We start from the raw sequence: 57,671 nt of genomic DNA on the forward strand, positions 1-57,671 counted from the left end.
CGATCTTGGCGTGACGGCCGTCACCACCGAAGAAGTTGTCCACCAGCTTGAACACCAATTTGGCGTCCAGGATGAACAACGCGGTGCCGCGCAACGGCTTGATCTTCACCAGGTTGAGGCTGGTGGGTACGTACAGCGAGTGCACGTACTCACCGAACTTCATCACTTGCACGCCACCGACGGCCACGTCGGCCGAGCGACGCAGCATGTTGAACATGCTGATGCGGGTGTAACGGGCGAAACGTTCGTTGATCATTTCCAGGGTCGGCATGCGTCCGCGAACGATGCGATCCTGGCTGGTCAGGTCGTAGCTTTTGACGCTGCCCGGTTCAGCAGCGTTTTCGGTCTGTACCAGACCGTCGTCGACACCATGCAACAGCGCATCGATTTCGTCCTGGGACAGCAGGTCCTGCACGGCCATGTCGTGTTCCTACTGCAATACGAAGTTAGTGAAGAGCAACTGTTCGATCACCACTTTGCCAAGCTCTTTCTGAGCGACTTCCTGCACGCTGGCCGTGGCTTTCTGACGCAACATTTCCTGGCCGACCGGAGTGGCCAGGGTGTCGAAATTCTGTCCGGAAAACAGCATCACCAGGTTATTGCGGATCAGTGGCATATGCACCCGCAGCGCCTCCAGGTCAGCCTGGTTGCGACCCAGCAGGGTAATGCTCACCTGCATGTAGCGTTGACGACCGTTCTGGTTGTAGTTGGCCACGAAGGCTGGCGCCATCGGTTCGAAAATCGCCGGCTGCTTGCCCACTGGCGCAGCTTCGACCGCGACTGCCGGCTTGCTTTGAGCGCTGTGCATGAAATACCAGGTTGCGCCCACAGACACACCGATCGCCAGGAGCAAACCCACCACGATCATGATGATCAGCTTGAGTTTGCCTTTGGTTGCAGGGTCTTTTACAGCTGCTGCTTCACTCTTCGCCATGCCAATAATCCGTCACTAATCGAGGTTTTCACTGTTGCACGGCAAGGCTGGAGCAAGTGTTATGCCAGAAGTGGCAAGAGAGAAGATGGCGGGCCGGGTGCAATCTTTGATCGCCCAAAAAGCAATGTGGGAGCGAGCTTGCTCGCGATAGCAGTGGATCTGTCACTACAAGGGTGACTGACAGTCCGCTATCGCGAGCAAGCTCGCTCCCACAGAGGGTGTTGAGGCGTCAGGCGTAGTAGTCGACCGCGCTGCTGCCGATGACGCTGGTGGCACTGGCCGCTACTTCAGCAACGCTGGCCGGCAGGTGCTCATCCACCGAGTCCACTCGCCCACCGGACGACGTCGTGCGCCCGGCCTGGGCTTGTTGCTGGGCCTGCTGCCCCTGGTTCTGCGAGCCACGGGATTGATCGGACACGCTGACGTCGACCTGGCCCATGCCCTGCTGGGCAAAACTGTCCCGCAGGCGATGCAACTGGCCTTCGAGGGCTTCGCGAACGCCGGGGTGGGCGCTCATGAACGTGACCTGGGTCTGCTGGTCCGGAACCATGTTCACCCGGATATCCAGGCGCCCGAGTTCGGCGGGTTGCAGCTGGATGTCGGCCGCCTTGAGATTGACGCTGGACAGGTACATCACCCGGTTGACCACCTCCTCGGTCCAACCGCTCTGATTCATCGCGATAGGTTGATTGACCGGCACCGCGTTGGCGGTCTTGGGTGTAGCAGCCTGGGTCAGTGCGGCCAGGCGGTTGGCGAAATCGTCCACGCGTGTGTCACTGGACGCGGCGCCGAGGTCCTTGAGGCCCTCGCTGATCAAGCCGCCGAATGCCTTGTCGCCGCCCTGACTGCCGGACTCGGTACTGTTCTGATCGGCCTGCACGGTGAGCATGCTCGCCATGCCCGCGGCGAAGGTCTGCGCCGAAGTCGGTTCACCGTCGAGCGACGCCGGGGCAGTAGTCTTGGATTGCGCCTGGCTAGCGGCGGAAACATGACCGCCCTGCTCCATCGCCAAACGCAACGCTGGCAACGCATCAAGCGGGTCGGCTTCAGGGTCAAAGGCTGGATCGACCTCCGGGGCCACCGCAGCCTGGGCCGGCGTGACCAGCGGGGCAACCGGTGCCGCGACGGCCGTGGTGACCTGAACCTCGGTCGTGACCACAGGCGCAGGTTCCGGTGCGATTGTCGCCACCGGCACCGTCATGTCGGGCAGCAATCCTGGATCAAGGCTCGGATCGACGGGTGCAGCATCCGCCACTGGCGTTTCAGCCGAGTCAGCGTTGTCGTCGCGGGCGGCCTTGTCGTCAGCGCTGGCCGGTTTGTCGGCGGGCAAGGGTTTGCCGCTATCGGCAACCGTCGGTTCCGAGGCGGCAGAGGTTTGGTTGCCGGTGTCTTTTTTGACGGTGTTGCTGGAGGCGTTGTCGCGCGCCGATTTCACCGGTGGCTCAGGGGCCGCCGCTGCCTTGGCAGGCGCCTGCTTGGCGAAGACTTGAGCGAAGCTGGAGGCTCTATCCCCGAGATCCGGGGCCACTGCCGGTGAATTGACGGCGACCTGGGGCTTGGCCTGGACAGAGGCCTGAAGCAGTGTATTGGGGGTAACGGGCATATAAAGGTCTCCGCTGCACTGGAATCATAGGTACAGTCGAGACTAGGTAATGCAAGGCACGGGCCAACGTCTGCCCGACCGTCAAATCTCAGCAGTGAAAGCCTTCGCGCTCTTCTCGGCAAAGCTTGCGAACATGAGCGAATTCACTGTCGATTTCGTTGACCAGTTTCTCGATACCACCCAATGAGGGCTGTTTGGCACGCTGCTCCAGTTCGCCACACAGCTCGGCCAGGCGGATAGCGCCCATGTTGCTGCTGCTACCCTTGAAGCTGTGGGCCGTGGCGCTCAGTTTTTCAGCGTCCCGCGCCTCATGCAGCACGCGCAGGCGAGCCTCCGAGTCATTGAGAAACGTATCCAGCAACTCCAGATACCCCTCCTCCATGACTTCCTTCAGCGTGCTGAGCACGTCGCGGTCCAGATGAATCTCGTTCACTTGTTCGCTCCCTGATCAAGAATGGCGCCGATTATGCCGGAGCCTCCCAGAAAAACTCCACGCGCGCACTACGACCATCGTCTGACCAACTGGCTTGGTGGCTCAACTGGCGTACCAGGCTCACGCCGCGCCCCGACAACCGATCAGTGTCCACAGGACGCGCCAGCACCCTGGCGACATCAAAGCCTTCGCCACTGTCCTCGACCTCTATGGCCAGGCACCCACCCTCACCGTTTGGCGAGACATGCAAGTGCACCCGCACGTAGCCGTCGCTCAGTTCATCCAGGCGCGTATTGCGCTCCCTGTAATAGCGGGCAAAACCCGCCGCGTCACGCTTGAGACTGGAGTCGAGCCCCAGCACCCCATGATCCAGGGCATTGGAATACAGCTCCGACATGACGCTGTAAAGGGCGCCACTCTGCACCCTGAGCCCATGGACCTCAAGCAGCAATTGCAGCAAGTAGGGCATCGGGTTGAAGCGTTTTAGCGTCTGCGCCCGGAACTCGAAGCTCACCGACCAATCCAGCGGGCTGGACTGACCGCTATCGGAATAGACCGGTGGCGGCGGATTGAGTTGCGTCGGTGCGACCAATCGCAACTCGACCATGCTGAAGTCATCCCGCGACTCACCGCGAAAATCCCGCAAGGCCTGCTGGATGTCTTCAAACAGCAGGTCGGGTTCACGGTTGGCGGCGAACACCTGTTGCAGCCGTTCCACGCCAAACAGTTGCTCGTCTTCGTCGGTGGTATCGATCACACCGTCGGACAACAGGAACACCCGGTCACCCAGCGACATGGTATGCACTTCGGTGCGGTCATCGAATAATTGAGGTGTGAGCACGCCCAACGGCAGGTGCCGCGCCGGCAATGGCGTACGCACGCCACTGAGGCTGTCATGCAGGTATCCATCGGGCATGCCGCCGTTCCAGATCTCTACCGTGCAACGCTGGAAGCTCAGGCATAACAACGTCGCGCAACAGAACATGTCGACGGGCAGGATGCGCTTGAGCTTGGCATTCATCTCACGCAGGATCTGCGCCAGGCCGTAGCCCTTGGCGGTCATCCCGTAGAACACTTCCGCCAGCGGCATCGCGCCGACCGCCGCGGGCAAACCGTGGCCGGTGAAATCCCCCAGCAGGACGTGCATGTCGCCGGCCGGATTGAACGCTGCCAACAGCAGATCACCGTTGAACAAGGCATAAGGCGATTGCAAGTAACGGATGTTCGGCGCGCTCAGGCAGCCGGAGTGGGCGATCTTGTCGAACACGGCCTTGGCGACCCGTTGCTCGTTGAGCAAGTAGTCATGGTGCCGGGCAATCTGGTCGCGCTGCTCCACCACCGTGGCCTGCAACCGACGCAAGCGATCCATGGCCTTGATCTTGGCCGCCAGGATCACTTGGTTGTAGGGTTTGGCCAGGAAATCGTCGCCGCCCGCTTCCACGCAACGGGCCAGGGCTTCGCCCTCAGTCAACGAGGTGAGGAAAATGATCGGGACCAACTGGTCCCCGGCCAACTGCTTGATCTTCTGCGCGGCTTCAAAGCCGTCCATCACCGGCATCATCGCGTCCATCAACACCAGGTGAGGACGCTGCTCCAGATAGACGTTAACCGCTTCGGCGCCATCGGCCGCAGTGAGCACATGATGCCCCTGGCGGCGGACGATGGTCGACAACAGCAGTCGGTCAGCGGCACTGTCTTCGGCAATCAGGACCGTCAGCGACTCCGACGACGATTGCATGGCGATCAACTGATGTCGAACAGCTTGTCGAAATTGGAGATCGCGAGGATTTTCTTGACGTCATTGCTGCTGTTGACAACGCGGATATCCGACGCATCGCCACCGGCATGATCACGCAACAGCAGGAGCATGCCCAAGGCGGAACTGTCGAGATAAGTGGCGTCTTTCAAATCCACCACGATGGAGTCAGGTTTTTTGTTGAGCCGTTCATAGGACTCACGAAATTCCTGATGCCGCCCGAAATCGAATCGACCTTTGATCGAGATCGTCAGCTTATGCCCATCGGGGGATACTTCGGTAACAACTGACATGATCGGCTTCCTTGTCATGGACATACGTGTACAAGGTGTAGCATCTGGTAAAGGTCTGAGCAAGGTTTTGCCTCATTCAGCCGACAAAATCGCGGTTTCGCATCAATAGGGATTCTGGCGTGGCAGGCGCTGGGACAACTCATCGAGGAGTTTCTGTTCGCGCTTGTCTTCCAGTTGCCGTGCCTCATCAATATAGCGCTGCACCAGTTTGCGCAGCCCTTCGACCCGGGCAAACGCCTCTTGCCAGCTCTGGCGGGCCTTCTCCAGGTTGTTCTGGTGCCAGACCAGGCTCTGGCGCTGCTGGTCGATAGCGGTACCCAACTGCGCAAGGAATCCTTGGTAACCCAATAACCACTGCCCGGAAACCCCGTGGGCGCCCCGGGCGATCCACTGCTCCTGGTACTCGAGTCGAAAGTTTTCGAGGTCTGCCAGTTTGCTTTCGGCGACTTTGACCTGGCCCTGAAAATACGCCAGTCGCTGGACGGCAGTCTTCTCGGCCTTTTCCGCCATGTCCACCACTGGCGCCAGGCGTGCCGCACGACTCGTGGCCATGGCCGGTTACGTGCCTGAGACCGGGGCGAAAATAGTCTGCAAATGCGCTTCGCTGGCGCCCATGCCGATGTTGTCGTTCAGGCTCTGGCGCAGGTAAACGGCCATGGCCGGGTAAAGACTGATGGCGGTGTCGGTCTCACGGTCACCACCGGGGACATAGGCGCCGACGCTGATCAGGTCGCGGCTTTGCTGGTAGCGCGACCAGTACTGCTTGAACTGCTGGGCGCGCTTCATGTGTTCGGCGCTGATCACCGACGGCATGACCCGGCTGATGGACGCCTCGATGTCGATGGCCGGGTAATGCCCTTCTTCGGCCAGGCGCCTGGACAGCACGATGTGCCCGTCGAGTACGCCCCGGGCCGAGTCGGCGATGGGATCCTGCTGGTCGTCGCCTTCGGACAGCACGGTATAGAATGCGGTGATCGAACCGCCGCCCTTTTCCGCATTGCCGGCGCGCTCCACCAGTTTCGGCAGCTTGGCGAATACCGAAGGCGGATAACCCTTGGTGGCCGGCGGCTCGCCGATGGCCAGGGCGATTTCCCTCTGGGCCTGGGCGAAACGGGTCAGCGAATCCATCAACAGCAGGACGTTCTTGCCCTTGTCGCGAAAGTACTCGGCAATGCGCGTGCAGTACATGGCTGCCCGCAGGCGCATCAATGGCGCATCGTCCGCCGGCGAAGCCACCACCACCGAACGCTTGAGCCCTTCCTCGCCAAGAATGTGCTCGATGAATTCCTTCACCTCGCGACCCCGCTCGCCGATCAGCCCCACCACGATGATGTCGGCTTCGGTGAAGCGGGTCATCATGCCCAGCAGCACACTTTTGCCCACCCCGGTACCGGCGAACAGGCCCAGACGCTGGCCGCGTCCGACCGTCAATAAACCGTTGATGCAGCGGATGCCCACGTCCAGCGGTACGCTGATGGGGTCACGCTTGAGGGGATTGATCGTCGGGCCGTCCATCGGCACCCAGTCTTCAGCCTTCATGCCGCCCTTGCCGTCCAGGGCCCGCCCGGCCCCGTCCAGCACGCGCCCGAGCATGCTCATGCCCATGGGCAGGCGGCCATTGTCGGCCAGGGGCACCACGCGCGCACCCGGGGCGATGCCAGCAACGCTGCCCACCGGCATCAAGAAGACCTTGCTGCCGGAGAAGCCCATGACTTCAGCTTCGACCTGCACCGGGTGATAGCTGTCGTCGTTGATCACCATGCAACGGCTGCCCATGGCGGCACGAAGACCTTCGGCTTCGAGGGTCAGGCCGACCATGCGCAGCAGGCGGCCTTCCAGGATCGGTTGACCGGCCAGCTCGCTGGCCTCGGCGTAGCTGCCCAGGCGCTTGCCGAAACTGGTTCGCTCAAGGCGCATCGCGGTTGTCCAGTGCAGAAGCGTCCAATTCAGGTACATCCAAGCCAGCATCGGCCGGCGCGGCATCAGCGCTGATCAGGGGTTCGTCCGGCAACTCCAGGCTCAGATCGGGAGCGGCCGGATGCAGGGCCTGTTCGTGCAACTGGTCGAACAATTTGGCCATGATCTGACTGATGCGCGTTTCAACGGTGGCGTCGATGCGGCTGTGTTCGGTTTCCACACGGCAGCCGCCGGGCAGCAGCGAAGCGTCCTCGACGATACGCCAGGTTTCTTCATGGCGTTCGCGCAGCGCCTTGACCAGCTCGAAGTCCTGGGGATTGATGTACAGCCGCACGTTGCCCACGCCCAATGGCAACAACTTGAGCGCTTCGCGCATGACATGTTCGATCTGGGTCGAATCGATGGCCAGTTCGCGCTGGATCACTTGCCGGGCGATGTGCTGCACCAGCCCCACCAGGGATTTCTCGATCTGGCTGTCCTGCTCGGCGATAGGGTCGAACAGGTTGAGCATCAGCGATTCCAAGGCACGGAGCTTGGCCGTCAGCGCCACATCGGCTTCCTGGCGGACCTTGAGCGAGGTGCTGTGGAAGCCTTCCTTTTCACCCACGGCAAAGCCTTCGTTGTAGGCTTCCTGGCGAATGCTCTCGACTTCCTCGAGGGTCAGTGGCTGGACTTCCTCCAGCGGCACTTCCTCCGGTTCCGGCAGCTCTTCCACCGGTTCCGGCTCAGGCTCGGGAACATGGGGGTCGAAGCTGGGCAGCGACCAGACGTCGAAACCACCGACGTCACGGGCGCGGATCAGGTCGCTGGGTGCTTCATCACTCTTGGCAGACATAACGACCTTAGATCATCTCTTCGCCGCCCTTGCCACCGAGAACGATCTCCCCGGCTTCGGCCATGCGGCGGGCGATGGTGAGGATTTCCTTCTGTGCGGTTTCCACGTCGCTGACGCGTACCGGGCCCTTGGCCTCGAGATCGTCGCGCAACAGTTCGGCCGCCCGTTTGGACATGTTCTTGAAGATCTTTTCCTTGACGCCTTCGTCCGACCCCTTGAGGGCCAGTACCAGCACGTCGGACGACACTTCGCGCAACAGCGCCTGGATGCCACGATCGTCGACATCGGACAGGTTGTTGAACACGAACATGAGGTCTTCGATCTGACCGGACAGGTCTTCGTCGAACTCGCGGATCGAGTCCATCAACTGACCTTCGATCGAACTGTCGAGGAAGTTCATGATGTCCGCCGCGCGCTTGATGCCACCCAGGGTGGTGCGCGAGGCATTGGAGTTGCCCGAGAACTGCTTCTCGAGAATCTGGTTCAATTCTTTCAGGGCCGCCGGCTGCACGGTGTTGAGCGAAGACACCCGCAGGATGATGTCCAGGCGCACCTTGTGGTCGAAGTTGCCCAGCACTTCACCGGCCTGGTCCGGATCGAGGTAAGCCACCACGATCGCCTGGATCTGCGGGTGCTCGTAACGGATCACGTCGGCAACCGCCCGCGGCTCCATCCACTTGAGGCTGTCCAGGCCGCTGGTGTTGCCGCCCAACAGGATCCGGTCGATCAGGCCGTTGGCCTTGTCCTCGCCCAGTGCCTGGGTGAGCATCTTGCGCACATAGTCGTCGGAACCGACGCCCAGGCTGGTCTGATCGCCGACGATGTCGACGAACTCACTCATCACCTGCTCGACCTGTTCACGGTGCACGTTGCCCATTTGTGCCATGGCCACGCCCACACGCTGGACCTCCTTGGGCCCCATGTGGCGCAGCACCTGGGCAGCGTCGGTCGAACCCAGGGACAGCAGCAGGATCGCGGCTTTGTCGACCCGGGACAATTTGGCAACAGCGGCTCGATTATCACTCATCTGCGTTAATCCACTCTTTCACGACCTGGGCCACACGACCCGGATCTTCTGCCACCAGACTCTTGATGGCGTTCAACTGAGCGTCATAGCCTTCACTCGGGCTTGGCAGCAGAATGCTCTGCGGCCCGCCGAGGCTGACGCGATCGTTGGCCAATTCGCCATCCAGGCCGCCCATGCCTCCCAGCTCGACATCACCAAAACCTGCCAACTGCTTGCTCTTGCCGCCACCGGTGATGTTGTTGAGCACCGGACGCAGCACGCCAAACACCAGCACCAGGATAAACAGCACACCCAGTACTTGCTTGACCACATCCCAGAACCAGGGTTGCGAATAAAACGGAATATCGGCGACCACTTCACCGCGTTCCAGGGAGAACGGTACGTTGATCACGCTGACGCTGTCGCCGCGGCTGGCGTCGAAACCGACGGCGTCCTGCACCAGGCGAGTAAAGCGCGCCAATTCGTCGGCACTCCATGGTGCACGACTGGTTTCGCCGTTGGCCGCATTGACCTTGACCTGATCGTCCACCACCACGGCGACCGACAAGCGGGTCAAACGGCCCTGCTGCTGCTTGGTGTGGCTGATGGAGCGGTCGAGTTCGAAGTTCTTGGTCGACTGCTGACGCTTGTCGGCCGGATACGGCGCCAGCATCGGCTGGCCGGTGGCCGGGTCCATGATCTGCTGGCCATTGGCATCGATCAGCGGTTGGCCTGGCTGCACCATGCCGGCGGCCGCCGTGGCGCCACCGGTGGTTTGCGGCGCGCTGGCCGGCGACGGCGGCTGGTTGCTCAGGGCACCCGGTACGCCTTGCGGGCCATTGCTGGCAGTACGCTGCTCATTCACCGACTGTTCGCTGCGCAACGCCGGTTGATCCGGGTTGAACTGCTCGGAAGTGGACTCGACGGCGCTGAAGTCGACATCAGCCGACACTTCGGCTTTGTAGCGATCGTTACCCAGGATCGGTTGCAGGATGTTGTGCACCCGCTGGGTCAGCATGCCTTCCATGCGGCGGCTGTAATCGAATTGCTTGCCGGCCATGGTCAGTTCGGAGTTTTCCGCCTGATCGGACAGCAGGTTGCCTTTCTGGTCGACCACAGTGATCTGCGATTTGCTCAGCTCAGGTACGCTGGTTGCCACCAGGTTGATGATGGCAAGCACTTGGCCTGGCTCCAGGGAGCGGCCCGAATACAGCTCGACCAATACCGAAGCGCTGGGCTTGCGCTCATCGCGCACGAACACCGAGCTTTTCGGGATCGCCAGGTGCACACGGGCGCCCTTGACGTTGTTCAGGCTGGAAATGGTCCGCGCCAGCTCACCCTCCAGGCCGCGACGATAACGGGTCGCTTCCATGAATTGGCTGGTGCCCAGGCCCTGGTCCTTGTCGAGGATCTCGAAACCGATGTTGCCATCGGTAGGCGTCACGCCAGCCGCAGCGAGCTTGAGGCGCGCACGGGCAACGTCATCGGCCTTGACCAGCAACGCGCCGGAGTTGGGTTCGACGGTGTAAGGAATGTCGGCGGAAGCCAGGGTTTCCATGACTTGCTTGGCGTCCATGCCCGCCAGGCTGCCATACAGCGGCCGGTAGTCCGGCTGCTGGGACCACAGCACCACGGCAAAACCAATCGCCACGCTGGCAGCCAGGCCGACCAACAGGCCCACCTGACGCAGCATGGTCATCTCGGAGAGATTTTCCAGGAAGGACAGACCGAATAGCGGCGGTTTGCCGTCTACCGGAGTGGCCTTGGCCGGAACGTTATCAACGGCTGCTTCTGCCATGACTCAATAATTTCCTTAAACCGGCATCTGCATGATGTCTTGGTAGGCTTGAACCAGTTTGTTACGAACCTGGGTCAACGCCTGAAACGAGACACTGGCTTTCTGCGAGGAGATCATTACGTCCGTCAGGTCGACGCCACTTTTGCCAATCTCGAAAGCACTGGCCAACTGGTTCGATGCCTGCTGGGTATCGTTCACTTTATTGACGGCCTGACCGAGCATGTCGGAAAAGCTGCTGCCACCCACCTGGGGGACCGCGACCGATTTAGGCTGGGCCATGGCGTCCATTTGCATGGCCCGCATGTCCAACATCAACCGATTAAATTCAATACCTTGGCTCATGGTCTACTCTCTCTGGCGGCCCGCATTTTTTTGACACTTACTCAGCGGGTATTCAGGTATTAGCAACAAGGGTGCCAGCTCCATGGCCGCAAAAAACAAATGCGCGCACAACTCCATTGTGGGAGCGAGCTTGCTCGCGATAACCCATCACATCCGACCTCAACTTGACTGACCCACCGCTATCGCGAGCAAGCTCGCTCCCACAGGGATTTTCGGCGCTTATTCAACTGGCGAACAGATAAGCCTCGACATCCATGCCGGCGTCGCGCATTTGCGCCAGTTTGTAGCGCAGGGTACGCGGGCTGATCCCCAGGCGTTCGGCCGCCTCCTTGCGACGACCGCGTTCGGCGCGCAGGGTGTCGATGATCATCTGGAATTCGCGACGACGCAGGTCGTCTCCCAAGGCGCCGGCCGACTCGCCCTCCACTTCCACCGCAGGCGCAAAGGCCGCTGCTGGTACTGGCGACAGAGCAGGCAATGGCGCGCAGGCCACCGGGCCGACCAGGCAGAAATCCTCCGGTTGGATCAAGCCGCCCTGCTGCAGGATCAAGGCCCGCTGGATGGCGTTATCGAGCTCTCGGACATTTCCCGGCCATGGGTAGGCAATCAGGCAGGCCTGAGCCTGCGTTGATAGCCGCGCCGCCGCATGCTTCATTTTATTGACGTGTTTGTTCAGCAGACGCTCAGCCAGCGGCAGGATATCGGCGGTGCGCTCGCGCAACGGACGCCAGGCCAGCGGGAATACCGACAGGCGGTAATAGAGATCCTCACGAAACCGCCCAGCCGCCACTTCGCCGGCCAGGTCGCGGTTGGTGGTCGCCACCACGCGGATATCCAGGCTGATGGGCTTGCGCGCACCGACCCGTTCCACTTCCCGCTCCTGCAATACCCGCAGCAACTTGGCCTGCAAGCCCATCGGCATTTCGGAAATTTCATCGAGCAGGATCGTGCCGCCGTCGGCTTGTTCGAATTTACCGGCCTGAGCCGCGATGGCCCCCGTGAACGAGCCCTTTTCGTGACCGAACAGTGTCGCCTCGAGCATGTTGTCGGGAATCGCCGCGCAATTGATGGCAATGAACGGTTCGCTGGCACGCCGGGACTGTTGATGGATATAGCGCGCCAGCACTTCCTTGCCCGTACCGGACTCGCCGGAAATCAACACGGTTGAATCGCTGCGTGCCACCCGTGCGGCCAATTCCAGCAGTTGCGCACTGGCCGGCTCAATGGCCACCGGGCCTTCGCCCTCGACCGCGAGGCTGCCCAAGGCATGACGCGCGACCAGGTCCAGCAGCGCTTTTGGCTCGAACGGCTTGACCAGGTAATCCGCGGCGCCCTGGCGCATGGCATCCACCGCTCGCTCGACGGCGCCGTGAGCGGTCATCAGCAAGACCGGCAGTTGCGGCTGACGGGCGCGCAACAGGCCGAGTAATTGATGGCCGTCCATGCCCGGCATATTGACGTCACTGACCACCAGGCTGAATGCTTCGCGCCCCACCGCCAGCAGCGCTTCTTCCGCCGAACCGACAGCGGCATAGTCGTGCCCGGCCAGCACCAGTGTATCGGCCAGCGCCTCGCGCAGGGCCCGGTCATCCTCAACCAGTAACACCTTGATCGCCATTGCTTTCACTCCACCACTGGCGCATTGGAAAACAGCGGCAAGCACACCGTCGCACAGGTGCCACGACCCAACCGCGAGCGCAGTTGCAATTCTCCCTGGTGGGCACGCGCCACAGCCTTGACCACGGTCAGGCCCAGGCCGGTGCCAGTGGTCTTGGTGGTGAAAAATGGCTCGCCCAAGCGCGCCAGCACGGCCGGCGCGATACCACTGCCGTTGTCGCTGACACACAGGCGCAAGGTGTGATCGCGTGTATATAAGTGCACTTTCAGCCGGACGTCGCCGCCGCTGGCCTGGATCGCGTTTTCGATGAGGTTCAGCACCGCGCCCACCAACGTGTCGCGGTTACATAACACTTCGCCGACGTGGCTGTCGCACTGCCAACGGATCGGCAGCTCCTGTACATGGGTCAACGCCGCGGCCTGCAGTGATTGCAGCAAGGCCTTGGGGGTGACACGGTCGGTCAACGGCAGCTCGCCGCGAGCGAATACCAGCATGTCGCGCACCTGGTGCTCCAGTTCGTGCAGGCGTTCTTTCAAGCGTCCGGCGAACCGTTGCTGGGTTTCCATCGGCAATTGCTGTTCAGTCAGATGACTGGCATAGAGCAGCGCGGCAGAAAGCGGCGTACGAATCTGATGGGCCAGCGACGCCACCATCCGCCCCAGGGAAGAGAGGCGCTCATGGCGAGCCAGCTGGTCTTGCAAGTGACGGGTTTCAGTCAAGTCATTGAGCAGCACCAACTGCCCCGGCTCGGCATCCAGCGAGCGCGTCGAGATGGACAGGCGCCGACCGTCCTTGAGGGAGACCTCATGACCATCGTCTTCACGGGGCGCAAAGCAGCGGGCGATGACATGCCGCCACAGCTCGCCTTCCAACGGCAGGCCGAGCAGCTCGCAGGCCGCGGGGTTGGCTTCGCGTACACGGCCGTGGGCGTCGATGACGATAACGCCACCGGGCAACAGATCGAGGAGATTTTGCAGACGATTAGCCAGGCGTTCCTTTTCCGCCAGCTCCTGCATGCGCTGGGCGCTGACCACGGCCAGCTCACCCTTGAGCTCGGTGACCCGGGCTTCGAGCAGGCTGTAGGAATCAGTCAGTTGGCTGGACATCTGGTTGAACAGCGAAAATGCCTGCTCAAGTCCAAGCCGGCTTGCCTGCTCGGCGGACGGCATGTGTTCCGGCTCGGGGACAGGAGACATCTGGGCGGCTAGGGTCATCGTGCTCTCTCGCTTGGCTGACCGTCAGTTAAACGGAACGTTGCGAGGGCTATAGCAATACCCGTGCCGAAAAAAAACCGCCTGAAAATCAGGCGGTTGGAAAACAGGCGTCAATCATCCGCCTGTTCATCTCCTTCGCGACGGCTCATGCCGTACTTGCGCATCTTCTCCACCAGGGTGGTGCGACGGATGCGCAGGCGTTCTGCCGCGCGGGCCACGATACCGTTGGCATCATCCAGCGCCTGCTGGATCAGCCCTTGCTCCAGGCCTCCCAGGTAATCCTTGAGATCCAGGCCTTCGGGCGGCAACAAGGCATTGGCGGTGAAATCCGGTGTGTGGCCGTTGATTGCCACCCGCTCCTCCAGATCGCTGCGCAGGCTGTCGACCATTTGCTCGTCTTCGTCGTCGACGTAGCGGAATTTCTTCGGCAGTTCGTTCACGCCGATCACCCCGTACGGGTGCATGATCGCCATGCGCTCCACCAGATTGGCCAGCTCACGGACGTTGCCCGGCCAGCCATGGCGGCACAGGGACATGATCGCCGCCGAGTTGAAACGAATCGAACCGCGCTTTTCGTGCTCCATGCGCGAGATCAGTTCGTTCATCAACAACGGAATGTCTTCGACGCGCTCGCGCAGTGGCGCCATTTCGATCGGGAAAACGTTGAGGCGGTAGTAGAGGTCTTCGCGGAAACTGCCAACCTCGATCATGCTCTCGAGGTTCTTGTGCGTAGCGGCAATGATTCGCACATCGACGCTCTGGGTCTTGTTGCTGCCCACGCGTTCGAAGGTGCGCTCCTGCAGGACCCGCAACAGCTTGACCTGCATCGGCAGCGGCATGTCGCCGATTTCGTCGAGAAACAGCGTACCGCCGTTGGCCAGTTCGAAACGCCCGGCGCGGCTGGTGATCGCGCCGGTAAAGGCGCCCTTCTCATGACCAAACAGCTCGCTCTCCAGCAACTCGGCCGGGATCGCGCCACAGTTGACTGGCACGAACGGCGCTTCGCGGCGCTTGGAGTGGTAATGCAGGTTGCGCGCAACCACTTCCTTGCCGGTGCCCGATTCGCCCAGGATCAGCACGCTGGCGTCGGTATCGGCGACCTGCTGCATCATCTGGCGCACGTGCTGGATCGCCCGGCTGGTGCCGACAAGGCTGCGGAACAGGTTGGGTTCGCGATGCCTGCCACGCTCACGGGCCTGGTCGTACATCTCGCGATAAACCTGCGCGCGATGCAGCGAATCAAGCAGCTTGCTGTAGCTGGGCGGCATTTCGAGCGTGGAAAGAACCCGGCGGCGCTGGTCTTCAGGCAAGTCAAGGGAAGAATTTTCGCCCATTAACAAAACCGGAAGGAACTCATCCCAGGTTGAGAGTGTCTTTAGCAAGCCCAAAAGCGTTGCAGGAGCATTTACGGTCCCGATAAGGACACAGATGACTTCACGACTGGACGACAATGAGCCGACAGCCTGCTGCCAGTCATGGCTTCCGCAGGGTAAATTTTCTTCGCCGAGAAAATTCAGGATCACCGCCAAGTCGCGGCGGCGGACGCTATCGTCATCGATCAGGAGAATTTTGGTTTCACGCCACATGCAATAGCAACTTCCCTAGTCAACCCAATGCCCGAAATTAGGGGGCAAGCTAGACGCTTGCAGACTTGTCATGCCTGTAGACGCCTTAAATCTGTAAACAGCTACTAGTTAAGTCAAAAAACCGCGCACAGTCAAATTTATGGCGCAACGGCTCGGATTAAGTGAGCATTAACCGAACAGATGGTAAACCTTTGCCGCGTTCTGTGCTTGATGGATCTGTTGCATCTCGTCGACGATCGCCTGACGCTCTCCTGTCGCCGCCTCCAGCAATTGCCGATACACCCCTAGCAACTCCTCAAGATTGATCCGCAACGCCGCCTCATCCACCTGGGACTCGCCCAGGACGTCTTCCATGCAGGAACGGCAAGCCAGGTCCAACTGACCGATGGCCTCCCAGTTTCGCTCGGCCAGGGCATCAACCAAGGCATCACGGGTTTGTTCGATTCGCTGCAGGACAAGACTCATGAGAGCACTCCTTAGAATTGCGGACCAGGCGCGGCAATGGCATCCCAGCCTTCCTTGACCGTGTGAAGCAGATCGGCGACTTCGTCGAGGATCTTCGCATCGGCCTTGACGTTGGCCTCGGCCAGACGTTTCATCATGTAAGCGTAAAGAGCGTCCAATTCAGCGACCGACTCGGCCCGATTTTCCAGGTCCAGGCCTTCACGCAAACCACCGACGATGCCGATGGCCTTGCTGATCAGAATGCCTCTGTTTGCAATATCCTTGCGCTCCAGCGCGCCCTTGGCTTGGGCGATACGATCCAGTCCGCCTTCCATGAGCATCTGCACAAGACGATGGGGACTCGCTTCGGAGGTTTGCGCTTGGGCGCCAATCTTCTGGTATTGGCGAAGGGCCAACATCGGATTCATGTTCTACCTCATCTAAAACTTCAGTTCGTATAAACAGCGTATCGACGCTGCGTCAAAAAACTTTAGGTCAAAAAGCCGAAAGCCCGGAACGCTGTCAAAACGTTGCCGGGCTTTTGCATCGGTCGAAAATCAGCTGTTCTTCTGCTGCGCCGTCATTGCTTCGAACATGGAAGTGATGTTGCTGGCGGTGGCCTTCAGCTTGCCGACCAGGGTGTCCATGTCGTTGTACTTTTTAGTCAGTACGGCGGTCAGGGTCTCGACCCGACGATCCAGAGCCTCCTGATCGTTCTTCAGGCGAGTCTGGGTCCTGTTCAGCGCCGTGGTCCGCTGATCGAGGATGCCACCTGTCTGGGTGAAGGGCTCGATCGCCTTACCCATGCGCTCCAGCAGGCCATTGCTGCCAGTGAACAACGTTTGCACTTCACCGCTGAGCTTTTTATCGTTCATCGCTGTGGTGAATTTGACGCTATCGAAGTTCAACGCACCCGTCTTCTGATCGGTGGTAATACCCAACTGGGCTAGCGAAGTCAGCTTGTCCCCGGCGCCGGTTTCAGACAAAGGCGTTCGAATCGCCGCCAGCAGCGAGCGAGGCAACGCATCGCCTGTCAATTTTGCCGAGACTGTCAGCTTCCCATCATCGTCGAGCGACGGCTTGGTCAGTGCGGTGATGCTATTGGCGATCGCGTTATAGGCATCGACAAATTTCTGGATCGAGGCTTTCAGGCCATCGTTGTTCGGCGCCACGGTAACAGTTGAAGTGCCCCCGCCTGCCACTCCGAGCAAATTCAACGTCAATCCGGAAATCGCCGTGCTGACCGTATTGCTCTTGCTGGTCAGCAGCATGCCATCGACGGTGAAGCTGGCATCCTGGGCCAGGGCACCGATGGCGCCCGCGGAAGTAGCCGTCAGCGCAGTATTGTTGGCACCCACAACGTTCGTCCCATCGATCTCCAGCCCGGCGATACCACTCACCGAGATGTCGGAACCTGCGCCGGTAGTGCTTGAACCCAGCACCAGGCGCGAACCGAAAGAGTCGGTGATGATGTTCGCACTGAAACCGGCAGCCTTGAGCGAAGTGTCGGCATTGATCGCGTCACGAACCGATTGCAGGGTCGAACCATCCGGCACATTGAGGTTGTAGTTGACACCGTTCTGCGCGATGGTCAGCGTGCCAGAGGGGATGGCACTGGTAGTACCACCGGCAAAAGCCGCCGTAGTGACTTTGGACGCAGTGGCCAGGCTTGTGACTTTGATCGCGTAAGTGCCATTCACCGCCGAGTTGCTGGCGGTAGCCGTGAGGACACCGGGGGAGGAAGATGTCGCAGCAAAACCCGAGAATTGCGGGGTCGTTGTGCTGGACAAGTCCTTCATCGCGGTATTGAAAGCCGCCAACAATGACTTCAGGGTTCCCACCCCGGAGATACTGTTGGTAGTCGTCGTCGTCGCTCGGGTGATCTGACCTTGCTTGGCGGCCTTGTCAGAATCGACCAACGCCTTGACTATCGCGGTGGTATCAAGGCCAGAGCCTAAACCCAAGCCAGGTAGAATTGGACTTGCCATGTGGGACTCCCTTCAGTATGTCGCCGGCCTTTTGACCCTTACAACGCCCAAAAGAACATAGCAACAAAATTCGTGCCAGTTGTCAGGCTTCGGCGCTGAACAACAAGCTGTTTGCATCATTCAAACTGTTGGCCAGTTTCAGAACTTCTTCGTTCGGGATCTGGCGAATCACTTCACCGGAACCACTGGCGATCACTTTGACCACTACTTTGCCTGAAGGCTCATCAATAGAGAACTCCAGGTTGCGCTTGACCGACTGAACGAACTTCTCGATTTCCTGAACGGCCTTCTTGAGTTTGTCCTGCTCGGCGGCAGCGTCTTTAGGAGCTTCCTTGACCGGAGTCACGGTAGCAACCTCGGCTTGAGGCTTCTCCACTGGCTTGTCGACCACTGTCGGTGCCGGCTTCGCCGCTGGATAAGACAAGTTCAGCTTCACGCTCATATCCATGTCCATCACCTCTTGAACGGAAAAAGCGAGAGAGCACGCAAGCGCACTCCCCCGCTAAAACTCATCCGGCTATTACTGAAGCAGCTTCAGTACAGCGGATGGCAGTTGGTTGGCCTGGGCCAGAACCGAGGTAGACGCTTGCTGCAGAGTCTGCTGCTTGGTCAGTTGTGCAGTTTCAGCAGCGAAGTCGGTATCTTGTACACGACCCAGTGCAGCACTGGCGTTTTCGTTGATGTTCTGCAGGTTGGAGATGGTGCTGGCGAAACGGTTTTGTGCAGCACCGAGGTCGGCACGAGCGCTGTTGATGGTGTCGATCGCGCTGGTGATTGCATCCATGGCGGCCGAGAAGTTGGTTTCAGCAGTAGCACTGTCGGAACCAATGATGGTGATTGCCGAGTCAACACCCAGGCTTGCAGCGTCGAAACTGGCGCTCAAGGTCAGGGAGATCTGGTTGTCAGTACCGGTGTTCGAACCGACCTGGAAAGTCATGGTGCTGGCAGTACCGTCGAGCAGGTTCTTGCCGTTCAGGTTGGTGCTGTTGGCGATACGGGTCAGTTCGTCGCTCATCTGCGAGAACTCTTTGTTCAGAGCGACACGGTCGGTTGCGCTGTTGCTATCGTTACGGGACTGGATGGCCAGTTCACGCATACGTTGCAGAATGTTGGTCTGCTCCTGCATCGCGCCTTCAGCGGTCTGCGCCATGGAGATACCGTCGTTGGCGTTTTTGATCGCCATGGTCTGACCGCGAATTTGCGAGGTCATACGGGTAGCGATCTGCAGGCCGGCGGCGTCGTCTTTAGCGCTGTTGATTTTCAGGCCGGAAGACAGACGGGTCATCGAAGTGGAGAGAGCGTCGGAAGCCCGGTTCAGGTTCTTCTGAACGTTCAACGATGTGGTGTTGGTGTTTACTGTTAAAGCCATGACGAATTCCTCGTTGGTTGGGTACTGCGGCTTCCGGCCCTGGCAACCGCCGGGTGTGGCCTAGAGAACCTTCGTAATAGTTATCGTCGGATTGGGAACTTGCTTGAGGGCTTTTTTCAAAAAATTTGCTAGCAGACTGCCATCCCTTGCAAAACAAGGGTTTAGTCACTGGAAAAAGCCCGAAAAATGGCGTCAAGAAACCGCAGGACCAAAGTTGCGGGCAAAAAAAAGCGCCACAGGCCAACCTGAAGCGCTATTGGAAAAACGTGATTCGATCAATCGCGATACAGAATCGCCGAGCCCCACGACAGGCCCACACCGAAACCGCTGATCGCCACGCGCTTCCAGTCAGCATCCAGGACGTGCTTTTCCAGCAGCAGCGGAATGCTCGACGACACGGTATTGCCGGTCTCGACCATGTCCTTGATAAACTTCTCAGGCTCTCCCTCGAAACGCCGCGCCACGGCATCCACAATCGCCGCGCTGCCCTGGTGGATGCAGAATGCGTCGATATCACTGGCTTGCAGTGACGATTCGTCCAGCAGTTCGTGCAAATGAGCGGGCACTTTCAACAGGGCGAAGTTGAAGACCTGGCGGCCGTTCATGAAAAACACCCCATCGCTGACCTTCAGGTGTGGCGCGCCGGAACCATCGGTGCCGAACTTCGCCTTGCCCAACTGCCAGCTGGCGCCCTCGGCCATCCACGTGGCGGTGGCGGCATCGCCAAACAACATGGTGGTGTTACGGTCTTCAGGGTCGACGATTTTCGAATATGGGTCGGCGGTCACCAGCAACCCGTTCTTCAGCCCTGCGGCCTCCATGAAGCCTTTCAGGGCGTAGATGCCGTACACGTAACCCGAGCAGCCCAGCGATATATCGAACGCCGCCACGTGGGTCGGCAACCCGAGCTTGTCCTGCACGATGGCAGCCGTGTGCGGCAGCCCCTCTTCATCACCGTTCTGGGTGACAACGATCAATGCGTCGATCGACTCGCGCGCAAGGCTTGGGTTGTTGGCGAACAGTGCATTCACTGCTTCGACACACAGGTCCGAGGTTTCCTGATCAGCGTCTTTGCGCGGCAGGAACGCCGAACCAATCTTGCCAAGGATGAATTCTTCATCCTTCTCGAATTTGGCACCCTGAGCGTAGTTATCCACACCAGCGGTCGGCACATAACTCGCTATGCTTTTTATGCCAATCATCATGGCTTCCCGATCATAAACTGCGACTAGGTTCACCCCCAAAAGCTCAGGGGCGCTTCAAAAATGGTTGATTTCCAAGGGCGGACGCCTTATTCGGCAAACGAACGGGCCTCCACTCCGGGGAATACAATACAGTGAAGATGCACTTTATGACCTATGCGTCACGCCGTTTTGTCCTGGAGGGGCATTTTTTCATGACAAACGAAGCTGCGTCATTTCCCGCAACGGCATTGGACACTGGACAGCAATCTTGAGGATGGCGAGGCAATTGGGCGAGAACGCCGGCAGGTTCAACCCGCCAGCGTCGATGGAATGCCTCGCAAGACGGGGTTATGCCAGCAAGTCGGTCCAGGGTACGTTGCGCACCGGCCCCAGGGTGAAGCCAGCGCCTTGCAATGCCAGGTTCGCGTTGTAGAAGCGATCCTGGGCGAGCGCCTCGGACCACTTCTCACGCAGCGCCGCACGCGCCTCTGGCGTACTCGCCAGCACGCCGGACTGGATCACCTGCACGTGTGGCGTCCATACCGTCAGGTAGCCGGCCTGGCCGACTCTGAGGCACAGATCCACGTCACCCAAGGCATCGTCGAACAAATCGCTGTCTATGCCGTCAGCAGCGTTGAACAGCTGTTTGGAAATCATCAAGCAGGCAAAAGACACCGCCGAACAATTCTGCTCGACGACCAACCGGTTCATGTAGCCTCTGGCGGTCTTCGGCTCGCCGACGAAGGCCGAGCCCACTTCGTCATTCAAGCCCAGGACCAGGCCGGCCTGGGTGATACGCCCATCGCGCTCGACCAGCTTGGCGCCGACCACACCGACTTCCGGACGCAAGGCCTGGTTGAGCAGCGATTCGATCCAGTTGACGTTGACCACTTCACTGTCGGCCGCCAGGGTAACCAGATACTCGCCCTTGGCCTCCTGGCTGGCAGCGTTGACCCAGGTGCCCGTCGCGACATTCGGTTCGATATCCAACAGCCGAACGCGACTGGCTTGGTGCCCCTGGCCATCAAGCCAGGTGCGCAGCACGGAATGGTTCGCTGTCCCGGTGGGGACCAATACTTCGTAACGCTGATATCGGGTGCGCTGCAGTACGCTGAGCAGGCAACGTTGTAGCGCCGGCAGATCGCCAATGCCATGGACGATGATCGACACCAGAGGGCGCTCGGCAAATCGGTAATCGATTTTGTGCGTGCCCGGCACGACCGCGCTCACGTCAGCCTGATAACCACGAACCGCCAAGTGACGCAGCAATGTCTTGCGCTCGTCGGCATTGTCTTCCACCGGCAGCGCCTGGCAAGTCAACAGAGGTTCATCCAGGTGGGCAAGCCCCTCCAGGCCGTCCTGCTCGATCAAACGTAACAGCAGGTCGAACTCCAACGCATTCTTGAACTCGCGCGAATAACCGCCGAGCTTTACCAACGTCTCTCGGCGTACCAGCCAATGACGGGCCATCAAGGCCGGGGCGCTTTGCAGCAAGTCAAGGTTGAACCCTGGCCGGAAGACGTCGGCCAGCGTCCCGTCAGGCTGGCGCTGGAACTCATCCATAGCCACGGCCTGGCACTGTGGCGCGGCCAGAAATTCCAACCCCGCGCGGAACAGGCCACCCGGCGTCAATTCATCGCCGGCCTCGGCCATGACCATCCAATCGCAATCGCTTTGGCTGACAACCTGATTGATTTTGTCGACGTAATTGCTTTCATTGACTTTGACGAAATGCAGGACCTGCTGCGGTGTGGTCTCGGCCGGCAGGTCCCCAGTAGTAAACACGACAATCTTGAACGCCCGGCAATAGCCATTGATCACGCTGTCGAAGGTTGCCTGCATCTTGAAGACGTCAGCGTCCAGATCCAGGAGCAAAATGCCAAATCTCGGGCCCCCGTTGCGAGCAGCCAGGTATTTGGACACTTTCTGGGCTTCACTGGCGCTCGGTTCACGCGCCTCGAGCCAGCGCAGCAATTGACCGGAGCGTGTGGTGTCGAAAAACCTCGCGGTATTTTCAAACGCCGCTGCCTTGAGCCGCTGTTCCCAGGCCTGGATCATTTGCACGTAGCGCTTGTCACCCTTGGCCTGCATGACCTCAAGCAGTTGTTTCACCAGATCCTGGTTGAAGGCATAGCTCAGGAAAGCCCTTGCTAGTTGTTCATCAAGCGGCTCGGCGCTGGTGTTGCGCTGAGGGCGAGACAGCTCCTTCTGCTTGAGCATGACCGCTTCCAGCTCCTTCAACTGTACCTGCCCGCTTGGCGCCGCATGAAGCAGGAATTCCAGCGCGGTGAGCACGTCAAAAAAAGCCTGGCTATAAAACGGCAACTCAACGTATTGCGTCGGTTCGAAACGACGAACCGGTTCGCCACGCCGCGAATCCCAGGTCGACTCGAACAGTTTCCCAGCCTGCGGCACCGAACGCTCGACCAGCTTCTTGAGTATGGTCCGGGCATATTCCCACGCCAAAGCATCCGTGCTAAAGGCGTCGACCAGCATGGTGCTCATGCGCTCCTGTTCAGCGACTGCTCGCAAGTCCTCGGTACCAGGTGCCATGCCAACCGGGTTCCGTGGCTTCGCCACGCGACTGCGCTCGTGTACACCATAAGGAATGTCCAGCAAGCGAACCTTTGCATCCGTCACCAACCCAAAGCAATGGCCGGCCTCCTGCAACCGCGAATCAAAACCGACGGGCAACGAAGCGTAACTGCGCCGCAGGGTTTCAGTGCGCGTGAGTGCACTCACCAATGACGGGCAATCCTCGGCAAACACGGCCAGCCGGGCTTCGGCCGATGCGCCGGAATAATCTTCACAGCCCTTGCGGTCGAGCAGGTAATAGTCAACACGGTCGGCATGGGCCTCGAACGCCAGGCTGTAGCCTTGGCAGGCACCGTATTCAGCGTGTGCTTCGAGGAAACACAACGATTGCTCGAGCGCTTGGGGCAGCAGGAAACTTTCGGCATCGGCAATCGCCAGGTAAGGCGTGGCAACTCGCTCGACGGCCTGGCGAACTTTTTCGCCGAAACCTCCCGCTGTGGGCGCGTGCTGGTATTGCACGCTGGGGAATGCTGCCGTGATATCAGCATCGATCAGGCTCGATGAGTCGATCACCAGCACCGCAAACGAACTGTCGCGGTAGTAGCGCAACGCCCGCCGCAGGGCAGTCGACTGGTCGTGAGCGAGCAGCACCAGGGTAAACCGTTCATTCAACGGCGCAGTCGATCCTGTTGGGACATTGCTTTGCATATTCATTCCTTAACAAGTGGGTGGCCGCATCAGCGATACCGGAGGTTTCGCGGTTGAAACTCATCAATCCGGTAGCCAACCATTGGCCCAGTACTGCAGGTTATCGCCGCGCAAGATAAAGTCGCGCAGCACCACTTCACGTAATTCGTCGCCCATCCGGTAGCTGGCAATCGGATCCGCCAGGTGCATCCGGATTGCCTCCAGCCATTCTTCGGCGCTGTTGGTGAGGATCCGGGTGCAAGGCAGGTGTCCCCGATAAGCTTCGGTATCCGAACAGATGACCGGATAGCCGCACGCACCGTATTCCAACAGGCGAAGGTTGCTTTTGCAGTCGTTGAAAATATGGAATTCCAACGGCGCCAAGGCCAAGTCGAGATTCAGGCTGGCAAGTTTTGCCGGATAAAGCGCCAGGCTCACGCCAGGATGGAACTCATGGATATAGGGCTTGAGCAAATCGGGGCACATGCCAAAGAAAACCCATTCGACTTCGTCGGCCAGTTCCCGAACCACATCGGCAATGAGCTCCAGGTCGCCACGGTGGCTGGTGCCGCCCCCCCAACCGATACGCGGCTTGCTGGAGGTTGCACGCTGGCTTCTGAGCTGATTCCACAGGCCGGCAGCCAGCATGTTGGGCACCACGCGGATGTCGTGGTGCATGCTCGACAAAGCGTCTGCCAATGGATGGGTGGACACCACCACCCGATCACACAGGCCGATCCCCTGTCGCAGCAAGTCCTCAAGGTTGTCCGGCATATTGCGGCGATGTTCGTTTTTCTCCGGGACCCTGGCGATGTAGTCATCCAATTCGTAGATGCGCATGGCGTTGGAGTAAGTCTTGACTTGAGCGATGTCCTTGAACTTACCCACGTTATAGCGACCTTGAAGCACGATCACATCCGGCGACTGGCGCTCGATGTCGATGATCGAAGGTGTATCGTAGGCAACACGCCCCACGATTCGCCCGGCCGCTTCCAGTTCGAACAACGGTTGGCTGACCCGGTAATGCCCCACTGCCGAGGTATTGACCGCCAGCCCCAGAATCGAAGGTACGTTGCGGGTGATCAACGGATTCCATCCGGTGCGTGGGCCGGGCTCAAGACTGAAGCTTTTCCCGGTCAGGGTCAGGTTACGGTTGTAGGCAGGATCGTTGGCGATCCTGGGCAACCAGCGCTGATAGAACGCCTCTTGCTCATGCTCCAGCCGCTCTTTCCACGAAGGATCACGACTCGCTTCCATACCGGACGCCAGCACGACATCACTGTAAGGTGTGGTGACGATCAGATAACCGTTTTTTCCCACCTGCAGGCATAACTCCAGAGAGTTGATGCGCTGCGTGGTGATCGACTCATCGAACCCACCGGCCTCCTCCAGAACCTGCTTGCGCACCAACAGGCAGTGATCGCCGACAGCACTCCAGTTCTGCACCGTCTGCAAGCGTTGCATATAGCCGCCAGACGTTACTGATTCGTTGACGAAGGCCCTGCCGGCCAACCCACCCAGCCCCATGATCATGCCGGAGTCGATGACCCGGCCTTGCTGGTTAAGTGTACGAGGCCCCACGATACCGACCTCGGGACGTTGTCCTTGATTGAGCAACTCACCCAGCCAGGCAGCTTCCAGCACAATGCAATTGGGGTTGAGCAATAGCAGGTATTCGCCGCGGGCCTGTTGTGCTGCGAAATTGCGGATGACGGCTTCGCTGCCGCTTCCCGAGTGCAAAAATATTCGCAACTTTTCGCTGCCCAGCTCGGCCATGGCTCGCAACCAATGCTGCAGCTCGGCGTTTTCACTGGCGTTATCGACAATGATGATTTCGTAGTGCGGATACGCGGTCGTACTGATCAGGCTGTTGACGCAACGCTCCAGCGCGCTCAGGTCATCCTTGACGCTGATGATGATCGACACCAGTGGTCGCTCGGCGAATAGGTATTCGATACGCGGGATCAACGCCAGGAGCGGCCCTGGGTGAAGCCGGTGCGGCACGCCGATACGCTGTAGATGAGCGCCGATCAGCTGGGCGTTTTGCTCGACGACCTCAGGTAATGACAGCCATTGGGCAAACGAAAACGTCGACTCGACCTGGACTTCCGGAATATGACCAATGACCTGCGGCCCATCCGTTTCCACCAGTCGCCAGATCAAGTCATGGGGCGCCAATTCGCCCAGGCTCGAATCGAATCCACCCGAGGCCAGGAATCGCGCACGCTCGAAAGCCAGTGTCCGACCGACATAGGGATAACCGCGCATCAGGTCGAGATTGAAGTCGGGCTTGAAGATCGGCTCCACCGACTTGTCATCCACCAGCGCACCTTCATCGCTGTAGAGACAGGCAGCAGCTGGCGAGCTGACAATCCGGTCGGCCATGATCAGCAGTGCCGACTCCGTCAAGCGATCGCCGGCACGCAGCAGGTAGAACCAATCGGCGCCGTCCAGTTGAGGCAACAGCCCGTTGAGCTGCTGCGCCCAGTCCGCTTGCAGGCCAAGGCGCAGGACATGGTTATCCACAGCCTGGCGACCGTTGGAGAGCAGCAGCACTGATTCGCAGGCATAGGCTTGGGCAGCAATACTCTGCAGGGTAACGCCCAATGCATAAGGATTGTCCTGCTCATCGATGATGATGGGGATGATCATCGGACGATAAGCCCAGCGGGCAATCTGCCGGGACAAGACTTGCTTGCGCAATGGACTGAAACGTCGACACGTCAACCACTGCGCATAGAGGTCTGCGTAGCTTTCGATATCAGTGCCGACTTGCGAGCCGATGACGCCCTGGCGAGTCGCAATGACCGAGTAGACGTTGATTTCTTCCCACTCGGGCGCCCCTGGCTCCTTGGGCTGCCCCAACGACTGGTAACGCACCCAGCCGCTGGCTGGTGCCGGCTCGCCGCTGCGCTGGGCCAGCATTTCCTTGAGCCATGTCAGTTCCACCGTGGCCGTCTCAACCATCTTGAACTGAAGCCCCAGGCGCTCTGGATGCAACCGCTGGCCGCTTCCCTCGGCGTAAAGCTGGACCAGATTACCCCGGCGCAACAGGCAGATGAACAAGGCAAAATCGAGGACTGCCTCGAAGCCTTCGCCGGGCAGCGCCAACGCTGGCAGCAAGGCCTCGACATCTGCGCGGCGCATCAGTGCGCCACTCAAACCGCCGAGAATATTGCGGGTGGTTTTTTCGAAGTACGCCAGCATGTCGTTGCCGTTGAACAGCGCATCGAATTGCGTGATGCCCGTGTTTTCAACACGGACCGGCAAGGCGTAGTTGTCTGCATCGATTAAATGATGTTTGTTGATCACCAGCGATACTTGGGCATGCTCCTGCAGGATGGCCGCCTGTTGACTGACACAGAACGCCAGCAGCTGGTCGTCATCGCACAGGAACTTGATGAACTCGCCCCGGGACTCTTCAAGACAGCGCAGCAGGTTCTGCTGGAAGCCCAGCCGGGTCGGGTTGCTCAGGTAGCGCATCGCAACCTTGGAGCCCGCGCCAAGTTCCTGGACGATCTGCTCGATTTCATCGGTGCGGCAATCGTCGCAGATGACAATCTCAAGGTTCTCGTAGGTCTGCTCGAGCGCGCTTTGCAAGGCGAGGCGGAAAAAGCGTGGGTTGAACGCGGGGATGGCGATGCTGACAAGAGGAGCTGATTTCACACGCTTGGCTCTCAACCGGTGGGCGCCAACTCAGGCGAGAGCAGGACGTCCTGAATCGTATAAAGGAACGGGTCAGGGACCGCTTATAACGTCACGGTCCCGGCCCTGGATCACACTTTGTTGAACAGGCCCAATTGAGCGATCTTGCTGAACGCTAACTGCGACGCTTGAAGCATAGTCTGCTGCAAGGTCAGGCGCGTCATCACCTCGGCCGCGTCGGAATCACGAATCGCCGACTGGGTCTGCGTGTTAGCCAGGACAAAGCTCTGATTGGTATCGCTCTGGGTATCGAGCGACTGGCCGCGACCGCCGACCGAACTCAATGCACTGGTCAACTGGTCAGTGCCGCTGGCCAGGTTACCGATAGCCGAAGCCAGTGACGCATTCAGTTTCTGGATGGCGATGTTGTCGCCATCGGTCGGCGTGTTCAAAGCAGTCCGCAACTGGTTCACGGTGTCCAGTACGTTCTGCGTCTCGTGGGTATTGACCGCGATGCTGAACTGGTCGTTGGCGGCCACGGCACCATTGAGCGTGAAACTCACACCTGATGCGGTGGCGACGTTACCCGCCAGGGTGCCGCTGGACACCGGCTTGCTGTCGGCGTTCAGTGGCGCGGCGTACAGGTCGAAGTCCGTGGCACTGGTAAACTTCAGCACCGCCGCCCCCGTCGGGAAACTGGCGTGGTAGGCCACTGGATCGGTGATCTGGCTACCGGTGATCTGAGTCGCGGTGGTGTTGCCCGGGCTGCGGGCCGGAGTGAACGTATCGGGTTTGGCGGCCAGGGTGAAGGTATGGCCTGGCAACACCGTGCCGGCAACGTCGCCCGCTTGAAGATTGACGTTCAAGGTCAAGTCGACGCCGCGAAAGCTCACAGTCTGCCCGATCTGGTTATTCGGCTCGATGACCCCGCCCTTGCTGGCTTCGGCGGTCACATCATTGCCGCCCGAATCGGTGATTTTCAACTGGGTGCCGCTGACAAATTCCACTGTGTACGGCTCGCCACTGCGGAACTGGCTGTTGTAGGTCACGCTGGACGACACTTGGCCGTTGGTCAACACCACGCGACCATCATCCACCGCCGGCGCGGTCATGGTGACCTGGCTGCGACTGGTGTTGACGGCTTGCTGGAACACTTCCCAGCCAGTGCTGTTGGTGGCCATCGACATGGTGTCGCCGATCGGCAGGTCCAGGGTCACCTGGTCGCCGTTGTAACTGTAGGTACCATCGTCGTTGCGGGTGAACGGTACGACATCGCCCTTGGAACCGGAAAAGATGTATTTGCCGTTTTCATCCTTGGTGTTCATCAGGCTCAGCAACTGATCTTCGATCGACCCCAACTCCGAGGCAACGGCTTTACGGTCCGCGTCGGTGTAGGCGGCGTTGCCGGCACTGACGGCCAATTCCTTGGCGCGCTGCAGCACGTTGCCGATGCTGGTCATGACCGCTTCGGTCGTGCCCAGGGTCGCCTTGATGGTGGTGACGTTGGCTTCATATTGGGAAAGCATCGAAGCCTGGTTGCCCAACTGCAACAGACGCGAAGCGCCCACCGGATCATCGGCGGCGGTGTTCACACGTACCAGGCTGCTGGCTTCTTCGCTGGTCTTGACCACCTTGGCGAAGTTTTTCTGGTAGTTCGCAGCCGTGCTTTCGTAAAACTGAGAAGTAGAAATGCGCATGGGCTACGGCTCCTTAAAGACTGTTGATCAAAGTGCTGAAGATTTGCTGCGCCGCCTTGATGATCTGCGAAGACGCGGTGTAGTACTGCTGGAACTTGACCAGGTTGCCGGTTTCTTCATCCAGGTCCACGCCCGACAGCGAATCGCGGGCGGTCTTGGCATTGTCCAGGATCGCACCAGTGGCGGCACTGTCGAGCTTGCCCTGGGCGGCCTTGGCGCCGACGCCTTCCACCAGCTTGCCGTAGGCATCGTTCAGGGAAATACCCTTGCTGGAGGAACCGGTGTCCACGGTCTTGGCGGTCTGCAAGCCGGCCAGGACAGTACCGTTACGGTTGTCCAGGCTGCCGGGCTGGCTGAGGCTGACATTGATGGACGCTCCGTTGGACGGAGCACCGGCAATGGACATGTCGAACGTGACGGTGCGTTGTACCGGTGGCACGGACGAATCCATGATCGGGGCGCCACTGGCATCCTTGAGCGGAACACTCAGGCTCAGGGTGTTGCTTTCCCCAGGTTTGATCGTGCCATTGCTGATCTGAACGCCCTTGGCATCGAGCAACTGATAAGCCTGGCTGGTGCCATCGGCGGACGTCGCGCCGAACACCACCTTGACCGGCATGGAGTTCTTGATGCCGTTCTGGACGATGGTCGTGGTGGCGGCGTCGTAGATGTCCAGCTTGGTGGTCATGCTCGGCTGGCCGTTGGCCGGAATGGTCAGCGTACCGCTGCCCCCTGGCACGATGGCGGCACCCAACGGCGCGGCAATCGCCAGCCGCTTGGAGTCGGTCATCTCGGTCTTGATATTGGCCGCCTCGTTGCGGGTCGGCGTGAGTTTGAATGTGTCGCCGGCGGCCGCGGTGCCGTTGGCGAAGGTCATCGAGAAACCGTCAATCACCGGCGGCGGCGTGGTCGCGGTGTTGAACGCGCCCATCGAGGTGCCGTCGGGCAGGCGCTGGACGGTGTAGTCCGTACCGCTGGTGAACGTTACCTTGTAGTCGTTGGTGGTCAGCTTGCCGGAGTCTTTGATGGCGATGTTGAAGTTGCCGGAGCCGGCGCTGTTGTTCAACGACGCAACGCTGCGCTGGCTGATCTGCGCGGCGCTGTTGATGTTAGTGAACAGGTTGGAGCCGAAGGCCCCGTTCATGTCGATGCCCGAGGCCTGGATGCTGTTCATCTGGTCGGCGACCACCAGGGCCACGCGGCCCAGCTCGTTCATGGCCGGATCGAGCACGGTGCTGCGGTAGCGCATCAGGCCACCGATCTCGCCGCCGGTGAGCACCGACGTCAGGTCCATGGAGCTGGAACCGCTGTTGAGCTGGATACCTATGCGCCCCGGATCGTTCTTGTCCGGCACCGCTTGCAGGGTATTGACGATGTTGCCCATCACCAACGGTTGGCCGGAGCCCAGGTAGATGTCCAGGCTGCTGCCGTTCTCGACGACCTGCGTGCCAGTGAACGTCGAGAGCTGGCGAATGGTTTCGCTGCGGGCATCGAGCAGGTCATTGGGCGCGCCGCCGGCGTTGGAGACTTCGGCGATTTTCTTGTTCAACTGCGCAACGGTAGCCGCCAGGTTATTGACCTGGTCGACCATGTTCGACAGGTTGCCGTTGATGTTCTGGCTCTGCTCCGTCAACTGGTTGGCAACCGAATTGAAACGGTTACTCAAGGCCTGGGCGTCGCTGAGCAGCAACTGACGGGATGCATCGTCACCCGGCTTGGCGTTGACGTTCTGCACCGAGGCGAAAAACTTGGTCAGGGCACCATTGAGACCGGTGCCGCTGTCCGACAACAGGGAGTCGAGCGGAGTGATCTGGCCCTGATAGGCCGCCGCGTCACTGTTGAGCGACGTGGTGGTTTTCAGTTGTGCTTCAAGGAAGGCGTTATACACCCGGCGCACATCGGCCAGGGTCGTGCCGGAACCAATGAACACGTTGCCGTACTGGTTCGAAGCCTTGGTGGTCTGTACGGTCTGCTGGCGCGAATAACCGGCGGTATCGACGTTGGCGATGTTGTTGCCCGTGGTCACCAACGCAGTCTGGCTTGCTGACAGACCCGACATCCCTATATTGAGCAAACTCATGGTTCAGACCTTATAAAGTCGTGGTGGCGCCTGCAGAAGCGTAGTTTTGGTAACTCGTCATCTGCCGGGCTATGTTCGAAATCTTGCTGGCGTAGTGCGGGTCGGTGGCGTAACCGGCCTTTTGCAACTCGCGTACAAACTGTTCCGGGTTATCGGCAGACTTCAGCACATCTTGATAGCGACTGTTGCTTTGCAGCAGGTTGACCAAGTCGTGGAAACTGTCGCGGTACGAGGCGTAGGAACGGAACTCGGCCGTCTCCTTGACCATCGCACCATTGCGAAATTCGCTGGTGATCGCCCGGGCCGAATCGCCCTTCCAATTGGCGCTGGCCTTGATACCGAACAGGTTGTGACTGCTGCTGCCATCGGGCTGGCGCATGACCGATTTGCCCCAACCGGTTTCCAGAGCGGCCTGGGCCACCAGGTAACGCGGGTCGACACCGATGCGGTCGGCCGCTTCCTTGGCCATTGGCAACATGGCGTTGACGAATTCGTCGGCATCGCGGAAGGCCTTGCGTGCCGGTGCCAGCGGTGGCTGGGCCACGGCGCGGCCATAGACCTGCATGTCGCCTTTCGGCTCGGCGGCCTTGAGTGCGGCCAACCAGTCGCCATTGGCCAATTCGCCAGTCGCCGGCTTGACGGCGGCGATGGCGCGATCCGTCAGGACGTTCTGTGCAGGCACATCGGCGTTGGCCGCGGCCGAAGGCACCAGCCCGGCAAGCAGGCGGTCAGCCAGTTTCGGCGGCAAGGCCAGGCGGCGCTGGTTGATCAGCTCCATGTCATTGCGATGAGTACCCTCGCCCGCCCCTTGCGGCACGTTCACCGCCCGGGAAGCCCACAGCGGACGCTGGCCGTTGGAGCGTGAAAGAGGACCGTCGGGCAGCGTGCCGGCGGCCACTGGCGTTGGCACCGCTGCCTTGGCGACCTTGTCCAGCGCCTCTTGCTGCTTGGCGGCCGACAAGCTTGCCGCCTCGCCTGGCGCCAGCGGTTTGTTCTTGGACATCTGGCGCAGCAGCACATCGGCCAGGCCGATACCACCGCCTTCGCGGGACATGGAGACGGCCAACTGCTGGTCGTACATTTCCTGGTACTGCTTGGCTTCCGGCGTGTTCATCGGATTGTCCTTGCCCAGCGCATCGGTGGCCGAACGCATGGACTTGAGCATTTCGCCAAGGAACAGCGACTCGAATTCCTGAGCCACTTTACGCAGGTTGCCGTCGCTGTTCTTGTCGCCAACCTTGAGTTGGTTCAGTCGGTTCAAGTCCGAGTAGGAGCCCGAATCCCCGCTGATCAAAGTGCCCTTGCGCATGTCCATGGACCGGTCCTCAAATCACGATCAGGTCGGCTTGCAACGCGCCGGCCTGTTTCAAGGCTTCGAGAATCGCCATCAAGTCGCCTGGCGCCGCGCCGACCTGGTTCACCGCCCGGACGATTTCATCCAGGGTAGTGCCCGGGCCGAACTTGAACATCGGCTTGGCTTCTTGCTCGGCATTGACCCGCGAACGGGGGACCACGGCTGTCTGGCCGTTGGACAACGGACCAGGCTGGCTGACGATCGGGTCTTCGGTGATGGTCACGGTCAGGCTGCCGTGGGTCACGGCGGCCGGAGACACCTTGACGTTCTGGCCGATCACGATAGTGCCGGTGCGCGAGTTGATGATGACTTTCGCCACCGCCTGGCCCGGGTCGACCTCGAGGTTTTCCAGGATCGACAGGTAATCGACCCGCTGGCTCGGATCCAGTGGCGCGGTGACGCGGATCGAGCCGCCGTCGAGGGCCTGGGCCACGCCTGGGCCGAGCATGTCATTGATCTTGTCGACGATACGCTTGGCGGTGGTGAAGTCGGAACGGTTGAGGTTCAGCGTCAGGCTGTTGCCCTGGTTGAAACCGCTCGGCACTGCACGTTCCACCGACGCACCGCCAGGGATGCGACCGGCCGACGGAACGTTGACGGTGATCTTCGAACCGTCGCGCCCTTCGGCATCGAAACCGCCCACCACCAGGTTGCCCTGGGCGATGGCGTAGACGTTGCCGTCGATACCCTTGAGCGGCGTCAGCAGCAAGGTGCCACCGCGCAGGCTCTTGGAGTTACCGATGGACGAGACGGTGATATCCACCTGCTGGCCAGGCTTGGCGAACGCCGGCAGATCGGCACTGATCGACACCGCCGCGACGTTTTTCAACTGGACGTTGCCGGAGCCGGCCGGCACCTTGATGCCGAACTGCGACAACATGTTGTTGAAGGTCTGCAAGGTGAACGGGGTCTGGGTGGTCTGGTCACCGGTGCCGTTCAGGCCCACGACCAGGCCGTAGCCGATCAACTGGTTGGAACGCACGCCGGAAATGCTGGCGATGTCCTTCAGACGCTCGGCTTGAGCGGTAAAGGCTGCCGACATTACCAGGGCACCGATCAACAGCTGCTTAAGATTCAACTGGGCCACCTAGAAAGGGAACTTCGGGCTGAGGAAGAAACGGTCGAACCAACCTGGCTGGCTCGCATCGGCAAAGGCACCGGTGCCCGAGTAGGTGATGCGTGCATCGGCCACCCGAGTCGACGAAACCGTGTTGTCGGTGGCGATGTCATCGGCGCGAACCATGCCGGCGATGCGCACCAGTTCGTCACCCGTGTTAAGGGTCAGCCACTTCTCGCCGCGCACGACGATGATGCCGTTGGGCAACACATCGGCGACGGTCACGGTAATCGAGCCGGTCAGGCTGTTGCTCTGGCCGGACTTGCTGTCGCCCTTGGTGGCACGGTCAGAGTTGTACCCGGCGTTGAGGCTCAGGTCATTGCCCCCGATCGGGTTGTTGGTGGTCAGGCTGGAACCGAACAACGACGTCAGGCCGACGCTGGTATTGCTGGTCTTGTCCATTTGCGAGTTGGCGTTCTTGCTGGCCTGGGTCCGCTCGTTCAGGGTGATGGTGATGATGTCACCGACCCGGAAGGCCTTGCGGTCGCTGTACAGGTTCTGCTCGAAGCCAGCCTGGTAGATCGAGCCATTGTTGGCGGCAGCCGGCAACGGCGTGCGCGGCAACACCGGGGCGTAATACGGGTCATTGGGCCTGGGTGTCGGCGCGACACAGCCCGCGAGTGCGGTGATCCCACTCAGTGCCAGAACAGATACGAAGCGTTTCATGACCCTACCTCTTGGTGTTGCAGGCGCCCCTGGGGCCGCCCTGTCTACGTAATGACGGACGTTGCGACGTGATTACAGATTCTGCGTAACGAACGAGAGCATCTGGTCGGCGGTGGAGATCACTTTGGAGTTCATCTCGTAGGCGCGCTGGGTGGTGATCATGTTGACCATCTCCTCGACCGTGCTCACGTTGGACGTTTCCAGGGTGTTCTGCAGCGTGGTACCAAAACCGTTCAGGCCGGGAGTGCCGACTTGCGGCGCGCCACTGGCGGCGGTTTCCAGGAACAGGTTATTGCCCACCGCTTGCAGGCCGGCCGGGTTGATGAAGTCGGCGGTCTGCAGGTTGCCGATCACTTGGGAGGCCGGGTTGCCCGCCACCGTGATGGACACAGTGCCGTCGCGGCCCACGGTGAACGTCTGGGCATCGTTCGGGATGATGATGGCCGGCTCCAGGGCGAAACCGCTGGCATTGACGATCTGGCCGTTGGAATCGAGGTGGAACGTACCGTCACGGGTGTAGGACGTGGTGCCGTCCGGCTGCAGGATCTGGAAGAAACCGCGACCGTCGATGGCCATGTCCAGCGGCTGCTCGGTGGTTTGCAGGCTGCCGGCGGTGAAGTTTTTCTGGGTGCCGACAATGCGCACACCGGTACCCACTTGCAGGCCCGACGGCAGTTCGCTGTCCTGGGTCGACTGGGCGCCAGGCTGGCGTTTTACCTGATACAGCAGGTCCTGGAACTCGGCACGATCACGTTTGAAACCCGTGGTCGAAACGTTCGCCAGGTTGTTGGAAATGGTCGTCAGGTTGGTGTCCTGGGCGGACAGACCTGTTTTGGCAACCCATAGAGCCGGAAGCATTCGATTCTCCTCGTACGCCTGTTTTTCGGCGCGACGCTTTAGTTAATGGTTAGATCTGCAAGACCCGAGCCATGGCCTCGTCGCCTTCTTTGGCGGTGTTCATCATTTTGACGTGAAGCTCGAACTGCTTGGCCAGGGCCAGCACCGAGGTCATTTCATCCACGGCATTGACGTTGCTCGCTTCCTGGAAACCCGACACCAACTGCACGTTGGCATCGATGGGCGCCGGCTGGCCGTCCTTGGTACGGATCGAACCGTCCAGGCCCTTGGTCATGTTCTTGAGGTCCGGGTTGACCAGCTTGATGCGGTCCACTTCAGCCATCACCCGCGGGCCTTCGCCCATGGCGCGGATGCTGATGGTGCCGTCCTGGCCGATTTCGATTTTCTGCTCTGGCGGCACGGCGATCGGACCGCCGTTGCCCATCACCGGCATGCCGTTGCCAGCCCGCAGTACGCCCAGGGCGTCAACATTGAGGCTGCCGGTGCGCACGTAGCTTTCACCGCCGTCGGGGTTCTGCACGGCCATCCAGCCCGGCCCGCTCACCGCGACGTCGAGGTCACGACCGGTTTCCACCAGCGCACCCGGAGTGAAATCAGTAGCAGGCCGTTCGGACATGGCAAACGCCCGCGCCGGAAAGCTGTCGCCGAACACCGGCATCGAGCGAGCCTGTTCCAGGTCTTTCTGAAAACCGTTGGTGGAGATGTTCGCCAGGTTGTTGGCATGGGCCCGCTGCGCCAGTGCGTTCTGGCTGGCGCCGGTCATTGCCACATAAAGGTACTTGTCCACTGTCGTTCCTCTGCATGCCGGACGTTTGCCGCCCACTGCTGTGTTGCACAGCCTTAAGCAATTTGCAGACCAACTTTTTTCTGGCGGCCCCAGGCCCGGAAAACAAAGGGTTTGAGGGATTCAGAGGGGTTGATTGAATATGTCGAAGTCGAAAAACCGGCGGTGTCATGCCGTTAAGTGGCAAGTGTCAGCCTTTGATCGCTTCTACTGCAGCGCGGTATGGCGTAGCTTGCGCGAGCAGACTACAGAGGGTCGGATTGACCAGTCAGGCGACAGGGGGGATTTCCCCTGCCGCCTCTCTCAGGCCTCCGTCAGTTGGGCAGCCATCCCTGAACCCAGTGTGCCGCATAGGTATCGTCGAAGACCCAGTTAGCCAGCACTTGCTCGCGCAATCCCTCAGCTTGTTGTCGTGAGGCGTGCCGATCAGCCAGGTGCTCATTGATCGCCTCCAGCCACTGTCCTCGGCTGCCAGCGACACGCGTGATGGCGAGGTCGCCCAGATAATCGGCGGTGTCGCTGCCGATTACACTGTAGCCGCAAGCACCATACTGCAGATGATGAAGCAAGCTCGCCCCTTGGTCGTTCTTACCGAAGCCCTGTGGAGCGAGGACAATATCCAGGTTGAGGCTGGCCATGACATCGGGATTGTCGTGAACGTCATCATAAATCTCGCAGGCGAGCGCTTGCAGATACGCGGGCACATCGCCCCAGAGTACCCACTCCACTTGACCGGCCAGCGCTTGCATTAACTCGAGGATCAACGGCTGGACGAAGGGCTGCGCCGAATCGATAGCGCAGCCTATGCGAGGGATGCCAAACGTCTGGCGCACGATGGAAAGATTGCGCCATCTGTTGTCCAGGCGCGTTTCGAGAACACGAATATCCTGATGCAGCCCGGCACAGGCGTGGGCCATTGCAGGCGTCGCTACAACGATGCAGTCAACCAGACTTGCCGCTTGCTGCAGCGAAGTCATCCATCCTGGAACCTCTGGCGTTAGCGTATCCAGCTCAAGAACCTTGAACGCGCTGGAAAGCGTGCTGATGCTTTGCATCTGCTCCAGACGAAGCGGGTCAGCCTGATGCTGGAAGACGATGACGTCGGGGTTGTAGCGCGCAAGCGTCGTTGCCGGTAACAGGCTGCTGCTGATGCAGCCTTCGATTTTGCCGGAGTCGCGCAAAGCCGTGAACGGCTCGACAATACGCAACCTGGCGGCTTTTGCCGACTTCGCAGGATGCACCAATACCACAGGCAGCGGCCGCCAGGACAGCGGTCGCCAGGACAGCTCGTTGATGGCTTCCAGCTCAAAGCCGACGCCGCGCAACGACAGGTTGCTGTTGTAGGCAGGATCATTGGCCAGGACACCCAGCCATTTACTCAAGGCTTGCTCCTGTTCCAAGGCGAAGCGTTGCTGGTTGAGTGGGTCCTTGCCAACGCTTGACCAAGTCCCCTCCCCCTCATGCACGAGCACGGCATGAGGTGTCCATACATTCAGATAGCCAAGGTTCGCCACTTTCAGGCACAGGTCCAGATCGTTGCAGGTGACCTGGAACAGCGCGTCATCCATACCACCAGCTTCCAGGTAGATCGCCGTGCGGATCATCAGGCAGGCCGCACTGACCGCACTGGTATTTTGGTCGACCACCAGGCGCTGCATGTAGCCGCCGCCATTGGCAGCCTGACCGGTAAATGGGCTGCCGGCAGGGCCACGCAAGCCGGTGATCAGGCCTGCATGCTGGACGGTGCCTGCCGGGGTAATCAGCTTGGCACCGACGATCCCCACTTCGGGGCGCAAGGCGTGGTTGAGCAGTTCTTCCAGCCAATCCTCGTGGATGATTTCCGTATCGTTGTTCAACAACACCAGGTATTCGCCGCGCGCCTGACTGGCCGCCAGGTTGTTCATGGCGCTGAAGTTGAATGGATAAGGGAAGCGGATGACGCGAACCTTGCCTCCCCCGATCGACTCCATCTCGCTCAGCCAGATGAGTGCCTCTTCGGTCTCGCTGCCATTGTCGATCAGAATAATCTCGAAGTACGGATAGCGGGTTTTCGACAACAGGCTTTCCACGCAGCGCTGCAGCAGCGGTAACCGGTCCCGGGTAGGAATCAGGATCGATACCAGGGGCTGTTGGTCATGACCGTACTTGATGTGGTAATGCCGGGGCGGCTCCTGCAGGACCCTGGCGTTCGTGTAGCCGCGATTGTCCAGGTGCCGTTGCAGGGCATAGAGCTCGTCCGGGTTATCGGCAAGGGTCGGCGTGTTGCTGGCTACCAGCGGCTCGTTCAGATGGGCGATGCCGTTCATGCTCCCGGCTTCGATCAGTCGCAGGATCAAGTCCAGCTCAAGCGCCGCGGGCACCTGAGGGTCGTAACCTCCAACCTCCAGCGCCAACTCGCGACGGATCAGCCAGTGGTTGGCCATAGTCAATGGCAGGCTCAAGAGGTAGTCGAGGTTGATGCTAGGCCGGAAGACCGCTTGAGGGCCATGATCTGAGCGATACATGCCATCGCAATAGATCATCCGGCAACCGTTGGCACCCGGCAGCTCCAGGTCGAGCATCAACGTGCCGGCGGGCAAGACCTCGTCACCGGCCGTCAACAGCATGATCCAGTCGCTGTCGTCCGCCCGCAGAACTTCGTTCAGTTCGACGGCACCTGGCTGGGCGCAGGTCAGCCAGTGCAGGCTGCCGGGCAAGTTGGCCGGACTTGGCGCAGGGCTCAAGACCACCATGCGCAAGCTGATCGAGGAGCGCGATCGCCACAGCGCAAGACTTTCCACGGTATCGCTCAAGGCATTGAAATCGCCCAGGGGATCGAGTATCAGCAGCGTCAGGCTGGTTTGTCCGCTGAGCTGCTGACGGCGCTGATCGACAAGTTGCTGCTGGATCGGCGTCAGCACTCGGTTGCGCAGCCAGTCCTTGATGGAGGGCACACGAACGTCAATGGCATGCTGTATAGCAGCCTGCTGAGTGATATCGATGAAACGTTCCAGTTGAGGCCAGAAGGCCTTTTCAAGGTCCAGCCAGCGCCTGCGAGCTTGCATCACTGTCGCACGGGCGCGCTCCAGCCCACCTGGCTCGTCATAAAGTGCCGAGCCCGCATCACCAAACTGCTCGATGAACGGCTGGGTCTTCACATGACCGCCGGGCATGTAGATAACCGGGCAACCACAAAGCATGGCTTCGGTACACGTTGCCGAAATTTCGTAACTGTAAAGCGTTGAAGCCGTTCGAAAAATCTGTGCCAGTTCAGCAAGGGTCTTCGGGTTATCCATGCTCAGGACTTCGATATCGTCCGGCAACATCGAGTAGTCGACCTTAGACCTGTCGATGCGGTGCAGGTACAGGTAGTTGCCACTGCGCTGCACTGGCTCGGTTGGCGGTGAAAACAACTCCGAGTCGATGACCGGCAACAGGAGTAGGTTGCTGTTATCGCTGTCACCACCGAAATCCTGGGTGTAATAGAAAAACAGGTCTGATTTTTGCGCCTTGATAGCACGGCCAGTGAGGAAGCCTTCACGGTTCAGAATGTAACGGGCTACGATCGGTGCGTCTAACGGGTTACCGTCCATCACCTCGGAATACACAGCAATGGGCGCCAAGCCTAGCGACCGGTGCTGCCGACGCACCTCGTCGGTAAGGATCGGGGTGCGCAGTTTCGGGTTGACCTGGCAGGGCGTGAGGTAGGCCTCGTAGCCGGACAGGTTCAGGACGTGGCACAGGTAGTGCAATACGCACACGCCCGAGGAGGTTTCCCGATAGTTGGGAGCACCGATGTAGTAAGGGTGACGCGGCTTGCCATGCAGGGACGGAGTGGTCATACGGTGGCCTTGGGGCTGGAGGGCTGCTCACAAATGACGAAGACACTGGCGCACAAGTCTGGATAGACCATGCCTAGGGCATGGCAGGCATCCATGAAACGCTCATCGATAAGCTGGGTTTCCAGAGCCTTGTCCAGCTGGAAGTTGGCCAGCGGCTTGAAGAAGACCCCACCACGGTGGCTCACATGCCAACCGGCACTGCGTACTTCGTGATCCAGGGTATCGAGGGTGTAGGTCACTCGGTGGCCATGCAGACGCTCGCCTTCGGTCACGGCACTGTTGTGCTCGATCAAGCCCATCTTGACGGCGATCTGGCGCGAAGGTGCATTGGCGTTTGGTACGGCAATGAACAAACGCCCCCCAGGCGCGAGCCAGTTGCGCACGCGCTTGAGCACTGCCTGACGGTCGTCGAGGTGCTCCAGGGTGTGGATCAGGAAGATATTCTCGAAGCGCGGTTCCAGCTCGGCTTCTTCAAAGGTACTGCAGACGAACCTGACGCCTGAGCCGACCTTTTTACGGGTGACATCGATCAGGTCGCTGGCCGCCTCGATGACCGTCAGGTCGGCAAAGCGTTCGGCGAACAGCGTCGTAAAGGCACCTTCGAAGCAGCCCATTTCCAGGGTCGGTCCCTTCGCCAGCCAGGGGCCGAAGCTGTCCAGCATGTAGCGTCGCAGCCGCGAATCGAAATCGTAGAAGTAGCTGCGGTGAGCGTTATCCTGAAACTCTTTGTTGTAATCGCGTACGGACATGGCGTTATTCCTGACTTTTCCTGTAGAAACGCTGTTCTTCAGGTTGGTACCACTCGTGAAGGGTCGAGGGGGTACGGGCATACCACCCCAGCAGTTGTTGCATGCTCGGTGTTTGCGAGCGGCAGAAGTCTTCGCCGAGCGCTCGGCAATAATCGAACTGCGGTTTGAAATAGCTGCGTGTGAAGGTCAGCGTCAGGCACCGTCGTGGTAGGTCGGTACGATTGACACCGGCGGCATGCCAGATGCGCGAATCGAACAAGTAGATAGAACCAGCGCTGCCCAAGGCCTTGCGGGCCTGCTCCTCGAACACCTGAGGGTCGGGTTTGTCCGGTGCAGCGTGCGAGCCCGGCAGGAACAGGGTCGCACCGTTGTCGACAGTGAAGTCGTCGAGCAGCACCAACGCCTGGGCCATCTGCATGGACTCGGCTGACCAGGAACGCACGTCCCGGTGCACATTACGCACGTAGGCGTCGGTGCTGCTCAGGTTGTTCAGGCCGCCAAACGAATTGAGGATCGCGGCACCGCCCAGCATGTGCCGCAGGATGTCGACGATCCCCCATTCGGCGAATCGATTGAGCAATTCAACGAAACTGGAGTCCTGCATCAGGATATGGTGCGCGGTCTGTTCGGTTCGCTGGGTAATACCGTTCTCCAGTTGCACCTGACGGCAACGGTCTATGGCGTGCCCCAAGTCTTCGCGCAGTTGGTCGAGCAGCGACCCCGTAATCAGGGAGGGCAGGCAGACGTAGCCGTTCGCTTGCAGCGCTTGCAACACCGGGTTCATAGGTTGTCTCCCCGCGCGGCTTGCCAGGCGCGGTACTCTTCGGCACTCACGCCCAACAGGATGCGGTCCCAACGCTGGCCCTTGCGGTAGTACCACTGGCGCTGCACACCCTCGATGACCCAAGGGGTCTTGCGCGTGTAGGTCGCCAGGGACGCCGCGTTGTACTCAATGATGGTGGTCGAGAGACGGCTCAAGCCCAGTTCGTCGAAGGCATAGCGCATCACCGCGGCAATCACGTCGGTGCCATGACCCTGGCCGCGCAGGGAGGAGTCGCCAATCATCATGCCGTGTTCGGCTGTACGGTTTTTCCAGTCGATGCTGACCAGATTCGCCGTACCGATCAGGCCATGGCCTTGGACCTCGATACCGAAGCGCTGGTTGAGCGAGTCGCTCTTCAGACCCAATAGCCACTCCCGTTGCGCTTCCCGCGAGGTAGGGAAATGCCATCCGCCCAGCAGGCTCCAGAGGGCCTCATCGTTGGACCATTGATGCAGCAGCGGCAAGTCCTCAAGCTCCAGTGCCCTGAGCAGGATGCGTTGACCTTGAATGCTCATGATTTTCCCGTGTTCTGAAGGATGACGTCGGCGAGACGATTCATGTCATCGACGTTGTATCGCTGGTCGATCGGCAGCGGCAGCAAGCATTGTGCCCAGTCCCTTTCGATGGGTGGCACAGTTGGATTGTTCAGCACTTCGCGCCAGTAGCTGGGCACATAGATATGTTGGTCCAGCAGTTGAGCGCGTAATCGGGTGGCCGTCTCGGCAGACTTGACCAGCAGCGGGTAACACAATGCGGCAACGGGCTGCACCGGCCAGATGGCGAAGCGGTTGAGGTGGTCCAGGCGTCGGCGCAGGTGCGCCAGGTTGTCTATCCTGCGCCTGGCGACTTCGTGGTAATCAATACTGTCGAGCAGACGCGCAGTGCTGGTGGCCATCGCCTTGACGCCATCGTTCTCCAGCGCCTGCTCCAATGCCTGGAACGTCGCATAGTGATGTTGCGGGGAGTCTTCAAGGCGCCCCAGCAGCGCGCCGAAACGCGCCTGCGAACGGCTGCTCCGCGCTTGCGGCAAACCAGCAGGGGCATTGGCCAGCCAGCCACCATCAGCAACGCCGACGAACTTGCGCGGGGAGTAAAGGGTTGCAATCCCGGACTGCGGCAGGGAAAACAGCGCCTGGGAATTGTCGACGATCAATTGCTTGCCGTAGCGAACAGCAAGCACCTCGCTGATGTAATCGGCTTTGAGTCCGAAATAATTGACGAACAGCAAAGCCTCATCGGCTTGCAGGGCTGGATGATCCGGCAGCTCGAGCCGCTCGGTCAGCGCATATCGCATCACTTCTATGCCGGATCCGCGCAGCACGTCCTGCATGACATCGCAGATGTAGATAGGCAGATGAACCCGGCGCAGGTTGCGCGCCAACACCAGCGCCTTGAAGGCTGAGCGGGCCGAGTTGAAGGCAATGGCCTGCGGGTAAGGATGGTGTCCCTTGCGCAGCTCCAGTTCGAAATAACCGCCGATGGCTTCAGGCACGGACAATCTCTCCTTGTTTTGCCCACGCCCCCACGACCTGCGCGTCGTTGTACATCAAGGCGTCGAGAATCGACAGGCCGGGCACGAAGGGCTGTTCACCATCCCCCTGTCGGTAGTCGGGCAAGGTGGCCTTGAGCAACTCCAGGCAGATACCGGCCTGTTGGAATGCCTCGGCCTGGTAAAGATGAGCGCCGTTGAAGGGGTTGAGGTAGCGGGTGCCAGCGCAAGCCTGGACCACTTCGAGTACCCGGCCCTGGGCTCGACTGTCACTGCAGATCGACAGATCGCTGGAACGGATGATCGGCGTTTGCAGCCCGATCAGGGAGCAGCAGGCCCGCAGAATCCGTTCGTTGAGCTCAGCGATACTCGAAGCAGGCTCGACCAGCAGTGCCTCAAGCCACGCAAGCATGCGCGGCGCGTGGGGCGCACGGCGATAGGCGAAGCTCAACTTGTTAAGGATATCGCCAGGGTCGAACGTCTCGGCAATACGTTTTTCCATGATCTGCTCAGTGTGACTACCCTTGGTCAGTGACACCCGGAACCACTTCGGCTCCTGTCCCAGCAGATAGCGGTTGCGTTCAATCCAGCCGTTCTTGATGAACTGCACATTGTCGTAGATGACAAAACAGTCGACAGCAGCGATCAACTGAAAATAACCCAGATAGGGCAGCAAGTAAGGTTGCATGAGTGCAATGCGGCGCTGCTGGTCAGTTGCCGGGGCACACACCTTCAAGGTGAGGGCCTGGCTCATGCCGCCCGAGCCTTGAGCAGTACCTCGATGATCCGCGTCTGGGTCTGCGGATCGAGATCCGGATAGATCGGCAGGCACAATACCTCGCGAGACACCTTGTAGGCGTTCCCCAACTGAGAGAGATCCGAACTGGGCAGGCCGCGGTACATCGGAAACTCGCATATCAGTGGGTAGAAATACCGGCGCACGAGAATGTTTTCAGCACGGTAGCGGTCATACAGCTCGTCCCGGCTCACGCCGAAGCGCTCACCATCAACCAGGATCGGACAATAGGCATAGTTCCAGTCCAGCCCCTGCGGTTGCTCCAGGAGGCTGATACCAGGTATGCCGTCCAGCGCGCTCTGATAGTACTCAAACACCTTTTGTCGACGGCTGAGAGCTTCATCGATATAGCGCAACTGCAGCACACCAAATGCGGCCTGCAACTCGTTCATCTTTCCGTTGATGCCGGGAGCCATGACCGTGACTTCATCGGCAAAACCGAAATTCTTCAGGTAATCGATACGCTGCTTGATCTTTTCGTCACGGCAGATGATTGCGCCGCCTTCGAAAGTATTGAATACCTTGGTGGCGTGGAAGCTGAGGATCGACAGGTCGCCGTTGTTGAGAACGCTTTCGCCGTTGTGTCGGACCCCGAAGGCATGTGCGGCGTCATAGATAACCTTGAGTCCATAGGTGTCGGCTACGTCCTGGATGCCCCCGACATCACAGGGAACACCATAGCAATGGACCGGAAGAATCGCCGAAGTCGCCGGGGTGATGGCTTCGGCGATACGTTGCGGATCGAGGTTCTTGGTGACTGGATCGATGTCCACGAACACCGGCTTGAGATTGTTCCACAGTAGCGAGTGGGAGGTGGCCACGAACGAATAGGGCGTAGTGATGACTTCACCCGTGATGCGTAGGGCCTGGAGCGCCGTCACCAATGCCAGGGTACCGTTGGAAAACAGCGAAAGATGCTTGACGCCGAGGTACTCGGCCAACTCCTTTTCCAGTTGTTCGTGGAAAGGGCCGCCGTTGGTCAGCCGCTTACTGTCCCAGATTCGCTGCAGATAAGGCGTGAACTCTTCCAGAGGAGGTAGCAGCGGGCTGGTAACGGTAATGGAATCGGCCATGGGTACACTACTCGGGTGACTGAAAAATGGCACACGGCTCGGGAATCCCTCAGACGCGGCGTTGCATCACGGTCTATATCGGCGGGCTGCAACGCCATGAAACCGACAGCTGACTCTTGATGTGCGGGTACCCCAGCAAAAAATCGGCCAACTCCTTGCGAGCCCGATAATCGGCGTCACCTCAGATTACGCACTGGGTTCTTTGCCGACTTCGTATTCGCGCAACTTATTGGCAATGGTCGTATGGGAAACCCCCAGCCGCTTGCCCAGTTGCCGGCTGCTCGGGTGTTCGGAGTACAAGCGCTCCAGCACCGCTTTCTCAAAGCGTCCGACGATCTCATCCAGCCCACCCTCAAGGGAAAAATCGCCAAGGGGCTGATGCACGCCGTAGTCCGGCAGGCGGATATGCTCGGCCTTCACCGTCCCGCCATCGCACAGGGAAACGGCCTGGAACAGCACGTTTTCCAGTTGCCGGACATTGCCCGGCCAGTGGTAATGACTGAGACGGTCCATCGCCGCCGGGGCCAGCTTGGGCAGGGCGCAGCCGATCTGGCGGCTGGCCTGGTCGAGGAAATGCTCCACCAGCGGCGCCAGGCCATCGAGGCATTCGCGCAGCGGCGGGATGTGCAGGGAAAGCACGTTCAAGCGGTGATACAGATCCTGACGGAATTCGCCCCGGGCGCAGAGTTCGGACAAATCGACCTGGGTGGCGCAGATCACCCTGACGTCCAGGTACACCTCCTCATCGCTGCCAACACGCCGGAAGCAACCGTCCTGTAGGAAGCGCAGCAATTTCACTTGCAGGCGCGGGCTCATCTCTCCGACCCCGTCGAGGAACAGCGTCCCCCCGGCGGTCAGCTCCAGAAGGCCGAGCTTGCCTTCGGCCCGGGCACCTTCGAAGGCCCCCGGCCCGTAGCCGAAGAGCTCGGTCTCGGCCATGGACTCCGGCAACCCGGCACAGTTGAGCGCCATCAATGGCGATTGCCCGCGCGGACTCGCCAGGTGACAGGCGCGAGCCAGCAGCTCCTTGCCAGTGCCGGTTTCACCTTCTATCAATAGCGGCGCGTCCAACGGGGCCATGCGCCGAGCCTCACGGACCACCGCCGCCATGACCTTCGAGCTCTGGAAAATACTGTCGAAGCCACGCAGTTCCTGTTTGCGCACGTTATAGATACGTTCGCCAACCCGGTCGGCCCGGTGCAGTGTCAGCACCGCACCGGCCATGGCTTCGCTGTCGTCGTGCTCCGATTGCAGCGGCGCAATGTCGGCCAGGAACACATCGCCCTTGACCTTGACCCGCAGGCCGTTGATGCGCGACTGGTTGGCCCGCACCAGTTCCGGCAAGTCGAAATCCTCGGCATAGCGGGACAAGGGAATCCCCGGCACCTCATCCACTCGCACCCCGAGCAACTGCGCCGCTGCCCGGTTGGCCGCTACGATGGAGCCACCCATGTCGATGGACAGCACCGGGAATTCCAAGGCGCCGAGCAAGGCGTTGAGCTCCATGTGCCTACGCTCACTGGGCATCAGCCCTACACGCTTGACGCCAAATACCCCGGCAATGCCTTCGAATTTCGGACGCAGCGCCTGGAACTGGATGTTGATCAGGTTTGGGCAGTGCAGGTAGATCGCGTTGCCATGCTCGCCACCGACCTCCCCCCGGGCGACGTTGATGCCGTACTCCACCAACAGGTTGAGGATGTCCCGCAGGATACCGATGCGATTCTGGCAATGGACTTTGATGCGCATGAAAAGGCCCGATGTGTATGAAAAGGTCCCTGCCACAAGGTTTTTCTGCCCGGCAGCGTAAATAACCGTCAAGATTATGTGACAGTTGTAGGCCGTTTCCCAACAGAAAATCCCAGCAACCTCGTAGCCGCCGCCATTTCGTAACGAAAAGTTTACGGATTGACGATTCCCTCACCCAATCCATTTTCGCCAGCCTGCTGCGCAAGCCCCTGCTTCGAGTTATCTCTAATACATCGCTGGACATAACAACAACACGTCTTCCCCCTGAGGGAAATCAGCAGGAGAGCAGCATGAAGCAGACGCAGTACGTGGCCCGCGAGCCCGATGCGCAAGGTTTTATCCACTACACCGCCGAAGAACATGGGGTGTGGAATACGCTGATCACCCGCCAGCTGAAAGTCATCGAAGGCCGTGCGTGCCAGGAATACCTGGACGGCATCGACAAGCTTGGCCTGCCCCACGACCGTATCCCGCAACTGGGCGAAATCAACCAAGTGCTGGGCGCGACCACGGGCTGGCAAGTCGCCCGGGTACCGGCGCTGATCCCCTTCCAGACTTTCTTCGAATTGCTCGCCAGCAAGCAGTTTCCGGTGGCGACCTTCATTCGTACCCGCGAAGAGCTGGATTACCTGCAAGAGCCGGACATTTTCCACGAGATCTTCGGCCACTGCCCATTGCTGACCAACCCCTGGTTTGCCGAATTCACCCACACCTACGGCAAACTCGGCCTACAGGCTTCCAAGGAAGAACGCGTCTACCTGGCGCGCCTGTACTGGATGACCATCGAGTTCGGCCTGGTGGAAACCCCGCAGGGCCGGCGCATCTACGGTGGCGGCATCCTGTCCTCGCCCAAGGAAACCGTGTACTGCCTGTCCGACGAGCCTGAGCACCAGGCCTTCGATCCACTGGAAGCCATGCGCACGCCCTATCGCATCGACATCCTGCAACCGGTGTATTTCGTGCTGCCCGAGCTCAAGCGCCTGTTCGACCTGGCGCACGAAGACATCATGGGCATGGTCAAGCGCGGTCGGGAACTGGGCTTGCACGCCCCGAAATTCCCACCAAAGGCTGCGTGAACCGCGTCTTTTAATCTCAATTGAGTCTGTTGCACAACGCGGCTTTGCTTTAGCGTGGGTGCATCGACGTTTTCAAATATTCGATCCGGGAACACACCATGAACACTCTGAACCAAGCCCATTGCGAAGCCTGCCGCGCCGATGCCCCACAAGTCAGCGACGAAGAACTGCCGGTGCTGATCAAGCAGATCCCCGATTGGAACATCGAAGTGCGCGACGGCGTGATGCAATTGGAAAAAGTTTTCCTGTTCAAGAACTTCAAGCACGCCCTGGCGTTCACCAACGCCGTCGGTGAAATTTCCGAGGCCGAAGGCCACCACCCAGGCCTGCTCACCGAATGGGGCAAAGTCACCGTGACCTGGTGGAGCCACTCCATCAAGGGCCTGCACCGCAACGACTTCATCATGGCCGCCCGCACCGATGACGTGGCCAAGACCGCAGAGGGCCGCAAGTAATGCATTTCGACGCCATCGGCCGGGTACCCGGCGACCCGATCCTAGGCCTGATGGAGGCCTACGGGGCGGACGCCAACCCGAGCAAGTTCGACTTGGGCGTGGGTGTCTACAAAGATGCCCGGGGCCTGACGCCGATTCTTCAGTCAGTGAAACAGGCCGAACAACGGCTGGTGGATCGCCAGACCACCAAGACCTACATCGGCGGCCACGGCGACGCTGCATTCGGCCGGTTGATCAACGAGTTGGTGCTGGGCGCCGACTCTCCGCTGATCAGCGCAAAACGTGCCGGCGCCACCCAGACACCGGGCGGCACCGGCGCGCTGCGCCTGAGTGCCGACTTCATCGCTCAATGCCTGCCGGGCCGTGGCGTATGGCTGAGCAACCCAACCTGGCCAATCCACGAAACCATCTTCGCCGCGGCCGGGGTCAAGGTCAGTCACTACCCTTACGTGGGCGCTGATAACCGCCTGGATTTCGAGGCGATGCTGGCGGCCCTGAGCCAGGCGCCCAAAGGTGATGTCGTGCTGCTGCACGCCTGTTGCCACAACCCCACCGGATTCGACCTGTCCCATGAACAATGGCGTCAGGTGTTGGACGTGGTGCGCAACCGCGACCTGCTGCCGCTGATCGACTTCGCCTACCAGGGCTTCGGTGATGGATTGGAACAGGACGCCTGGGCGGTCCGACTGTTTGCCCAGGTCCTGCCGGAAGTGCTGGTCACCAGTTCCTGCTCAAAGAACTTCGGCCTCTACCGCGATCGTACGGGTGCGTTGATCGTCTGCGCCCGGGATGCCGAGAAGCTGGTGGACATCCGCAGCCAACTGGCAAACATCGCCCGCAACCTGTGGTCGACACCGCCGGATCATGGTGCGGCCGTGGTGGCGACCATCCTCGGCAACCCGGAACTCAAGAGCCTGTGGGCCGATGAAGTCCAGGCCATGCGCCTGCGCATCGCGCAATTGCGCAGCGGCTTGCTGGATGCCCTCGAACCCCATGACTTGCGCGAGCGCTTCGCCCATATCGGCGTGCAACGCGGGATGTTTTCCTACACCGGCCTGACGCCGGAACAGGTCAAGCACCTGCGCGAGCGCCACAGTGTCTACATGGTCGGCACCGGCCGGGCCAACGTGGCCGGCATCGACGCCACGCGCCTGGACCTGCTGGCCGAGGCGATTGCTGACGTTTGCAGATAACACCACCGTCGGCCGTTGATTTTGTGGCGAGGGAGCTTGCTCCCGCTCGGCAGCTCCTACAGGCCTGTCCACTCGCTGACAAATTCTGCGGTTTCCACCTTCGGCGCCGTGCGCGCTTCTTTCTGCGGTGTGCCCAGGTAGAGGAAACCGATCACCTCCTCCCCATCCTCAAGGCCAAGCCCCCTGGCCACATGCGGCGAGTACGCCAGTTCACCGGTGCGCCACACGCCGCCAACCCCTTGGGCATACGCCGCCAACAAGATGCCATGGGCTGCGCAGCCGGCTGCCAGCAGTTGCTCGGATTTGGGGATTTTGAAATGGTCCTGCAGACGGGCGATCACCACCACGACCAGGGGCGCGCGCAATGGGCCGTTGAGGGCCTTTTCCACGACGGTTTCCGGTACCAGCGGGTCATTGAACCGCGCTGCTTCGGCCAGCAGTTCGCCCATGCGATGCCGCGCCTGCCCTTCGACTGTCAGAAAACGCCATGGCCGCAGCTGGCCGTGATCCGGCGCCCGCATGGCCGCGGCGAACATGAGTTCGCGCTGTTCCGGCGTGGGGGCCGGCTCCACCAGGCGCGGGACGGAAACACGGTTGAGCAAAGCGTCGAGAGCCTGCATCGGCCACCTCCTGAAAAAATGTCCGGCTATTCTAGTAGCTGTGCGGCGAGTTCGTTAGCGCAAATTCCGCGGCCAGGTGCCCACTCGGCGCCGGGTGCCGGTTTACAGGGCGCTTGTCGCGGGTAGAATGGCGCCCTTCCTTTTTCAGCCTGAGCGGACTTCATGGCGTTGCCGACCCTGCGGATCATTGGTTTCATCATCGGCATCTTCCTGATCACCCTGGCGATCTTCATGGTCGTTCCCATGGCCACCCTGATGGTCTTCGAGCGCACCCGCGACCTGCCGTCGTTCCTCTGGTCGAGCATGATTACCTTCCTCGCCGGCCTGGCCCTGGTGCTTCCCGGGCGCCCGGAACACATCCACCTGCGCCCGCGCGACATGTACTTGCTGACCGTCAGCAGTTGGCTGGTGGTGTGTATCTTTGCCGCGCTGCCGTTCCTGCTGACCCAGAAGATCAGCTACACCGACTCGTTTTTCGAAAGCATGTCGGGCATCACCGCCACCGGCGCCACCGTCCTGAGCGGCCTGGATACCATGTCCCCGGGCATCCTGATGTGGCGCTCGCTGCTGCACTGGCTCGGCGGTATCGGCTTCATCGGCATGGCGGTGGCGATCCTGCCCTTGCTGCGCATCGGTGGCATGCGGCTGTTCCAGACCGAATCGTCGGACCGCTCGGAAAAAGTCATGCCCCGTTCCCACATGGTGGCGCGGCTGATCGTGGCGTCCTACGTGGGCATCACCATTCTCGGCACCCTGGCGCTCTGGTGGGCCGGGATGAGCCTGTTCGATGCCATCAACCATGCGATGTCGGCGATCTCCACCGGCGGTTTTTCCACCTCGGACCTGTCCCTGGCCAAATGGACCCAGCCGGCCGTGCACTGGGTCATCATTGTCATCATGATCCTCGGCAGCCTGCCGTTTGCCCTCTATGTCTCGATGTTGCGGGGCAATCGCCGGGCACTGATCAAGGACCAGCAGGTCCAGGGGCTTATCGGGGTGTTGCTGGTGACCTGGCTGGTGCTCGGCACCTGGTATTGGGCGACCACCGACCTGCATTGGCTGGAGGCGCTGCGGCACGTGGCGCTGAACGTGACGTCCATCGTCACCACCACCGGTTTCGCCCTCGGCGACTACAGCCTGTGGGGCAATTTTTCGCTGATGCTGTTTTTCTACCTGGGGTTCGTCGGCGGTTGTTCAGGCTCGACGGCCGGCGGGATCAAGATCTTCCGCTTCCAGGTCGCCTACATCCTGCTGCGGGCCAACCTTAATCAACTGATCCACCCCCGCGCGGTGATCAAGCAGAAATACAACGGTCATCGCCTCGACGAAGAAATCGTCCGCTCGATCCTTACGTTCTCGTTCTTCTTCGCCATCACCATCTGCGTGATCGCCCTGCTGCTGTCGCTGCTGGGCGTGGAATGGATGACGGCGCTGACCGGTGCGGCCAGTACCGTGTCCGGCGTCGGTCCGGGGCTGGGGGAAACCATCGGGCCGGCCGGCAACTTCGCACCGCTGCCGGACGCGGCCAAGTGGATTCTGTCAGGAGGCATGCTGCTGGGCCGACTGGAGATCATCACGGTGTTCGTGCTGTGTATCCCGGCGTTCTGGCGTCACTGACCGCTTCAGGCTGGCTCGCCAACCGTGCCCGGTATTCGCCAGGCGTGGTGTCGAACCAGCGGCGGAAGGCCCGGAAAAAATTGCTTGGGTCGGCAAACCCCAGCAGATAGGCGATCTCCAGCAGCGTCATGCCCGACTGCGCCAGGTACTGCTCGGCCAGTTCACGACGGGTGTCCTCAAGCAAACTCTGGAAACTGGTGCCCTCTTCCTGCAAGCGCCGCTGCAAGGTGCGCTGCGACAGGTGCAGCGTCTGCGCCACCACGTCACGCTTGGGCTCGCCCTGGGGCAACAGTCGGCACAACACTTGTCGTGCCTTATGGGTCACACGGCTTTCCGAAAAACGCGCGAGGTATTCACCGGCAAACCGGTCATGCAACTGCGCCATGGCTTCGTTGGCCGTCGGCAGAGGCGCCTCCATGTCGGCCCGCTCAAAAATCAGCGCGTCATAAGACGCGCCGAACACCAGCGGTGCGCAGAAGGCTCGCTGATAAGGCGCCAGGTCCAGGGGTTCGGTGCCTTGGAACAGCACTTTTACCGGGTGCAAGGTACGCCCGGTCAGCCAGTTGCACAGGGCCAACGCACAGGCCAGGGACGCCTCGGCACTTTGCCGAGTGGGGGGTAAATGGTCGCCATGCACCGTCAGGATCAGCCCATAGCCCTCTTCCAACCGACGAAAACTCAAGTCGGCGCTTTCGGCAATGATTCGCTGGTATCGCACCAGTCGCTGGAAACCCTCCGCCAGCGTGCGACTGGACATCAAGGCGTAGCCCGCCACATGAAACGAGGCCGGGCGCACCACTTTACCCATGTTCAAGCCAATGGCCGGGTTACCGGACAATTCCACCGCCCGCTGCCAGAGCCGCGTCATCGAGTCCTGGGGGAAGCGTGCATCCGGATCCTCCAGCGCATCAAAGTCCAGCCCCAGTTGCTTGAACAGCACCCGACAATCCAGGCCGTCGATTTCCAACGCCTTGACAATCCCCATCGCCCAGCTTGAAGAAGTCGTTCGTTCGTTCATGACGTTTTACTTGCATGACGAGCCGCAGGGTACGGCTGGATTTGCGAAGGATACTAAAGTGGCGCCCATTGTCACTGGCTGTTGCAAGTGATCGCTCTAGACTCAAAGTAAGCCGCTGGATTTATCGGTTGCCAGAACAATAACCAAAGAGCCTGCAGTCTTGGAAAACGCCAAACGATTCAATACCTTCGCCGAGTTCTACCCGTATTACCTCGGCGAGCACAGCAACAGCACCTGCCGACGATTGCATTTCATCGGCACCTCCCTGGTCGTCCTGGTGTTCGTCATGGCCCTCGTAGTGGGGAGCGGGTGGCTGTGGCTCGCCCTGCCCGTGGCCGGCTACGGCTTTGCCTGGGTCGGGCACTTCTTCTTCGAAAAAAACCGTCCCGCCACCTTCCAGCATCCTTTCTACAGCCTGCTCGGCGATTTCGTCATGTACCGCGACATGCTGCTGGGCAAGGTGGCGTTCTAGCCAAAGGATTGCCTATGAACACTCATGCACGTTTTACCCACATGCGGGACGGCACTCAGGAGGACTGGGCGATCATCGCCGCCGACTTCAGCGCCTACGCCCGGCAATTGCCGGGCCGGATCCTGGCCCACTTGAAGCTGCTGGACGGCGATTTCGGCGGGTTCCCGGTGGATCGCCTGACCCATTCCCTGCAAACCGCCACCCGTGCCTACCGTGACGGGCGGGACGAGGAATACGTGGTCTGCGCCCTGCTCCACGACATCGGCGACACCCTGGGTTCGTATAACCACCCGGACATCGCGGCGGCGATCCTCAAGCCCTTCGTCAGCGCGGAAAACCTGTGGATGGTGGAGAAGCACGGGATTTTCCAGGGCTATTACTTCTTCCATCACCTGGGCATGGACCGGCACCTGCGCGAGCAGTTTTTCGAACATCCGCAGTATCAGGCGACAGTCGACTTTTGTGCGAAATATGACGCAGCGGCGTTCGATCCCCAGTACGACACGCTGCCGTTGAGTTTCTTCGAGCCGATGCTGGAAAGGCTGTTTGCTGCGCCGAAGCAGTCGATCTACAAGGCGGCGATGACGGAGCAGCCTTCTGGCTGACAGATTGCTGGGGACCGCTGCGCGGTCCATCGCGGGCAAGCCTTGCTCCCACAGGTGTTGCCTGCTCTCATGGGCGGTGAGTACTTGTGGGAACAGCCTTGCTCCCACAGGTGTTGCCTGCTCTCATAGGCGGTGAGTACTTGTGGGAACAGCCTTGCTCCCACAGGTGTTGCCTGCTCTCATAGGCGGTGAGTACTTGTGGGAACAGCCTTGCTCCCACAGGTGTTGCCTGCTCTCATAGGCGGTGAGTACTTGTGGGAGCAAGGCTTGCCCGCGATGGCGTCATGAAGGCCTACACCGGCTCAGTCACTTTCAACTCAGTCTTGGCCAGTGCCTCCCGTGCCTGGGCCTCCGCCAACCGATACAACTCGATCGACCCGTCCCAGTGCTCGATCAGCGCCGTGCAGGATTCGACCCAATCGCCACAATTGAGGTATTCCACCTCACCCACCATGCGCATCTCGGCATGGTGGATATGCCCGCAGACCACGCCATGCAGTTCGCGCTTCACACACTCGTGGGCGATGGCTTCTTCGAAATCGCTGATGAAGCTGACGGCGGTCTTGACCTTGTGCTTGAGGTACGCCGACAACGACCAGTAGCCGTAGCCGTAACGGGCCCGCCAATGGTTGAGCCAGCGGTTCAGCGTGAGGGTGAACTCGTAGGCCGAATCCCCGAGGAACGCCAGCCAACGGTGGTACCGGGTAATGACGTCGAACTGGTCGCCATGGATCACCAACAGGTGCCGACCATCGGCAGTGACGTGCACCGCTTCGTCCACCAACTGGATATTGCCCAGGATCAGCTTCGAATAGCGCCGCAGGAATTCGTCATGATTGCCGGTGACGTAGATCACTTCGGTGCCGCGCTTGCTCATGGTCAGCAAGCGGCGAATGACGTTGGTGTGGGCCTGGGGCCAATACATCCCACCGCGCAGTTTCCAGCCGTCGATGATGTCCCCCACCAGGTAGATCTTGTCGGCGTGGTAGCCCTTGAGAAACTGCGACAGGTGCTCGGCCTGGCAATCCCGGGTGCCCAGGTGCACATCGGAAATCCACAGAGTGCGAACACGCTGTTTGCGGCTGGGTCTGGCGAGCTCGGCGCTGGTCATTGGGCAACCCTCTGATCGTTTTTGCCACTGTGCACGCCAGCGGTTAATGGCCCATGACAAACACAAGTCCATTGCATGACAGCGCCGGGCGTGGCGCCCTCGGTGTATGCTGGCGGCCTGACACGGGAGACCGCGATGAGACCGATCCTCACGCTACGCCACTACAGCCACGACTTGATCGCCCACAGCCATGACCATGCCCAACTGGTGTTCGGGCTGTCTGGCGCGCTGGATTTCGAGGTCGAAGGGCATGGCAGCCAGGTGGTGCAACAAAGCTTCGTGGTGGTACCGGCCGGCGCGCATCACGGCTGCGGCAGCCCCCACGGCAGCCGCTGCCTGGTGTTGGATGTGCCCAGTGATGATTGGGTCGGGCAATGCCTGGGGGATCACGCCGACGCCAGCCGCCGTTTGCTCGACGACACCGCGCGCCTGCCCCTGGATGCGGGGCAAAGCCAGTTGGTCAGTTGGTTGGCGGGCAGCCCGGTGGACGATCCGGTGATCGCCCAGCAAGGCGCGGTGCTGCTGCTGGCGAGTCTCAATAACGCTCGCCAGGCAACCCTCGGCGGCCGGCGCCTGCCCTACGCCGCACTCAACGCCCACATCGACCAGAACGCCGCCTATCCGCTGCAAGTGGCGGACCTGGCGCGAGTCGCCGGCCTCTCCAGCGCCCGCTTGCACGCACGTTTCGTCGCCGAATGCGGGCAAACCCCGATGGATTACATCCGCAGCCGCCGCTTGCACAAGGCTGTAGCGTTGTTGCGTGATTCGCAGTTGCCCATCGGTGAGATCGCCCACCGGGTCGGCTACAGCTCCCAAAGTGCCTTCGCCGCGGCGGTACTGCGGGAATTCGGCGCCTCGCCGGGCAAGCTGCGGCGTCAGCGATAGATTCGCGCTAAAAATCGCTAGGATCGCGACAGACACTGCCGCCTTACCCACGCTTAAATACTAGGGGACGATCCTGTGGGAGCGAGCTTGCTCGCCATTGCTATCTGTCAGTCAATATCTGCATTGCCTGAACCACCGCTTTCGCGAGCAAGCTCGCTCCCACAGAAGACACTCGCCAGTTGCCCCACTGTCTGTTGAAAGGATTGAAATGACACCCCGTACCGCCCTCGGCGCCCTGCACATCGGCGCACTCATGTTTGGCCTGACCGGTGTATTCGGCAAACTCGCCGCAGCCTCGCCAACGGTCATTGTGTTTGGTCGCGCCGTCTTCGCCGTGCTCGCCCTGGCGATGTTCGCCCGGTTCGCCAGCAACAGCCGCTGGCAGCAACTGCGGGCCCAGGATGGCTGGCGATTGCTCCTTGGGGGGCTGTTGCTGGCCGGGCATTGGGTGAGTTTCTTCATCGCCGTGAAGGTTGCCGGCGTGGCGGTCGCCACGCTGGGGTTCACCAGCTTCCCGGCCTTCACGGTGCTGCTTGAAGGGCTGATCTTCCGCGAGCGGATTCGCGCCAATGAAATCTGGTTGGTGGTGTTGGTGAGCGTCGGCCTGGTGTTGGTCACGCCGAACTTCGACTTGGCCAGCGGCGCCACCACTGGCCTGCTGTGGGCCGTGTTCTCGGGGTTGCTCTTCTCCCTGCTGTCATTGACCAACCGCGCCGGTTCGGCGCACGTCCCGCCGGTGCAGGCCGCGCTGTGCCAGAACGTGGTGGTCGGGTTGTGCCTGCTGCCGATGGCCGCGCCACAATTGAGTGACGTTCGCCCCATCGACTGGTTGTGGATCGGCTTGCTCGGTGTGTTCTGCACCGGCCTGGCCCACAGCCTGTTCGTCGCCAGCCTGGCGGTGATCAAGGCCCGCACGGCAGCGGTGGTGTTCGCCATGGAGCCGGTCTACGGCATCGCCATGGCCTGGTGGCTGTTCGATGAGAGCCCGACCCTGCGCATGCTGCTGGGCGGCGTGGTGATCATCACGGCCATCGTGATCTCAAGCCAACTGAGCGGTTCAAAGAAACCGGGGGTTGGCGCCCAAGCCGCGTCTCACTGAACCCGATCGTTGTGGCCCAGGTCCCGCTCCGGATCGATCCGGTCGCGGACCCGCTGCTTCAGGACCTTGGCTTCGGGAAAACCACCATCGGCCTTGCGCTCCCAGATCTGCGTGCCGTCGCAACTGATGTGGAACACACCGCCGGTGCCCGGCACCAGCGACACCTTGCCCAGGTCATCGCCAAAGGTGCTGAGCAGCTCCTGGGCCAGCCAGGCGGCGCGCAGCAGCCATTGGCACTGGGTGCAATAGGTGATGACGACTTCCGGTTTGTGTTCGGTCATTGCGGGTGGACTCCTGGGTTCGAAGGCGTCGCTATAATACCCGCCTTTGATCGCCCGCCCCGAGATTGACGATGCGCCGCCTCCTGCCCCTCCTGCTTCTGTTGCTGTTGCCCCTGCTCGGCCATGCCAACGAGCCCGCCGTCGACGCGCCACGCCCGAAAATCGGCCTGGTGCTGTCCGGCGGCGCCGCACGGGGGCTGGCCCACATCGGCGTGCTCAAGGCCCTGGAAGAGCAAGGCATCAAGATCGATGCCATCGCCGGCACCAGCATGGGCGCGGTGATCGGCGGGCTGTATGCCTCGGGCTACAAGATCGACGAACTGGAAAAACTCGCCCTGGGCATCGACTGGCAACAGGCTCTGTCCGATGCGCCACCGCGCAAGGACGTGCCATTCCGGCGCAAGCAGGATGACCGGGACTTCCTGGTCAAACAGAAACTGAGCTTTCGTGACGACGGCAGCCTCGGCCTGCCCTTGGGGGTCATCCAGGGCCAGAACCTGGCCCTGCTGCTCGAAAGCCTGCTGGCCCACGCCAGCGACACCCGAGATTTCGACAAACTGCCGATCCCGTTTCGCGCAGTCGCCACGGACATCGCCACGGGCGAAAAAGTCGTGTTTCGCAAAGGCCACCTGCCCAAGGTCATTCGCGCCAGCATGTCGATCCCGGCGGTATTCGCCCCGGTGGAACTGGACGGCCGGCTGCTGGTGGACGGCGGCATGTCCGACAACATCCCGCTGGACGTGGCTCGGGAAATGGGCGTGGACGTGGCCATCGTGGTCGACATCGGCACGCCCCTGCGCAACCGCAAGCAACTGGTCACGGTGGTCGACGTGCTGAACCAATCGACCACCCTGATGACCCGGCGCAACTCTGAAGAGCAACTGGCAACGCTGAAAAAAGACGACGTGCTGATCCAACCGGCGCTGGCGAGCTTCAGCTCCACCGATTTCGGCCGGGCCCAGGACATGATCGACGCCGGTTACCGTGCCACGCGGA

51 protein-coding genes (2 of these 51 cut by a window edge) are annotated in these 57,671 nt (G+C 60.4%); 9 read left to right on the top strand and 42 right to left on the bottom strand.

Annotated features, from left to right (window positions below; all coding sequences use genetic code 11):
- The 38 genes from fliM to F7R20_RS22255 all read right to left on the bottom strand — a co-directional run.
- Positions 1 to 421: the start of a flagellar motor switch protein FliM gene (fliM, locus tag F7R20_RS22070; RefSeq protein WP_003199105.1), read on the bottom strand. Its footprint begins 548 nt before the window's first position; the window shows 421 of its 969 coding nt (coding positions 1-421); its start codon is at positions 419 to 421; its stop codon lies off the left edge, out of view.
- Positions 422 to 430: 9 nt separating this feature from the next.
- A complete protein-coding gene (fliL, locus tag F7R20_RS22075; protein ID WP_003199102.1) occupies positions 431 to 934 on the bottom strand; it encodes a flagellar basal body-associated protein FliL in 504 nt (167 codons plus the stop codon).
- Positions 935 to 1,163: 229 nt separating this feature from the next.
- A complete protein-coding gene (locus F7R20_RS22080; protein ID WP_003199099.1) occupies positions 1,164 to 2,537 on the bottom strand; it encodes a flagellar hook-length control protein FliK in 1,374 nt (457 codons plus the stop codon).
- A gap of 88 nt (positions 2,538 to 2,625) precedes the next feature.
- A complete protein-coding gene (locus F7R20_RS22085) occupies positions 2,626 to 2,970 on the bottom strand; it encodes an Hpt domain-containing protein (protein ID WP_003199096.1) in 345 nt (114 codons plus the stop codon).
- A gap of 31 nt (positions 2,971 to 3,001) precedes the next feature.
- Positions 3,002 to 4,708: an ATP-binding SpoIIE family protein phosphatase gene (locus F7R20_RS22090; protein WP_003199095.1), complete on the bottom strand. Its 1,707-nt coding sequence runs from the start codon at positions 4,706 to 4,708 to the stop codon at positions 3,002 to 3,004.
- Positions 4,709 to 4,713: 5 nt separating this feature from the next.
- Positions 4,714 to 5,019 carry an STAS domain-containing protein gene (locus F7R20_RS22095; protein WP_003199093.1) on the bottom strand — a complete coding sequence of 102 codons (306 nt, stop codon included), beginning with the start codon at positions 5,017 to 5,019 and terminating at the stop codon, positions 4,714 to 4,716.
- Between the two features lie 102 nt (positions 5,020 to 5,121).
- Positions 5,122 to 5,571 carry a flagellar export protein FliJ gene (gene fliJ, locus F7R20_RS22100; protein ID WP_003199091.1) on the bottom strand — a complete coding sequence of 150 codons (450 nt, stop codon included), beginning with the start codon at positions 5,569 to 5,571 and terminating at the stop codon, positions 5,122 to 5,124.
- Between the two features lie 6 nt (positions 5,572 to 5,577).
- Complete coding sequence (gene fliI / locus F7R20_RS22105; RefSeq protein WP_003199089.1) at positions 5,578 to 6,936, bottom strand: flagellar protein export ATPase FliI; 1,359 nt, start codon at positions 6,934 to 6,936, stop codon at positions 5,578 to 5,580.
- On the bottom strand, positions 6,926 to 7,771 hold the full coding sequence (fliH, locus tag F7R20_RS22110; RefSeq protein ID WP_003199088.1) for a flagellar assembly protein FliH: 846 nt from the start codon (positions 7,769 to 7,771) through the stop codon (positions 6,926 to 6,928). Before fliH ends, fliI begins: the two co-directional genes overlap by 11 nt.
- Positions 7,772 to 7,778: 7 nt before the next feature.
- Complete coding sequence (gene fliG / locus F7R20_RS22115; RefSeq protein ID WP_003199086.1) at positions 7,779 to 8,798, bottom strand: flagellar motor switch protein FliG; 1,020 nt, start codon at positions 8,796 to 8,798, stop codon at positions 7,779 to 7,781.
- Complete coding sequence (gene fliF, locus F7R20_RS22120) at positions 8,791 to 10,575, bottom strand: flagellar basal-body MS-ring/collar protein FliF (RefSeq protein WP_003199084.1); 1,785 nt, start codon at positions 10,573 to 10,575, stop codon at positions 8,791 to 8,793. Before fliF ends, fliG begins: the two co-directional genes overlap by 8 nt.
- 15 nt (positions 10,576 to 10,590) lie before the next feature.
- Complete coding sequence (gene fliE / locus F7R20_RS22125) at positions 10,591 to 10,917, bottom strand: flagellar hook-basal body complex protein FliE (RefSeq protein ID WP_003199082.1); 327 nt, start codon at positions 10,915 to 10,917, stop codon at positions 10,591 to 10,593.
- Positions 10,918 to 11,140: 223 nt separating this feature from the next.
- Positions 11,141 to 12,535: a sigma-54-dependent response regulator transcription factor FleR gene (gene fleR, locus F7R20_RS22130; protein WP_003199080.1), complete on the bottom strand. Its 1,395-nt coding sequence runs from the start codon at positions 12,533 to 12,535 to the stop codon at positions 11,141 to 11,143.
- Between the two features lie 5 nt (positions 12,536 to 12,540).
- Complete coding sequence (locus tag F7R20_RS22135) at positions 12,541 to 13,749, bottom strand: sensor histidine kinase (RefSeq protein WP_003199078.1); 1,209 nt, start codon at positions 13,747 to 13,749, stop codon at positions 12,541 to 12,543.
- 110 nt (positions 13,750 to 13,859) lie between these two features.
- Positions 13,860 to 15,335 (bottom strand): sigma-54 dependent transcriptional regulator, encoded by a 1,476-nt coding sequence (locus tag F7R20_RS22140; RefSeq protein ID WP_003199076.1) that lies wholly within the window; start codon positions 15,333 to 15,335, stop codon positions 13,860 to 13,862.
- Positions 15,336 to 15,503: 168 nt separating this feature from the next.
- Positions 15,504 to 15,800, bottom strand: coding sequence for a hypothetical protein (locus F7R20_RS22145; RefSeq protein ID WP_003199075.1), 297 nt, complete (start codon positions 15,798 to 15,800; stop codon positions 15,504 to 15,506).
- An 11-nt stretch (positions 15,801 to 15,811) separates the two neighbouring features.
- Positions 15,812 to 16,207 carry a flagellar export chaperone FliS gene (gene fliS, locus F7R20_RS22150; protein ID WP_003199073.1) on the bottom strand — a complete coding sequence of 132 codons (396 nt, stop codon included), beginning with the start codon at positions 16,205 to 16,207 and terminating at the stop codon, positions 15,812 to 15,814.
- Positions 16,208 to 16,336: 129 nt separating this feature from the next.
- Positions 16,337 to 17,767 (bottom strand): flagellar filament capping protein FliD, encoded by a 1,431-nt coding sequence (gene fliD, locus F7R20_RS22155; RefSeq protein ID WP_003199072.1) that lies wholly within the window; start codon positions 17,765 to 17,767, stop codon positions 16,337 to 16,339.
- 82 nt (positions 17,768 to 17,849) lie between these two features.
- Complete coding sequence (locus tag F7R20_RS22160) at positions 17,850 to 18,215, bottom strand: flagellar protein FlaG (RefSeq protein WP_003199070.1); 366 nt, start codon at positions 18,213 to 18,215, stop codon at positions 17,850 to 17,852.
- Between the two features lie 72 nt (positions 18,216 to 18,287).
- On the bottom strand, positions 18,288 to 19,136 hold the full coding sequence (locus F7R20_RS22165) for a flagellin domain-containing protein (protein WP_003199067.1): 849 nt from the start codon (positions 19,134 to 19,136) through the stop codon (positions 18,288 to 18,290).
- Between the two features lie 275 nt (positions 19,137 to 19,411).
- Positions 19,412 to 20,338, bottom strand: a complete 927-nt coding sequence (locus F7R20_RS22170; protein ID WP_003199065.1) for a ketoacyl-ACP synthase III — start codon at positions 20,336 to 20,338, stop codon at positions 19,412 to 19,414.
- Between the two features lie 330 nt (positions 20,339 to 20,668).
- Positions 20,669 to 23,563: a TIGR00180 family glycosyltransferase gene (locus F7R20_RS22175; protein WP_033028070.1), complete on the bottom strand. Its 2,895-nt coding sequence runs from the start codon at positions 23,561 to 23,563 to the stop codon at positions 20,669 to 20,671.
- A gap of 63 nt (positions 23,564 to 23,626) precedes the next feature.
- Positions 23,627 to 27,208 carry a glycosyltransferase gene (locus F7R20_RS22180; protein WP_003199062.1) on the bottom strand — a complete coding sequence of 1,194 codons (3,582 nt, stop codon included), beginning with the start codon at positions 27,206 to 27,208 and terminating at the stop codon, positions 23,627 to 23,629.
- Between the two features lie 110 nt (positions 27,209 to 27,318).
- A complete protein-coding gene (locus tag F7R20_RS22185; RefSeq protein ID WP_003199059.1) occupies positions 27,319 to 28,884 on the bottom strand; it encodes a flagellar hook-associated protein 3 in 1,566 nt (521 codons plus the stop codon).
- Positions 28,885 to 28,897: 13 nt separating this feature from the next.
- Positions 28,898 to 30,964, bottom strand: a complete 2,067-nt coding sequence (flgK, locus tag F7R20_RS22190; RefSeq protein ID WP_003199056.1) for a flagellar hook-associated protein FlgK — start codon at positions 30,962 to 30,964, stop codon at positions 28,898 to 28,900.
- Positions 30,965 to 30,974: 10 nt separating this feature from the next.
- On the bottom strand, positions 30,975 to 32,279 hold the full coding sequence (flgJ, locus tag F7R20_RS22195; protein WP_003199053.1) for a flagellar assembly peptidoglycan hydrolase FlgJ: 1,305 nt from the start codon (positions 32,277 to 32,279) through the stop codon (positions 30,975 to 30,977).
- A 10-nt stretch (positions 32,280 to 32,289) separates the two neighbouring features.
- On the bottom strand, positions 32,290 to 33,360 hold the full coding sequence (locus F7R20_RS22200) for a flagellar basal body P-ring protein FlgI (RefSeq protein WP_161796644.1): 1,071 nt from the start codon (positions 33,358 to 33,360) through the stop codon (positions 32,290 to 32,292).
- Between the two features lie 45 nt (positions 33,361 to 33,405).
- On the bottom strand, positions 33,406 to 34,101 hold the full coding sequence (flgH, locus tag F7R20_RS22205; RefSeq protein WP_003199049.1) for a flagellar basal body L-ring protein FlgH: 696 nt from the start codon (positions 34,099 to 34,101) through the stop codon (positions 33,406 to 33,408).
- Positions 34,102 to 34,173: 72 nt separating this feature from the next.
- Positions 34,174 to 34,959: a flagellar basal-body rod protein FlgG gene (gene flgG / locus F7R20_RS22210; protein ID WP_003199045.1), complete on the bottom strand. Its 786-nt coding sequence runs from the start codon at positions 34,957 to 34,959 to the stop codon at positions 34,174 to 34,176.
- Positions 34,960 to 35,008: 49 nt separating this feature from the next.
- Positions 35,009 to 35,746, bottom strand: coding sequence for a flagellar basal body rod protein FlgF (locus F7R20_RS22215; RefSeq protein WP_003199043.1), 738 nt, complete (start codon positions 35,744 to 35,746; stop codon positions 35,009 to 35,011).
- A 311-nt stretch (positions 35,747 to 36,057) separates the two neighbouring features.
- Positions 36,058 to 39,564, bottom strand: coding sequence for a glycosyltransferase family 2 protein (locus F7R20_RS22220; RefSeq protein WP_003199041.1), 3,507 nt, complete (start codon positions 39,562 to 39,564; stop codon positions 36,058 to 36,060).
- Complete coding sequence (locus tag F7R20_RS22225; RefSeq protein ID WP_003199040.1) at positions 39,561 to 40,313, bottom strand: class I SAM-dependent methyltransferase; 753 nt, start codon at positions 40,311 to 40,313, stop codon at positions 39,561 to 39,563. The genes F7R20_RS22220 and F7R20_RS22225 overlap by 4 nt, the downstream gene beginning before the upstream one ends.
- A 4-nt stretch (positions 40,314 to 40,317) precedes the next feature.
- On the bottom strand, positions 40,318 to 41,097 hold the full coding sequence (locus F7R20_RS22230) for a phytanoyl-CoA dioxygenase family protein (protein ID WP_003199038.1): 780 nt from the start codon (positions 41,095 to 41,097) through the stop codon (positions 40,318 to 40,320).
- Entirely contained in the window at positions 41,094 to 41,651 is a 558-nt protein-coding gene (locus F7R20_RS22235; RefSeq protein WP_003199037.1) for a GNAT family N-acetyltransferase, read from the bottom strand. The genes F7R20_RS22230 and F7R20_RS22235 overlap by 4 nt, the downstream gene beginning before the upstream one ends.
- The gene (locus F7R20_RS22240) at positions 41,648 to 42,628 is read right to left on the bottom strand and encodes a hypothetical protein (protein WP_003199035.1); all 981 of its coding nucleotides are present in this window, start codon (positions 42,626 to 42,628) and stop codon (positions 41,648 to 41,650) included. Before F7R20_RS22240 ends, F7R20_RS22235 begins: the two co-directional genes overlap by 4 nt.
- Positions 42,621 to 43,379 (bottom strand): WbqC family protein, encoded by a 759-nt coding sequence (locus F7R20_RS22245; RefSeq protein ID WP_003199033.1) that lies wholly within the window; start codon positions 43,377 to 43,379, stop codon positions 42,621 to 42,623. The genes F7R20_RS22240 and F7R20_RS22245 overlap by 8 nt, the downstream gene beginning before the upstream one ends.
- Positions 43,376 to 44,494: a DegT/DnrJ/EryC1/StrS family aminotransferase gene (locus F7R20_RS22250; RefSeq protein WP_003199031.1), complete on the bottom strand. Its 1,119-nt coding sequence runs from the start codon at positions 44,492 to 44,494 to the stop codon at positions 43,376 to 43,378. The genes F7R20_RS22245 and F7R20_RS22250 overlap by 4 nt, the downstream gene beginning before the upstream one ends.
- Positions 44,495 to 44,680: 186 nt before the next feature.
- Positions 44,681 to 46,243 (bottom strand): sigma-54-dependent phenylalanine hydroxylase transcriptional regulator PhhR, encoded by a 1,563-nt coding sequence (locus tag F7R20_RS22255; RefSeq protein ID WP_003199029.1) that lies wholly within the window; start codon positions 46,241 to 46,243, stop codon positions 44,681 to 44,683.
- 290 nt (positions 46,244 to 46,533) lie between these two features.
- Here F7R20_RS22255 and phhA point away from each other — a divergent pair, with 290 nt between their 5' ends.
- The 3 genes from phhA to F7R20_RS22270 all read left to right on the top strand — a co-directional run bounded on the left by phhA (position 46,534) and on the right by F7R20_RS22270 (position 48,967).
- The gene (gene phhA, locus F7R20_RS22260; RefSeq protein WP_003199027.1) at positions 46,534 to 47,319 is read left to right on the top strand and encodes a phenylalanine 4-monooxygenase; all 786 of its coding nucleotides are present in this window, start codon (positions 46,534 to 46,536) and stop codon (positions 47,317 to 47,319) included.
- A 98-nt stretch (positions 47,320 to 47,417) separates the two neighbouring features.
- Positions 47,418 to 47,774 carry a 4a-hydroxytetrahydrobiopterin dehydratase gene (locus F7R20_RS22265; protein ID WP_003184087.1) on the top strand — a complete coding sequence of 119 codons (357 nt, stop codon included), beginning with the start codon at positions 47,418 to 47,420 and terminating at the stop codon, positions 47,772 to 47,774.
- Entirely contained in the window at positions 47,774 to 48,967 is a 1,194-nt protein-coding gene (locus F7R20_RS22270) for an amino acid aminotransferase (protein ID WP_003199024.1), read from the top strand. Before F7R20_RS22265 ends, F7R20_RS22270 begins: the two co-directional genes overlap by 1 nt.
- Positions 48,968 to 49,023: 56 nt before the next feature.
- On the opposite strand, the gene F7R20_RS22275 is transcribed toward F7R20_RS22270, so the two are convergent.
- On the bottom strand, positions 49,024 to 49,587 hold the full coding sequence (locus F7R20_RS22275) for an NAD(P)H nitroreductase (protein WP_003199021.1): 564 nt from the start codon (positions 49,585 to 49,587) through the stop codon (positions 49,024 to 49,026).
- Between the two features lie 162 nt (positions 49,588 to 49,749).
- Here F7R20_RS22275 and F7R20_RS22280 point away from each other — a divergent pair, with 162 nt between their 5' ends.
- Positions 49,750 to 51,204, top strand: coding sequence for a TrkH family potassium uptake protein (locus F7R20_RS22280; RefSeq protein WP_003199020.1), 1,455 nt, complete (start codon positions 49,750 to 49,752; stop codon positions 51,202 to 51,204).
- Here F7R20_RS22280 and F7R20_RS22285 read toward each other — a convergent pair.
- Entirely contained in the window at positions 51,161 to 52,222 is a 1,062-nt protein-coding gene (locus F7R20_RS22285; RefSeq protein ID WP_003199018.1) for an AraC family transcriptional regulator, read from the bottom strand. The genes F7R20_RS22280 and F7R20_RS22285 overlap by 44 nt on opposite strands.
- 160 nt (positions 52,223 to 52,382) lie before the next feature.
- Here F7R20_RS22285 and F7R20_RS22290 point away from each other — a divergent pair, with 160 nt between their 5' ends.
- Positions 52,383 to 52,694, top strand: coding sequence for a DUF962 domain-containing protein (locus tag F7R20_RS22290; protein WP_003199016.1), 312 nt, complete (start codon positions 52,383 to 52,385; stop codon positions 52,692 to 52,694).
- A 14-nt stretch (positions 52,695 to 52,708) separates the two neighbouring features.
- Complete coding sequence (locus tag F7R20_RS22295; RefSeq protein WP_003199015.1) at positions 52,709 to 53,299, top strand: HD domain-containing protein; 591 nt, start codon at positions 52,709 to 52,711, stop codon at positions 53,297 to 53,299.
- 292 nt (positions 53,300 to 53,591) lie between these two features.
- Here the strand turns inward: F7R20_RS22295 and F7R20_RS22300 are convergent, their stop codons facing one another.
- Positions 53,592 to 54,410, bottom strand: coding sequence for a UDP-2,3-diacylglucosamine diphosphatase (locus F7R20_RS22300; protein WP_003199013.1), 819 nt, complete (start codon positions 54,408 to 54,410; stop codon positions 53,592 to 53,594).
- Between the two features lie 135 nt (positions 54,411 to 54,545).
- On the opposite strand from F7R20_RS22300, the gene F7R20_RS22305 reads away from it, so the two are divergent.
- Both F7R20_RS22305 and F7R20_RS22310 read left to right on the top strand, forming a co-directional pair.
- Positions 54,546 to 55,295 carry a helix-turn-helix transcriptional regulator gene (locus tag F7R20_RS22305; RefSeq protein WP_003199011.1) on the top strand — a complete coding sequence of 250 codons (750 nt, stop codon included), beginning with the start codon at positions 54,546 to 54,548 and terminating at the stop codon, positions 55,293 to 55,295.
- A 208-nt stretch (positions 55,296 to 55,503) separates the two neighbouring features.
- The gene (locus tag F7R20_RS22310; protein ID WP_003199009.1) at positions 55,504 to 56,394 is read left to right on the top strand and encodes a DMT family transporter; all 891 of its coding nucleotides are present in this window, start codon (positions 55,504 to 55,506) and stop codon (positions 56,392 to 56,394) included.
- Here F7R20_RS22310 and F7R20_RS22315 read toward each other — a convergent pair.
- Positions 56,388 to 56,675, bottom strand: a complete 288-nt coding sequence (locus tag F7R20_RS22315; protein ID WP_003199006.1) for a SelT/SelW/SelH family protein — start codon at positions 56,673 to 56,675, stop codon at positions 56,388 to 56,390. The two genes, F7R20_RS22310 and F7R20_RS22315, sit on opposite strands and share 7 nt — an antisense overlap.
- A gap of 71 nt (positions 56,676 to 56,746) precedes the next feature.
- Between F7R20_RS22315 and F7R20_RS22320 the strand changes: the two genes are divergently transcribed.
- Positions 56,747 to 57,671 carry the beginning of a patatin-like phospholipase family protein gene (locus F7R20_RS22320; protein WP_003199005.1) on the top strand. Its footprint extends 1,277 nt past the window's final position, so only the first 925 of its 2,202 coding nucleotides appear in the window; it begins with the start codon at positions 56,747 to 56,749; its stop codon lies off the right edge, out of view.

The organism is Pseudomonas brassicacearum subsp. brassicacearum, from assembly GCF_008801605.1.
GTDB lineage: Bacteria > Pseudomonadota > Gammaproteobacteria > Pseudomonadales > Pseudomonadaceae > Aquipseudomonas > Aquipseudomonas brassicacearum.

What these genes read in the sequence shown, in the direction of transcription:
- F7R20_RS22225 (WP_003199040.1), bottom strand. Translation starts at nt 40,313, where the DNA reads ATGTCCGTACGCGATTACAACAAAGAGTTTCAGGATAACGCTCACCGC.
- phhA (WP_003199027.1), top strand. Translation starts at nt 46,534, where the DNA reads ATGAAGCAGACGCAGTACGTGGCCCGCGAGCCCGATGCGCAAGGTTTT.
- flgK (WP_003199056.1), bottom strand. Translation starts at nt 30,964, where the DNA reads ATGAGTTTGCTCAATATAGGGATGTCGGGTCTGTCAGCAAGCCAGACT.
- F7R20_RS22255 (WP_003199029.1), bottom strand. Translation starts at nt 46,243, where the DNA reads ATGCGCATCAAAGTCCATTGCCAGAATCGCATCGGTATCCTGCGGGAC.
- flgG (WP_003199045.1), bottom strand. Translation starts at nt 34,959, where the DNA reads ATGCTTCCGGCTCTATGGGTTGCCAAAACAGGTCTGTCCGCCCAGGAC.
- F7R20_RS22285 (WP_003199018.1), bottom strand. Translation starts at nt 52,222, where the DNA reads ATGAACGAACGAACGACTTCTTCAAGCTGGGCGATGGGGATTGTCAAG.
- F7R20_RS22200 (WP_161796644.1), bottom strand. Translation starts at nt 33,360, where the DNA reads ATGTCGGCAGCCTTTACCGCTCAAGCCGAGCGTCTGAAGGACATCGCC.
- F7R20_RS22230 (WP_003199038.1), bottom strand. Translation starts at nt 41,097, where the DNA reads ATGAACCCGGTGTTGCAAGCGCTGCAAGCGAACGGCTACGTCTGCCTG.
- F7R20_RS22090 (WP_003199095.1), bottom strand. Translation starts at nt 4,708, where the DNA reads ATGCAATCGTCGTCGGAGTCGCTGACGGTCCTGATTGCCGAAGACAGT.
- F7R20_RS22135 (WP_003199078.1), bottom strand. Translation starts at nt 13,749, where the DNA reads ATGACCCTAGCCGCCCAGATGTCTCCTGTCCCCGAGCCGGAACACATG.
- fliF (WP_003199084.1), bottom strand. Translation starts at nt 10,575, where the DNA reads ATGGCAGAAGCAGCCGTTGATAACGTTCCGGCCAAGGCCACTCCGGTA.
- F7R20_RS22080 (WP_003199099.1), bottom strand. Translation starts at nt 2,537, where the DNA reads ATGCCCGTTACCCCCAATACACTGCTTCAGGCCTCTGTCCAGGCCAAG.
- F7R20_RS22095 (WP_003199093.1), bottom strand. Translation starts at nt 5,019, where the DNA reads ATGTCAGTTGTTACCGAAGTATCCCCCGATGGGCATAAGCTGACGATC.
- F7R20_RS22140 (WP_003199076.1), bottom strand. Translation starts at nt 15,335, where the DNA reads ATGTGGCGTGAAACCAAAATTCTCCTGATCGATGACGATAGCGTCCGC.
- F7R20_RS22165 (WP_003199067.1), bottom strand. Translation starts at nt 19,136, where the DNA reads ATGGCTTTAACAGTAAACACCAACACCACATCGTTGAACGTTCAGAAG.
- F7R20_RS22300 (WP_003199013.1), bottom strand. Translation starts at nt 54,410, where the DNA reads ATGACCAGCGCCGAGCTCGCCAGACCCAGCCGCAAACAGCGTGTTCGC.
- flgH (WP_003199049.1), bottom strand. Translation starts at nt 34,101, where the DNA reads ATGAAACGCTTCGTATCTGTTCTGGCACTGAGTGGGATCACCGCACTC.
- flgJ (WP_003199053.1), bottom strand. Translation starts at nt 32,279, where the DNA reads ATGGACATGCGCAAGGGCACTTTGATCAGCGGGGATTCGGGCTCCTAC.
- F7R20_RS22270 (WP_003199024.1), top strand. Translation starts at nt 47,774, where the DNA reads ATGCATTTCGACGCCATCGGCCGGGTACCCGGCGACCCGATCCTAGGC.
- fliE (WP_003199082.1), bottom strand. Translation starts at nt 10,917, where the DNA reads ATGAGCCAAGGTATTGAATTTAATCGGTTGATGTTGGACATGCGGGCC.
- F7R20_RS22160 (WP_003199070.1), bottom strand. Translation starts at nt 18,215, where the DNA reads ATGGATATGAGCGTGAAGCTGAACTTGTCTTATCCAGCGGCGAAGCCG.
- F7R20_RS22145 (WP_003199075.1), bottom strand. Translation starts at nt 15,800, where the DNA reads ATGAGTCTTGTCCTGCAGCGAATCGAACAAACCCGTGATGCCTTGGTT.
- F7R20_RS22245 (WP_003199033.1), bottom strand. Translation starts at nt 43,379, where the DNA reads ATGAGCCAGGCCCTCACCTTGAAGGTGTGTGCCCCGGCAACTGACCAG.
- fliG (WP_003199086.1), bottom strand. Translation starts at nt 8,798, where the DNA reads ATGAGTGATAATCGAGCCGCTGTTGCCAAATTGTCCCGGGTCGACAAA.
- fliJ (WP_003199091.1), bottom strand. Translation starts at nt 5,571, where the DNA reads ATGGCCACGAGTCGTGCGGCACGCCTGGCGCCAGTGGTGGACATGGCG.
- F7R20_RS22275 (WP_003199021.1), bottom strand. Translation starts at nt 49,587, where the DNA reads ATGCAGGCTCTCGACGCTTTGCTCAACCGTGTTTCCGTCCCGCGCCTG.
- fleR (WP_003199080.1), bottom strand. Translation starts at nt 12,535, where the DNA reads ATGGCGATCAAGGTGTTACTGGTTGAGGATGACCGGGCCCTGCGCGAG.
- fliI (WP_003199089.1), bottom strand. Translation starts at nt 6,936, where the DNA reads ATGCGCCTTGAGCGAACCAGTTTCGGCAAGCGCCTGGGCAGCTACGCC.
- F7R20_RS22265 (WP_003184087.1), top strand. Translation starts at nt 47,418, where the DNA reads ATGAACACTCTGAACCAAGCCCATTGCGAAGCCTGCCGCGCCGATGCC.
- F7R20_RS22170 (WP_003199065.1), bottom strand. Translation starts at nt 20,338, where the DNA reads ATGATTGGCATAAAAAGCATAGCGAGTTATGTGCCGACCGCTGGTGTG.
- F7R20_RS22235 (WP_003199037.1), bottom strand. Translation starts at nt 41,651, where the DNA reads ATGAGCATTCAAGGTCAACGCATCCTGCTCAGGGCACTGGAGCTTGAG.
- F7R20_RS22185 (WP_003199059.1), bottom strand. Translation starts at nt 28,884, where the DNA reads ATGCGCATTTCTACTTCTCAGTTTTACGAAAGCACGGCTGCGAACTAC.
- fliL (WP_003199102.1), bottom strand. Translation starts at nt 934, where the DNA reads ATGGCGAAGAGTGAAGCAGCAGCTGTAAAAGACCCTGCAACCAAAGGC.
- fliH (WP_003199088.1), bottom strand. Translation starts at nt 7,771, where the DNA reads ATGTCTGCCAAGAGTGATGAAGCACCCAGCGACCTGATCCGCGCCCGT.
- F7R20_RS22310 (WP_003199009.1), top strand. Translation starts at nt 55,504, where the DNA reads ATGACACCCCGTACCGCCCTCGGCGCCCTGCACATCGGCGCACTCATG.
- fliS (WP_003199073.1), bottom strand. Translation starts at nt 16,207, where the DNA reads ATGAATCCGATGTTGGCCCTTCGCCAATACCAGAAGATTGGCGCCCAA.
- fliD (WP_003199072.1), bottom strand. Translation starts at nt 17,767, where the DNA reads ATGGCAAGTCCAATTCTACCTGGCTTGGGTTTAGGCTCTGGCCTTGAT.
- F7R20_RS22280 (WP_003199020.1), top strand. Translation starts at nt 49,750, where the DNA reads ATGGCGTTGCCGACCCTGCGGATCATTGGTTTCATCATCGGCATCTTC.
- F7R20_RS22315 (WP_003199006.1), bottom strand. Translation starts at nt 56,675, where the DNA reads ATGACCGAACACAAACCGGAAGTCGTCATCACCTATTGCACCCAGTGC.
- F7R20_RS22220 (WP_003199041.1), bottom strand. Translation starts at nt 39,564, where the DNA reads ATGACCACTCCGTCCCTGCATGGCAAGCCGCGTCACCCTTACTACATC.
- F7R20_RS22305 (WP_003199011.1), top strand. Translation starts at nt 54,546, where the DNA reads ATGAGACCGATCCTCACGCTACGCCACTACAGCCACGACTTGATCGCC.
- F7R20_RS22295 (WP_003199015.1), top strand. Translation starts at nt 52,709, where the DNA reads ATGAACACTCATGCACGTTTTACCCACATGCGGGACGGCACTCAGGAG.
- F7R20_RS22175 (WP_033028070.1), bottom strand. Translation starts at nt 23,563, where the DNA reads ATGCAAAGCAATGTCCCAACAGGATCGACTGCGCCGTTGAATGAACGG.
- F7R20_RS22250 (WP_003199031.1), bottom strand. Translation starts at nt 44,494, where the DNA reads ATGGCCGATTCCATTACCGTTACCAGCCCGCTGCTACCTCCTCTGGAA.